Source organism: Bradyrhizobium sp., from assembly GCF_035484855.1.
Lineage (GTDB): Bacteria > Pseudomonadota > Alphaproteobacteria > Rhizobiales > Xanthobacteraceae > Bradyrhizobium.
Genome location: NZ_DATHOP010000023.1, coordinates 1 through 55311 on the forward strand (window position 1 = coordinate 1; position 55311 = coordinate 55311).

The 55311-nt window shown below is 62.5% G+C and carries 58 protein-coding genes (1 of these 58 only partly in view); 28 read left to right on the plus strand and 30 right to left on the minus strand.

The features are described from left to right. Positions 1-1202 (minus strand): PQQ-dependent dehydrogenase, methanol/ethanol family (locus VK804_RS01730; protein ID WP_325367160.1); only part of this gene is annotated, 1202 nt, incomplete at its 3' end. Between the two features lie 439 nt (positions 1203-1641). Between VK804_RS01730 and VK804_RS01735 the strand changes: the two genes are divergently transcribed. Together VK804_RS01735 and VK804_RS01740 are read left to right on the plus strand one after the other, a co-directional pair. Then, positions 1642-2676: a quinoprotein relay system zinc metallohydrolase 2 gene (locus VK804_RS01735; protein ID WP_325367162.1), complete on the plus strand. Its 1035-nt coding sequence runs from the start codon at positions 1642-1644 to the stop codon at positions 2674-2676. 87 nt (positions 2677-2763) lie between these two features. Continuing rightward, a complete protein-coding gene (locus VK804_RS01740) occupies positions 2764-3597 on the plus strand; it encodes a quinoprotein dehydrogenase-associated SoxYZ-like carrier (protein ID WP_325367164.1) in 834 nt (277 codons plus the stop codon). A gap of 235 nt (positions 3598-3832) precedes the next feature. Here the strand turns inward: VK804_RS01740 and VK804_RS01745 are convergent, their stop codons facing one another. Together VK804_RS01745 and VK804_RS01750 are read right to left on the minus strand one after the other, a co-directional pair. Continuing rightward, positions 3833-4171: a hypothetical protein gene (locus VK804_RS01745; protein ID WP_325367267.1), complete on the minus strand. Its 339-nt coding sequence runs from the start codon at positions 4169-4171 to the stop codon at positions 3833-3835. 102 nt (positions 4172-4273) lie between these two features. Then, complete coding sequence (locus VK804_RS01750; protein ID WP_325367268.1) at positions 4274-4660, minus strand: cytochrome c family protein; 387 nt, start codon at positions 4658-4660, stop codon at positions 4274-4276. 268 nt (positions 4661-4928) lie between these two features. Here VK804_RS01750 and VK804_RS01755 point away from each other — a divergent pair, with 268 nt between their 5' ends. Both VK804_RS01755 and VK804_RS01760 read left to right on the plus strand, forming a co-directional pair. Next, entirely contained in the window at positions 4929-5732 is an 804-nt protein-coding gene (locus VK804_RS01755; protein ID WP_325367270.1) for an ATP-binding cassette domain-containing protein, read from the plus strand. Further along, positions 5729-6574, plus strand: a complete 846-nt coding sequence (locus tag VK804_RS01760; protein WP_325367166.1) for an ABC transporter permease — start codon at positions 5729-5731, stop codon at positions 6572-6574. The genes VK804_RS01755 and VK804_RS01760 overlap by 4 nt, the downstream gene beginning before the upstream one ends. Before the next feature lie 14 nt (positions 6575-6588). Here the strand turns inward: VK804_RS01760 and VK804_RS01765 are convergent, their stop codons facing one another. After that, positions 6589-9015: a TonB-dependent receptor gene (locus VK804_RS01765; RefSeq protein ID WP_325367168.1), complete on the minus strand. Its 2427-nt coding sequence runs from the start codon at positions 9013-9015 to the stop codon at positions 6589-6591. An 85-nt stretch (positions 9016-9100) separates the two neighbouring features. Continuing rightward, positions 9101-10519: a histidine kinase gene (locus VK804_RS01770; RefSeq protein ID WP_325367170.1), complete on the minus strand. Its 1419-nt coding sequence runs from the start codon at positions 10517-10519 to the stop codon at positions 9101-9103. A 164-nt stretch (positions 10520-10683) separates the two neighbouring features. Between VK804_RS01770 and VK804_RS01775 the strand changes: the two genes are divergently transcribed. Continuing rightward, positions 10684-11304, plus strand: a complete 621-nt coding sequence (locus tag VK804_RS01775; protein WP_325367272.1) for a response regulator transcription factor — start codon at positions 10684-10686, stop codon at positions 11302-11304. Positions 11305-11313: 9 nt separating this feature from the next. Here the strand turns inward: VK804_RS01775 and VK804_RS01780 are convergent, their stop codons facing one another. From VK804_RS01780 to VK804_RS01790, 3 genes are read right to left on the minus strand one after another with little or no spacing between them, the layout of a single operon-like run. Beyond that, positions 11314-12072 (minus strand): ABC transporter ATP-binding protein, encoded by a 759-nt coding sequence (locus tag VK804_RS01780; protein ID WP_325367172.1) that lies wholly within the window; start codon positions 12070-12072, stop codon positions 11314-11316. Then, complete coding sequence (locus VK804_RS01785; RefSeq protein ID WP_325367174.1) at positions 12032-12769, minus strand: ABC transporter permease; 738 nt, start codon at positions 12767-12769, stop codon at positions 12032-12034. The genes VK804_RS01780 and VK804_RS01785 overlap by 41 nt, the downstream gene beginning before the upstream one ends. Positions 12770-12772: 3 nt before the next feature. Continuing rightward, a complete protein-coding gene (locus VK804_RS01790; protein ID WP_325367176.1) occupies positions 12773-13735 on the minus strand; it encodes an ABC transporter substrate-binding protein in 963 nt (320 codons plus the stop codon). 211 nt (positions 13736-13946) lie between these two features. Here VK804_RS01790 and VK804_RS01795 point away from each other — a divergent pair, with 211 nt between their 5' ends. Continuing rightward, the gene (locus VK804_RS01795) at positions 13947-14843 is read left to right on the plus strand and encodes a hypothetical protein (protein ID WP_325367178.1); all 897 of its coding nucleotides are present in this window, start codon (positions 13947-13949) and stop codon (positions 14841-14843) included. 31 nt (positions 14844-14874) lie between these two features. Here VK804_RS01795 and VK804_RS01800 read toward each other — a convergent pair whose 3' ends face one another. The 4 genes from VK804_RS01800 to VK804_RS01815 form a co-directional block, all read right to left on the minus strand. Further along, entirely contained in the window at positions 14875-15216 is a 342-nt protein-coding gene (locus tag VK804_RS01800) for a hypothetical protein (RefSeq protein ID WP_325367180.1), read from the minus strand. Between the two features lie 58 nt (positions 15217-15274). Continuing rightward, positions 15275-16120, minus strand: a complete 846-nt coding sequence (fghA, locus tag VK804_RS01805; RefSeq protein WP_325367182.1) for an S-formylglutathione hydrolase — start codon at positions 16118-16120, stop codon at positions 15275-15277. A gap of 117 nt (positions 16121-16237) precedes the next feature. Beyond that, positions 16238-16807: an S-(hydroxymethyl)glutathione synthase gene (gene gfa, locus VK804_RS01810; RefSeq protein WP_325367184.1), complete on the minus strand. Its 570-nt coding sequence runs from the start codon at positions 16805-16807 to the stop codon at positions 16238-16240. A gap of 57 nt (positions 16808-16864) precedes the next feature. After that, positions 16865-17974: an S-(hydroxymethyl)glutathione dehydrogenase/class III alcohol dehydrogenase gene (locus VK804_RS01815; protein ID WP_325367186.1), complete on the minus strand. Its 1110-nt coding sequence runs from the start codon at positions 17972-17974 to the stop codon at positions 16865-16867. Positions 17975-18402: 428 nt separating this feature from the next. Here VK804_RS01815 and VK804_RS01820 point away from each other — a divergent pair, with 428 nt between their 5' ends. Next, positions 18403-18609 carry a hypothetical protein gene (locus tag VK804_RS01820; protein WP_414642696.1) on the plus strand — a complete coding sequence of 69 codons (207 nt, stop codon included), beginning with the start codon at positions 18403-18405 and terminating at the stop codon, positions 18607-18609. Between the two features lie 103 nt (positions 18610-18712). Here the strand turns inward: VK804_RS01820 and VK804_RS01825 are convergent, their stop codons facing one another. Then, the gene (locus tag VK804_RS01825) at positions 18713-19690 is read right to left on the minus strand and encodes a PQQ-dependent catabolism-associated beta-propeller protein (RefSeq protein ID WP_325367191.1); all 978 of its coding nucleotides are present in this window, start codon (positions 19688-19690) and stop codon (positions 18713-18715) included. Positions 19691-20008: 318 nt separating this feature from the next. Between VK804_RS01825 and VK804_RS01830 the strand changes: the two genes are divergently transcribed. The 4 genes from VK804_RS01830 to VK804_RS01845 all read left to right on the plus strand — a co-directional run bounded on the left by VK804_RS01830 (position 20009) and on the right by VK804_RS01845 (position 22550). Beyond that, complete coding sequence (locus tag VK804_RS01830) at positions 20009-21139, plus strand: ABC transporter substrate-binding protein (protein WP_325367193.1); 1131 nt, start codon at positions 20009-20011, stop codon at positions 21137-21139. Next, positions 21124-21555 (plus strand): YkvA family protein, encoded by a 432-nt coding sequence (locus VK804_RS01835; protein ID WP_325367195.1) that lies wholly within the window; start codon positions 21124-21126, stop codon positions 21553-21555. The genes VK804_RS01830 and VK804_RS01835 overlap by 16 nt, the downstream gene beginning before the upstream one ends. Before the next feature lie 164 nt (positions 21556-21719). Then, a complete protein-coding gene (gene pqqA / locus VK804_RS01840) occupies positions 21720-21800 on the plus strand; it encodes a pyrroloquinoline quinone precursor peptide PqqA (RefSeq protein ID WP_009031067.1) in 81 nt (26 codons plus the stop codon). Between the two features lie 357 nt (positions 21801-22157). Then, on the plus strand, positions 22158-22550 hold the full coding sequence (locus VK804_RS01845; protein ID WP_325367197.1) for a hypothetical protein: 393 nt from the start codon (positions 22158-22160) through the stop codon (positions 22548-22550). 46 nt (positions 22551-22596) lie between these two features. Here the strand turns inward: VK804_RS01845 and VK804_RS01850 are convergent, their stop codons facing one another. The 3 genes from VK804_RS01850 to VK804_RS01860 form a co-directional block, all read right to left on the minus strand. After that, complete coding sequence (locus VK804_RS01850; RefSeq protein ID WP_325367199.1) at positions 22597-23382, minus strand: SDR family NAD(P)-dependent oxidoreductase; 786 nt, start codon at positions 23380-23382, stop codon at positions 22597-22599. Positions 23383-23446: 64 nt separating this feature from the next. After that, positions 23447-24289: an alpha/beta hydrolase gene (locus VK804_RS01855; RefSeq protein WP_325367201.1), complete on the minus strand. Its 843-nt coding sequence runs from the start codon at positions 24287-24289 to the stop codon at positions 23447-23449. After that, entirely contained in the window at positions 24282-24692 is a 411-nt protein-coding gene (locus VK804_RS01860) for a hypothetical protein (RefSeq protein ID WP_325367203.1), read from the minus strand. Before VK804_RS01860 ends, VK804_RS01855 begins: the two co-directional genes overlap by 8 nt. 158 nt (positions 24693-24850) lie before the next feature. Between VK804_RS01860 and VK804_RS01865 the strand changes: the two genes are divergently transcribed. From VK804_RS01865 to VK804_RS01875, 3 genes are all read left to right on the plus strand, one after another. Next, entirely contained in the window at positions 24851-25756 is a 906-nt protein-coding gene (locus VK804_RS01865) for an NAD(P)-dependent oxidoreductase (protein WP_325367205.1), read from the plus strand. 293 nt (positions 25757-26049) lie between these two features. Further along, positions 26050-26367, plus strand: coding sequence for a hypothetical protein (locus VK804_RS01870; protein WP_325367207.1), 318 nt, complete (start codon positions 26050-26052; stop codon positions 26365-26367). A 96-nt stretch (positions 26368-26463) separates the two neighbouring features. Next, positions 26464-26880, plus strand: coding sequence for a helix-turn-helix transcriptional regulator (locus tag VK804_RS01875; protein WP_325367294.1), 417 nt, complete (start codon positions 26464-26466; stop codon positions 26878-26880). Between the two features lie 80 nt (positions 26881-26960). Here VK804_RS01875 and VK804_RS01880 read toward each other — a convergent pair whose 3' ends face one another. Continuing rightward, the gene (locus VK804_RS01880; RefSeq protein WP_325367209.1) at positions 26961-27515 is read right to left on the minus strand and encodes a hypothetical protein; all 555 of its coding nucleotides are present in this window, start codon (positions 27513-27515) and stop codon (positions 26961-26963) included. Between the two features lie 89 nt (positions 27516-27604). On the opposite strand from VK804_RS01880, the gene VK804_RS01885 reads away from it, so the two are divergent. From VK804_RS01885 to VK804_RS01895, 3 genes are all read left to right on the plus strand, one after another. Continuing rightward, complete coding sequence (locus tag VK804_RS01885; RefSeq protein ID WP_325367211.1) at positions 27605-28951, plus strand: YcaO-like family protein; 1347 nt, start codon at positions 27605-27607, stop codon at positions 28949-28951. A gap of 34 nt (positions 28952-28985) precedes the next feature. After that, positions 28986-31142, plus strand: a complete 2157-nt coding sequence (locus VK804_RS01890; RefSeq protein WP_325367213.1) for a BTAD domain-containing putative transcriptional regulator — start codon at positions 28986-28988, stop codon at positions 31140-31142. Between the two features lie 132 nt (positions 31143-31274). Beyond that, a complete protein-coding gene (locus VK804_RS01895; RefSeq protein WP_325367215.1) occupies positions 31275-32516 on the plus strand; it encodes a helix-turn-helix domain-containing protein in 1242 nt (413 codons plus the stop codon). A 10-nt stretch (positions 32517-32526) separates the two neighbouring features. On the opposite strand, the gene VK804_RS01900 is transcribed toward VK804_RS01895, so the two are convergent. Next, entirely contained in the window at positions 32527-32937 is a 411-nt protein-coding gene (locus VK804_RS01900; protein ID WP_325367217.1) for a hypothetical protein, read from the minus strand. Positions 32938-32978: 41 nt separating this feature from the next. Next, the gene (locus VK804_RS01905; protein WP_325367219.1) at positions 32979-34517 is read right to left on the minus strand and encodes a hypothetical protein; all 1539 of its coding nucleotides are present in this window, start codon (positions 34515-34517) and stop codon (positions 32979-32981) included. Positions 34518-35292: 775 nt separating this feature from the next. Here VK804_RS01905 and VK804_RS01910 point away from each other — a divergent pair. The 5 genes from VK804_RS01910 (at position 35293) to VK804_RS01930 (ending at position 39237) form a co-directional block, all read left to right on the plus strand. Beyond that, a complete protein-coding gene (locus VK804_RS01910; RefSeq protein WP_325367221.1) occupies positions 35293-36543 on the plus strand; it encodes an MFS transporter in 1251 nt (416 codons plus the stop codon). Positions 36544-36548: 5 nt separating this feature from the next. After that, positions 36549-37088, plus strand: coding sequence for a phage tail protein (locus tag VK804_RS01915; protein WP_325367223.1), 540 nt, complete (start codon positions 36549-36551; stop codon positions 37086-37088). A 343-nt stretch (positions 37089-37431) separates the two neighbouring features. After that, entirely contained in the window at positions 37432-37854 is a 423-nt protein-coding gene (locus VK804_RS01920; RefSeq protein WP_325367225.1) for a hypothetical protein, read from the plus strand. A 198-nt stretch (positions 37855-38052) separates the two neighbouring features. After that, entirely contained in the window at positions 38053-38871 is an 819-nt protein-coding gene (locus tag VK804_RS01925; protein ID WP_325367227.1) for an aldo/keto reductase, read from the plus strand. A gap of 63 nt (positions 38872-38934) precedes the next feature. Then, complete coding sequence (locus VK804_RS01930) at positions 38935-39237, plus strand: DUF6916 family protein (protein WP_325367229.1); 303 nt, start codon at positions 38935-38937, stop codon at positions 39235-39237. Here the strand turns inward: VK804_RS01930 and VK804_RS01935 are convergent. The 7 genes from VK804_RS01935 to VK804_RS01965 form a co-directional block, all read right to left on the minus strand. Beyond that, on the minus strand, positions 39234-39770 hold the full coding sequence (locus tag VK804_RS01935; protein ID WP_325367231.1) for a GNAT family N-acetyltransferase: 537 nt from the start codon (positions 39768-39770) through the stop codon (positions 39234-39236). The two genes, VK804_RS01930 and VK804_RS01935, sit on opposite strands and share 4 nt — an antisense overlap. A gap of 7 nt (positions 39771-39777) precedes the next feature. Further along, on the minus strand, positions 39778-40302 hold the full coding sequence (locus VK804_RS01940) for a phage tail protein (RefSeq protein WP_325367233.1): 525 nt from the start codon (positions 40300-40302) through the stop codon (positions 39778-39780). Between the two features lie 10 nt (positions 40303-40312). Next, complete coding sequence (locus tag VK804_RS01945; protein WP_325367235.1) at positions 40313-40819, minus strand: phage tail protein; 507 nt, start codon at positions 40817-40819, stop codon at positions 40313-40315. 11 nt (positions 40820-40830) lie between these two features. Next, on the minus strand, positions 40831-41328 hold the full coding sequence (locus VK804_RS01950; protein ID WP_325367237.1) for a phage tail protein: 498 nt from the start codon (positions 41326-41328) through the stop codon (positions 40831-40833). Between the two features lie 287 nt (positions 41329-41615). Then, on the minus strand, positions 41616-42887 hold the full coding sequence (locus VK804_RS01955) for a serine hydrolase domain-containing protein (protein ID WP_325367239.1): 1272 nt from the start codon (positions 42885-42887) through the stop codon (positions 41616-41618). Positions 42888-42949: 62 nt separating this feature from the next. Further along, a complete protein-coding gene (locus tag VK804_RS01960; RefSeq protein ID WP_325367241.1) occupies positions 42950-43456 on the minus strand; it encodes a hypothetical protein in 507 nt (168 codons plus the stop codon). Positions 43457-43563: 107 nt separating this feature from the next. Continuing rightward, positions 43564-44811 (minus strand): PLP-dependent aminotransferase family protein, encoded by a 1248-nt coding sequence (locus VK804_RS01965; protein WP_325367243.1) that lies wholly within the window; start codon positions 44809-44811, stop codon positions 43564-43566. Between the two features lie 154 nt (positions 44812-44965). On the opposite strand from VK804_RS01965, the gene ribB reads away from it, so the two are divergent. The 3 genes from ribB (at position 44966) to VK804_RS01980 (ending at position 48514) form a co-directional block, all read left to right on the plus strand. Next, complete coding sequence (ribB, locus tag VK804_RS01970) at positions 44966-46042, plus strand: 3,4-dihydroxy-2-butanone-4-phosphate synthase (RefSeq protein WP_325367245.1); 1077 nt, start codon at positions 44966-44968, stop codon at positions 46040-46042. Positions 46043-46213: 171 nt separating this feature from the next. Beyond that, a complete protein-coding gene (locus tag VK804_RS01975; RefSeq protein WP_325367247.1) occupies positions 46214-47428 on the plus strand; it encodes an acyl-CoA dehydrogenase in 1215 nt (404 codons plus the stop codon). A 159-nt stretch (positions 47429-47587) separates the two neighbouring features. Beyond that, on the plus strand, positions 47588-48514 hold the full coding sequence (locus VK804_RS01980) for an MBL fold metallo-hydrolase (RefSeq protein ID WP_325367249.1): 927 nt from the start codon (positions 47588-47590) through the stop codon (positions 48512-48514). 81 nt (positions 48515-48595) lie between these two features. Here VK804_RS01980 and VK804_RS01985 read toward each other — a convergent pair whose 3' ends face one another. Together VK804_RS01985 and VK804_RS01990 are read right to left on the minus strand one after the other, a co-directional pair. After that, complete coding sequence (locus VK804_RS01985; protein ID WP_325367251.1) at positions 48596-49447, minus strand: DUF1499 domain-containing protein; 852 nt, start codon at positions 49445-49447, stop codon at positions 48596-48598. A 273-nt stretch (positions 49448-49720) separates the two neighbouring features. After that, on the minus strand, positions 49721-51349 hold the full coding sequence (locus tag VK804_RS01990; protein ID WP_325367253.1) for a fatty-acid--CoA ligase: 1629 nt from the start codon (positions 51347-51349) through the stop codon (positions 49721-49723). 56 nt (positions 51350-51405) lie between these two features. On the opposite strand from VK804_RS01990, the gene VK804_RS01995 reads away from it, so the two are divergent. After that, the gene (locus VK804_RS01995) at positions 51406-52374 is read left to right on the plus strand and encodes an extensin family protein (protein ID WP_325367255.1); all 969 of its coding nucleotides are present in this window, start codon (positions 51406-51408) and stop codon (positions 52372-52374) included. A gap of 132 nt (positions 52375-52506) precedes the next feature. On the opposite strand, the gene VK804_RS02000 is transcribed toward VK804_RS01995, so the two are convergent. Further along, positions 52507-53178, minus strand: a complete 672-nt coding sequence (locus tag VK804_RS02000) for a L,D-transpeptidase (RefSeq protein WP_325367257.1) — start codon at positions 53176-53178, stop codon at positions 52507-52509. Positions 53179-53515: 337 nt separating this feature from the next. Between VK804_RS02000 and VK804_RS02005 the strand changes: the two genes are divergently transcribed. Together VK804_RS02005 and VK804_RS02010 are read left to right on the plus strand one after the other, a co-directional pair. After that, positions 53516-54496, plus strand: a complete 981-nt coding sequence (locus VK804_RS02005; protein ID WP_325367259.1) for a magnesium transporter CorA family protein — start codon at positions 53516-53518, stop codon at positions 54494-54496. Positions 54497-54757: 261 nt separating this feature from the next. Further along, positions 54758-54976, plus strand: a complete 219-nt coding sequence (locus VK804_RS02010) for a hypothetical protein (protein WP_325367261.1) — start codon at positions 54758-54760, stop codon at positions 54974-54976. Positions 54977-55069: 93 nt separating this feature from the next. On the opposite strand, the gene VK804_RS02015 is transcribed toward VK804_RS02010, so the two are convergent. Then, a protein-coding gene (locus tag VK804_RS02015; protein ID WP_325367263.1) for an SDR family oxidoreductase crosses the window boundary here: on the minus strand, positions 55070-55311 show its 3' end. The gene runs 511 nt beyond the window's last position; the window shows 242 of its 753 coding nt (coding positions 512-753); its start codon lies off the right edge, out of view; its stop codon occupies positions 55070-55072.

Sequence of the window (55311 nt, forward strand, 5' to 3'; positions counted from 1 at the left end):
TGGTGCTGGGTCGAATAGGCATCCACCACCAGCGGACGGCCGTAGGTCTTGGACGACTTGTCCATGTCGACCTTGCTGGCCCAGTTCACCACCGGATCGTACTTTTCTGCGACCAGCAATTCGCCGGTGGCGCGATCCAGCGTATAGCCGAAGCCGTTGCGGTCGAAATGCGTCAGCACGTTACGGGTTTGGCCGCCGATATTCTGGTCGGTCAGGATCATCTCGTTGACGCCGTCGAAGTCCCATTCGTCATGCGGGGTCATCTGGTAGATCCATTTGACCTTGCCGGTATCGAGGTCCCGCGCCCAGATCGACATCGACCAGCGATTGTCGCCGGGGCGTTGCACCGGGTTCCAGGTCGAGGGATTGCCGGAGCCGTAATAGACCAGGTTCAACTCGGGATCGTAGGAATACCAGCCCCAGGTGGCGCCGCCGCCGATCTTCCATTGATCGCCTTCCCAGGTCGAGGTCGACGAATTCGGCCCGACCGGCTTGCCGAGCGAGGTGGTCTTGTCGGGGTCGATCAGGGTGTCGGCGTCCGGCCCTTCCGAATAGCCGCGCCAGGCCAGCTTGCCGTCCTTGATGTTGTAGGCGCTGACCCAGCCGCGAACGCCGAATTCGCCGCCTGAAACGCCGACCAGAACCTTGTCCTTGTACACGAACGGCGCGTCGGTGCCGGATTGTCCCTTGCCGGCCTCACCGTCCATCACCGACCAGACCTTGGCGCCGGTCTTGGCGTCGAGCGCGACCAGCGTCGTGTCGGCCTGATGCAGGAAGATCTTGCCGTCGGCGTAGGCGACGCCACGGTTGACGGTGTCGCAGCACATGATCGGGATCACGTTGGGATCCTGCCGCGGTTCATATCGCCAGAGAATCTTGCCGTCGTGATTCAGATCGAGCGCATAGACCGTGTTCGGAAACGGCGCATGCACATACATGATGTCGCCGACCACCAGCGGGCCGCCTTCGTGACCGCGAAGCACGCCGGTCGAAAATGTCCAGGCGACCTGCAGCTTGCTGGCGTTGGCGGCGTTGATCTGATTGAGCTTGGAAAAGCGCGTATTGGCATCATCGCCCTGCTGCATGACCCATTGCTTTGGATCCTTGGCGCGTTGATCCAGGTCGGCGTCGGCGCGCGCAGCGATATTCTGCAACGCCAAAAGGCCGAAGACCGAAGTGGTGACGACTAGAAATTTTCTCATTCGCTTCCTCCCTGGGTTTTTGCCTAGAGGGTAGCTGACGCTCCTTGGATGACACATTCTCCGCGGGACGTCGTTCGCCCTCATCTGGATGAATTGTTCACGGCCTGTGAATCGTTGTCACAACCCGTCGATTTGAAGTGCAACGAACAGTGCCGACTTGTGTTTTCGAAAGAGTAACGGGCTCCCTGTTCACCGTCGCTCACGAAGCCAGAAGTAATTTAGGTGACACTCCCAACACGGGTCGGGAAATCTTCCCGGTATGTGTTAGGCAATCATCCCTACACAGGTTAGGTAACTCGCGAAACAGAAGCAAGTTTTGATTGTCTTGCACTGCAACGTGAGCGAGAACGACGAATCTACTGCCCATCGCTCAAACTGAGACGACGCATCTCAGACCGAGGCGATGATTTTTTCCCAAGCTTCCATCGCTCCGAGGGAAATGAAAGGCAAGAAAGTGGCAATTTGTCGAAGCGCGTTCTCTCGCTTGAACTTTTTGCGCGCCCATTTTGTTCCTCGCACCGAGTGGGCACTTCATTTCGTGGGCGTTATATTTGGGACAACGTTGTTGTCGCTTCTGCCTGTTGGCGATAGCCGCGCGCAAATACGACAGGCATCCTCACCGTTGGCTGTCTCTGAGATTGCGCCTGGAGTCTACGTCCACGTCGGCAGCATCGAGATGATGAACGCTGCCAATCAAGGCGATGCCGCCAATGTCGGATTTATCGTCGGCGACGACGCGGTCGCCGTGATCGATACCGGCGGCAGCGTTCGCGAAGGAACCCGCTTGCTGGCCGCGATCCGCGAGGTGACGCCGAAACCGGTTCGCTACGTCGTCAATACCCACGTTCATCCCGATCACATTTTCGGCAACGCGGCGTTTGTGCGGGACGGCGTCACCTTTGCCGGGCACCGGAACCTGGCACGTGCGATGGCGGCCCGCGGCGAATTTTACCTGAAGGCATTCCGTCCGGTGCTCGGTGATGCGCTGATCGACGAGGTGAAGATTGTGCCTCCGACGCTGCTGGTCGACGATGAAACACGGATCGATCTGGGGAACCGGACGTTGACCCTGAAGGCATGGCCGGCCGGGCATACCGACAATGACTTGACGGTTCTGGACAACGCTACCTCAACCTTGTTTGCCGGCGATCTCTTGTTCGTCGAGCACATTCCGGTACTGGATGGCAGCATTCGCGGCTTTCTCGCCGACCTCGATGTGCTGCAGCGCATGGCCGCCATGCGCGTCGTGCCGGGCCATGGCCCGGTCGTCGCCGATTGGCGCGGTGCGATCGCCGACGAGCGCCGCTACTTCGAGGATCTCATTCGGGACGTTCGCGACTTCATCGTCCAGGGAACGCCCCTGGCCAGGGTGGCCACGGAGGCCGGACGAGGCGAACAGTCGCGGTGGAAATTGTTCGATGAGTACGGTTCGCGCAACGTTATCGCCGCCTATAGCGAACTCGAATGGGAGTGACGGAGGTTTCGCGACTGCGCGGCGCAACTTGCCGCTGTTTGACGATTCGGATAGGCTGCATCAGCTTCATGGAAGCGGAATTCGACCATGTCGATTTTTTCCAGAGTGATCGTCGCGGCGCTGGCGGGAGCGCTTTACGTCGTCGCGCCGTCCGTCGCCATTGCGCAGCAGCCGGCCGGCCAGGACCAGCCGTCGGAAGAAACCTGGAACAGCATCCGCGGCGACATCTTCAAGGATCGCCCGATTCTCGACGGCACCGGCCTCGTGGTGCTCGATGCGCCGCGGCGCGCCGAGGATGCCGCGATCGTACCGATCGGCATGCGGGTCAATCTGGCCGCCGACGACAAGCGTACGCTGCAATCGCTGACGCTTGTGATCGACGAGAACCCCGCGCCCGTCGCGGCAACGTACACGATCGGGCCTCATGCCGGCGTGACATCGATCTCGACGCGCGTTCGGGTCAACAGCTACTCCTATGTGCGCCTGATCGCCGAACTCAGCGACGGCAAGCTCTACGGCGTCAAGACGTTCGTGAAGGCGTCCGGCGGATGCTCCGCACCGGCTTCCTCGAATGCCGACGCCACCCGTTCGGTGCTCGGTCAGATGAAGTTCCGTACCTTCAGATCGGACTCCGACGCGCGGCCCGAGGCCCAGCTGATGCTTCGCCACCCGCAGAATTCGGGACTGCAGATGGACCAGCTCACGCGCCTCTACATACCGCCGTTCTTCATCGACAATCTCAAGATCTGGCAGGGCGACGATCTGGTGCTGACGATGGATGGCGGCATCGCGATATCGGAAGACCCCAACATCCGTTTCAATTACACGCCCAATGGCGCGTCCAAGTTCCGCGTCGAAGCCGTCGATACCAGCAAGAAGGTGTTCCGGGATGAATGGAGCGTCGAGAAATCGATGCTCTAGAAGCGTGATGTCTTTGAGTTGATTCGGAGCAGACGCGAGTGTGGTTATCTCCCCTCCCTCCACGCGCCCTTGCGCGTGGCGGGGAGGGGTCGGGGGTGGGGGCTGTCTCAACTTGTTCCGCTGGCAGCGAGTTTGCCGAGGCACCTCCCACCCCCGACCCCTCCCCGCCGTACGCTTCGCGGACGGGGGGAGGGGAGAATAAGCCGTCGTTTTATCAACCTGAACTCATCTCGATTTAGAAGCAGCGAATTTCGGCTTCCGCCTGCGCGCGGCGGAATTCCTGCAGCGCCAGCTTGGCCCGCTCGGTCGAGCGGAACTCGGAACCCACCGGCCCCGTGACCTGGGACATGGAGATAATGGTCTCCGCGGTCACGTATCGCTCATAGGGAATGATCGATGCAATCACGTCGATCGAGCAGGAACACTTGTCCAGTAGTTCCCGGGTTTCGCCATTGGCCTTCATGCAGGCGAAAACATAATCGGCACGCGCCGATGTCGGATAGTCGTTGAGATCCTCAGCCGACACGTTTGCGGCCGTAGCAAGGATGCTGGCTGCCGATGCCGTGCAGAACATGAGGAAGGTGCGCAAGCAAGCCATCATCCGTGTCCTTTACGTGCGTCGTCGCTGCACCGCCATGCTCTTCTGCCTGTCAAGCGGCATCGAAGGCAATGACGTTCAGGGTTGCTTCTTTCCGTCGGGGCCGAACTGCTTGAGATAGGCAATGACGTTGTCGATGTCCTCATCCTTCGGCAAGCCGGGGAAAATCATCTTGGTGCCGGGAACCTTGGCGCGCGGATTCTTCAGATATTCCTTCAGCGTCGCCTCGTCCCAGACGAGGCCCGAATTCTTGTTGGCGTCGCTGTAATTGTAGCCCGGATAGGTGCCGGCCGGTCGACCGACGACGCCGTTGAGCACCGGCCCGACCGCGTCCTTGGCGCCCTCGCCAATCTGATGACAGGCCTTGCATTTGAGAAATACCTTCTCGCCAAGCGCAGCATCCTGGGCGCTGGCGCCGGTGACGGAGCCTGCGAGCACGACGGCAGCGAGAATGTAGCATTTGATATCTGTCACCGGCCCATGCCCCTGCTTTGCATCCAATCGAATGCGGACGTTCGATGCGCTGCAACAAACATCCGAGGTCCGGCAGCTGCAGCTTGGTGCGAATAGCTTTGTCAGGATCGATAATCTCGGTCAAGCAGGCGAAGCTTGCCGCAGGCGACGCAGTAAGTTAAATCGCCGGCTCATCCCGAAGCTCTTCGTGTCGGAAGAGACCGGCACGGCGCGCATTTCACAGACGAGGTCCGGGAATGTCGGCTGGTCGACCGCGCGAATGGATCCATGGCTTTCGGGACTGGTCATGAAACCACCTGCCACTGCAGAGATCCCCGCCCTCGAAATCGAACGCATCGGCCATCGTTATGGAACGCGGGTCGCGCTGAACGATGTCAGTCTCTCCGTCGGGCAATCGTCCTTCACCGTGCTGTTGGGCTTGAACGGCGCAGGGAAGTCGACGCTGTTTTCGCTGATCACGCGGCTCTACGCGATACGGTCGGGCCGCATCCGCATCTTCGGACACGACGTGGCAGCGGAGCCGGGCGCGGCCTTGAGCATGCTTGGCGTCGTGTTTCAGTCCCGCGCGCTCGATCTCGATATCTCGGTGCGGCAGAACCTGATGTACCACGCGGCGCTGCATGGCATCTCCGGCAGGCAGGCCGATCCGCTGATCGCGCAGGTGCTGGACCGCGTGGCGATGACCGATCGCAGCCGCGATCGCGTTGGGAATCTCTCGATCGGCCAGATGCGCCGGATCGAGATTGCCCGCGCGCTGCTGCACCGGCCCCGTTTGCTGCTGCTGGACGAACCAACGGTCGGCCTCGACATCAAGGCGCGTGCCGACATCCTCGACCATGTACGCCGGCTGTCGACGGTGGAGGGCATCGGTGTACTGTGGGCGACGCATCTGATCGATGAAGCCGGAGCTGATGATGACGTCGTGGTCCTGCACAAGGGCCGTGTGCTTGCGCAGGGCGCGCTGGGCGAGGTTGTCGGCAAGTCCGGCGGTGCCGATCTGCGTGACGCCTTCGGCCGGCTGACCGGGGCTGCGGATCAGCGCGAACTGGAAGCAACGGCATGACGGCCGCCGCCAGTACGATCAAGAAGCACAGCTTCTCGCCGGCGCAGTATTTCATCTGCCTCAAGGGCATCGTCTGGCGGGAAGGCTTACGCTTCATCCATCAGCGCGAACGCTTCATCTCCGCGCTGGTGCGCCCGCTGGTATGGCTGTTCATTTTTGCCGCCGGCTTTCGCCAGGTCCTCGGGCTGTCGATCATTCCGCCCTACGAGACCTACGTGCTCTACGAGGTCTATATCGCGCCGGGATTGATCGCGATGATCCAGCTCTTCAACGGCATGCAATCGTCGCTGACCATGGTCTATGACCGCGAAACCGGAGGCATGCGTACGCTCCTGGTCAGCCCGTTCCCGCGCTGGTGGCTCTTGACCTCAAAACTTTTGGCCGGCACGCTGGTGTCGGTGCTGCAGGCCTATGCCTTCCTGCTGATCGCCTGGTTCTGGGAAATCGAGCCGCCGCCGCTCGGCTATCTGACGCTGTTGCCGGCGCTCCTGCTCAGCGGATTCATGCTGGGCGCGCTCGGCATGCTGATTTCCTCGCTGATCAAGCAGCTGGAGAATTTCGCCGGCGTCATGAATTTTGTGATTTTCCCGATGTTCTTTGCGTCGTCGGCGCTTTATCCATTGTGGCGCGTCAAGGAGTCCAGCCCGCTGTTGTACTATGTGTGCGAGCTCAATCCGTTCACCCATGCCACCGAGCTGATTCGCTTTGCGCTCTATGAACAGGTAAACTGGATTTCGCTGGCGGTCGTCGTCGGCTGCACGGCGCTGTTCCTGTTCGGCGCGATTGTGGCCTACGACCCGGCGCGCGGCTTCCTGGCGCGCCGCAATGCGCCGGCGGGCTGAGGGCCTCTCTGCTTTCAGAAGGTGGCCTTCAGGCCGGTGTAGAAGGCGCGCGGCCGCGCCGGGCTGAGCGAACGCGCGTCGGTGAACGCCGCGCCGCCATTGGCGAAATTCGGCAGGGATGACGTGTCGAAGAACGTGCCATATGTCGCATACCGATTGTCGAACAAATTATCGACCCGCGCATAGAGCTGGAAGGTCTTGTTGATCTGATAGGAGGCGTGGAGATTGAACACCGCATAGCCCGGCAGTCGGGGCGCCTGGTTGGACTCGTCGCCGACGAAATATTGGCTGCTGACGAGCAGCGCGTCGCCCCCCACCTTGAACGCGTCGGTGACCGAATAGTCGAAGCCGGCCTTGATCCGGTTGCGCGGGATCGCTGGAATGCGGTTACCGGGAAGGATCTGGACGTTGCCATTGGCGTCGGCAAAGGGGCTGTTGGAGCCGACCTGCAGGGCATCGAGGAATCGCGCATCGACCAGCGCATAGCTGGCGTAGAGCTGCAGCGTCGCCGATTTGAGATTGGCCTCGGCCTCGATGCCTTGGCGGCGGGTCGAACCGACGTTCTGGAAATAGCCAAAACCCTGAACGACCGGACTCGGAATGGCGAGGATGTCGTCGGTATTGTCGGCGCGGTAGACGCCGAGCTTCCAGCCGAGCGTGCCGATGTTCATCTCTCTGGTGCCGCGCAAGCCGGCTTCCACCGTATGCGACACGACCTGCTTGAGCGGTGGATCGGAGACCAGGAAGGCCGCGATGACGCAGGGCTGCGCCGGATTGGCGCATCCGAGTTCGAGCGGGGTCGGCGCGCGGTTGGCTTCCGAATAGCCGGCATAGGCTGTCAACTCGGAAGTGATCTTGTAAGTGCCGCCGATGATCGGGTTGAAGCGCGTGTAGGTATCGTTGCCGTTCAGCGACGTGCCGATCTGGTCCTGCAAGCCGATATTGGCGACGTTGAAGCGTCCGCCGGCCGTGAGCGAGAACGCTTTGGTGACGTCGAAGGTGTCGAGCGCATAGAGTCCGGTATATTGGTTGGTGGTGCGAAGGTCGACCGGGCCGATCGAAACCGGACTGCCGGAGGCACCGAGGAAAATGCCGGAACCGGTGACGACGTAGTCGGAGCCGATCGTTCCCAGCTCCGCGCTGGCCGTGAAATGGGTGACGCTGTAGTCGAGGCTGGTGCCGACCACGAAATGGTTGTCATGCCCGAATACCTTGTCGGTGTTGGTCGCCTGCAGGGTGAAACCCGTCGTGGTCGAGTGCGTCATCGTCCGATCGTTTTCCCCGAGGATGGCATCGGGGCCGAACGGATTGGAAAGCTGGTTGCCGTTCAGGCCGTTAGCCGGTGTACTGCCGTCGCCGTAACACAACAGCGTCGGATCGGCCGTGCAGGGCTGCGTTCCCGTCGGATTGCCGTCCTGGGTCTTCTGGTCGAAAATCCGCACATGGGCCGAACCATCGATGGTCCATGTCGGCGTGACCTCGACTTTTCCGGTCAGATTGACATAGCCGACGCGGTTGTCGGAGGTTTGTGGCGTGGTGTAGGTGGCGCCCCAATATTGCTGGAGCATTTCGATCGGCACGGTTGCGGTGGCGCCGAAATGATTGTCGGCCGCGCCCATGTTGACATGAAATTCGCTGCTGTCGCTCTTGACCCCGACATCCCCGTAGAAGCGACGAACGTCGGAAGCCGAAAAATTGCGAAACCCGTCATCGCGCAATCCTTCGAGCGCGCCGTAGACGGCCCAATTGTCGATCTGCTTGCCCCATTGCGCCGAACTCTGGACTCGCCCGAACGAGCCGCCCATGGTGTCGATCTCGGCGCCGTGATAGCTGAAGCCGTCCTTCATCTGCAGATCGACGGCGCCGCCCAGCGCATTCAGGCCAAAGGCGGGATTGTTGGTCACCACCGAAAGCGATTTGATCGCAGCCGTCGGAATCAGGTCCCAGTTGACGGTGTCGCCGAAGGCCTCATTGATACGCACGCCGTTCTGGTAGACCGCCAGCCCCTGCGGCGTGCCGGACACGGGTGAGGCGACGAAGCCGCGAAATTGCACGTTCGGCTGAAACGGGTTGCCTGAAACCTCATTGACGACCACGCCGGGCACGTATTGCTGCAGGGCATCGGTGATGTTCAGCGATCCCGTTTGCTTGATCTGGCTGGCGTCGACGATATTGACGCTCGCCGGCACCTTGTCAGGATTGATACCCGAACCCGAACTCGAACCGGCAACCGGCGTCGTGGGATAGACCACGGGCCGCGCAGGACGAACGACGCGTTTGGCGTTTTCGTTGTGGCCGCGCTTCGCCGCCGACTGGGGCGCGGTCACCTCAACAGTTGGCAGGGTCTCGGTTGCGCCTTGGGTGCCTTGCGCGCGAACGCATTCATTGCCGGACAGCAGGCATATCGACACCGAGACGATCGACAGGAATCGAATCCCCATCCCACACGTTCCATCTCGTTTCCGGCGGCTCTGCCGTCGGCCCAGGCAATGCTAGTGTTTCAACTTGTGATGGATATCAGGAAGTTTAGGTCGTTTTGTCGGGAAAAATTCCCGCCCGTGGCGGTGCGCTCCAACCTGGGTGGGAGGGAACCATCGCTTCCACGGTAACCCCGTGATTGGTCGATGCCACGGTCAGGGTGCCGCCCAGCGCCAGCACCCGCTCGCGCATGCCGAGCATGCCCAATCCCTGCTTGTGGACGGCCGGCAGGCCGGCGCCATTGTCGCGCACGCTCACCATGATCGCCCCGGAATCGCCGGTCCCGGCGCAGGGCGGTGGGGCCGGTTCTACCGTGATATCGACGCGGGTCGCGCGCGCGTGCCGGAAGACGTTGGTCAGCGCCTCCTGCACGACACGGTAGATCGTCAGTTCCGCCGTCTCGCCGCGCGCGCCGAGCGACGGCGAAATCGAGGTCCCGATCGCGACGTCGGGATGGGTGTCGCGCCAAAGGCGTATCAAGGCGGCAAGTGCGTCCGCGAGACCAAGTTCGGCAAGCCCCACCGGCCGCAGCCGCTCCAGCACGCGCCGGTTGGATTGCTGCAGCGCGTTGACCTGTTCGGTCATCGCACCGATATGTTTGCGAAGCGCGTCGAGATCGGGGGCAGGGCTGTCGGCCAATTGCGTCAGCGCCGAAGCGTGCGCGCGCAGGGCAAACAGATAGGGGCCGAACTCGTCATGCAGGTCGCGCGCGACCTCCTTGCGCTCGGCGTCCTGCAACGAGACCACGCGCTCGGCAAGCCGCCTCTTGTCCTCGACGGTTTCCCCAAGGACGGACGCCAGATGGTTGAGTTTGCTGCAGATCGCGGCCAATTCCGGGGAACCTGTCGGCCTCACGCGCGCGTCATAGCGGCCGGCCTCGATGGCGCTCATCGTCTCCGTCAGCGACTGGATCGGTGCCAGCGCGCGGTTGACGACGGTCATCGTGATCAGGAAAAGCGCCGCGGCAATCGCCGATCCGACCTCGATCTGCGTGACGATGCCGTCCCAGATCTCGGCGATTTCGTCGGTCGGGTGCGAGGTGATGACGAGCGACCCCAGCGATCGCCCGTTGCCAGCAATCGGCACGGTCACGGTCGTCTGATCCGGGTGAATGAGGGTCACGAACCACTCGGGAACCTGACGGGGTTCGCCATCATCGCGGGGTGGCGCCGCCGCCGGCGCGCCGCCCGCGGCCTGGTCATGCTCGCGGGTGATGCTGACATGGCGCAATTGCTTGAGGCCTTCGACGATATGGTCCAGCCTTGCCTCCGGATCGGATGCATCATTGATATCCGACACCAGAGTTTCGACGAAGCCGCGCGCCAGCCTGACCACGCTCTGATCTTCGGCGGCAACCCGTGGACCAGCCTCCAGCAGCAGCCGCGCGATGTTGATGAAAAGACCGAGCACCATGACGAGCGCCAGAAGCGCATTCAATCGCGCTCGCAAGGAGAGCTTCTGCCACATTGCCATGCTCCGCACCGGGCCGCTCTGTTCTCACGTGAACTGCTAAACGTTGACAGTCAAAAACGGCCTCTATCTAATTGAACCGTAGCGCACTTCTTCCGGAACGGCATAGTGTAAAGCCAAAACGAGATGGGCGGCGCGGATGAGGCCCTCGATCGATGTCGATGCGTATCCTGATCGTCGATGACCATCCCATCGTTGCCTCGGGTTGCCGCGCGCTGTTGGCCGGTAAACCGGACATCACCGTTCTGGAGGCAGCCGACGCCGAAAGCGGCGAGGCGGCTTTCGTCGCCGAGCGCCCCGACATCTGTATCCTCGACATCAATCTGCCCGGCGTTTCCGGCTTCGAGCTGGCGCGCCGAATCCTGGGGCGCGATGGGTCGGCACGCATCATCATGTTCAGCATGAATGACGACCCGATCTTCGCGGCGCGCGCCATCGAGGCCGGCGCGAAGGGGTATGTCTCGAAATCGGGCGACCCCGGTGATCTCGTCGAGGCCATCGGCAAGGTGGCCGACGGTGGGGTATTCCTACCATCCGCGATCGCCCAGGGCATCGCATTTGCCGGTCCGGGATTGGCCGAAAATCCCCTGACGAAATTGACGCAGCGCGAGATCGAGATCTTGCGCCTGCTGGGCGCGGGCAAAAGCCTCTCCGAAATCGCATGGCTGGTGCATTCGTCGTACAAGACGATCGCGAACAGCTCTTCCATCATGCGCCAGAAGCTCGGGCTGCGCTCATCCGCCGAACTGGTGCGCTTCGCGATCGAGAACCATCTGGTGTGAGCAGCATAGCTAGCTGCCGGGATCGGTCCCGACCTGCGACAGCAGCAATCGCATTTCATTGCCGATCGACGCAACGACCTCGGGGCTGCGCGCTCCCCGCGGCGGCGGCAGTGCTTTCTCGGCGATGATCCGTGCCGGCCGGTCCGACAGGAAGAACAGCCGATCCGCCAGTTGGATGGCTTCAGCCACATCATGGGTCACGAACAGGGTCGTCACGCTCGTCCTTTTCGTCAGCGCCACGAGTTCGTCGCGCAGCCGGTCCGCCGTGGCTTCATCGAGCGACACGAACGGCTCGTCCAGCAGCAGGAAGTCAGGCTGCACGGCAAAGGCCCGCGCAATAGCCGCGCGGCGCGCAAGTCCCAGCGACAATTCGCCGGGATAGCGGGTCAGGTGCGCGCCGAGGCCGAGTATCTCGACCAGTTCGGTCAGGTCTGTTGCCGCGCCGCGGGCAGGCAGGACAAGCCGGATATTCTGTTCGACCGTGCGCCAGGGCAACAGGCGAGGCTCCTGAAAAACCATCCCCAACCGTCCGGAGCCGGGCCTGCGCAGCTCGCCGCGAAAATCGGCATCGATGCCGGCCGCGATCTTGAGGATCGTCGTCTTGCCGCAGCCGGAAGGGCCGATCAGGGCGCCGAACGATCCCGCGTCCAGCCGAAACTTCAGGCCTCTGATAACCTCGACCGGGGTGCCGTCCGCGGACAGGAAGACCTTCGCATCGATGCGAAGTTCAAGCGGGGCGGCGTCGCCAGCGGATTGCGCGTCGTTCAAGCGGCTGTACCAGAAGGCTTTCGATCACGAGCATGAGGGCGATGAAAGAGATCGAATAGCCCAGTATCCTGGTCATGTCGAACAGCGAGAAGGCCGAGCCCAGCACGAAGCCTACGCCGTTGGGGCGTCCGATCAACTCGACCACGAGCACGATTTTCCAGACAATCGAGAGGCCGGAACGCGAACTGGCAGCCAGATATGGCGCCAGTTGCGGGATGACGACGTGACGGATCCGCGAAAGCCGGCTGAATTGAAAGGCGCCGGCCATTTCGTCGAGCTCAGGGTCGAGCGCGCGGGCGCCCTCGCGCACCACCACGATCACGTTGGGAAGCTTGTTGAGGGCGACCGCCAGGATCGCCGCGGTTTCGTTGAGGCCGATCCAGACATAGGCGAAAATGATCGTCACCAGCGCCGGCAGATTGATCAGCACGACGAGCCACGGATCGGCGTAGCGGTCGACGGCCTTCGAGCGCCCCATCGCGTAGCCTGCGAAGATGCCGAGCGCCATCGCGATCGCGAAAGAACCGGTCACGCGCGCGAGCGTGCAGCCCATCTGAAACGGCAACTCGCCCGAGCGGATATCCGTGAGGATGGTCGCGCCGACCGAAAGCGGTCCCGGCAACAGCCGCGACTGCGCCATCGCCGCGGCGACCGCCCAGATCGCGACCAGTGCCGTCAGCGAATAGATCCTCGGCAACGCTCATTCTCCGCGCGTTGTGGGTCGATAATAGAGGCCGGAATCGAGTTGCTGTGACGGCCCAACCAGTTGCGGGCCGCCGATACCGGCGAGCGTCTTGAAAAGCGCGTTCGCATCAAGCTCCTCCGCGGCCAGCGGCCGGCGCGGGATGCCCTCCCGGGTGCGGTCGCGGTACGCCTTGAAGGTCCATTCATCCTCGGCTTTGATCAGCGGGCGTAGCGCCTCCCATTCCGCGTCCGACCGCAGCATGATGTCGTCGGCCTGCCTGGCAGCGGCGAGGAAGCGATCGATCGTGTCCTTGTGATCGGCCGCGAACTCCTCCGAGAAGGCGTATCCGATCAGGGCAACCGGCGCCTTCAGGCCGAGGGTCGACTGCGCGTCGCGCACGTCGAGAAGGCGACGATAGCCCTGCGCTTCGAGCCTGGCGCAAAAATTCCAGAAATTGAGACTGGCGTCGGCTTCGCCCTGCTGCAATTTTTCCGACATCAGCGGCGGGGCGCCGTATTCGAGCGTCGTCTCGCGCTTGAGATCGATACCCTGGCGGATTGCCGCCGCCTGGACGATGAGCCAGCTCTTGTCGAGCGGGCCGCCCGCGACCGCGAGAACCTTGCCCTTGAGATCGCCGAGCGTCCGCAGCGGTGAATCCCGGCGCACCATGATGGAGCCGACAGAACTGGAATAGGGATAGAACAGCAGCCTGGTGCCAAGCGCGCGCGCTCGCACAGCCCAAAGCCAATCGACGACGGCAAGATCGACCGAACCGCCGTTCAGCGCGAGCTTGCCGGCATCGGGGGAAGCGTATTCGTTGATCTTCAAATCAAGGCCGGCAGCTAGATCATGGCGGCGGATCACATCCAGTTGCCAGGCGAACGTGCCAGTCGTCTGCACGCCTATCCGCAAAGCCTCGCCGGCGATCGCGGGAGCGGCCGCCGCAAGTAGAAAGAGCGTCAAGAGAAATCTGGACATTACGATTCGTTCCGGGCGACCGGCCTCTGTTTGCGAGGCTCGACCGATCGCGGGTTCGAGGATTTTCGCGACGCCGTTATTCTTGCGAGAAATAGCGGACGGCGACAAGACACAAATCCGGCGGGCATCGAGGCGCAAAGTCGCGGGGTTTTCCCACTGCGATGCGGCAAAGTGCTACGCAAGCCCACCAAACTGTGGCTAGGATAGCGCCATGGCGGAACAGTGGGCACGCAAACGCCTGGCTGCGTTGTTGAGGGAGGCGGCGAAACCCGGCCTGCTGCTGGCGCTCGCGGTGATCCCGACCGAGGCTCGCACTGAGCCGATCGAGACCGAACATCTGTTCGGCTTCACCATCGGCGCCGACGTGGGCGAGTTGGGCGAGCGGGAACTGGAAGGCTCGGTTACCGGCCGGTTTGCGAAGCGCGACGGATCGTATCTGGCTTCGGAGAGCACGATGTCGGCGGAATTCGTGCCGATCGCGAATCTGCGCACCGAATATACCGGTGCACTGGTTTCCTACGACATATCAGGCGTGAGCGGTCTCACCGATCAACACTATGCGACAATCGGCGGCCTGTCCGCTGACTTCCGCTACCGCTTCCTCGATCGCGCCACCGCGCCGTTCGGTTTCGCGCTCGGCGCCGAGCCGCATTGGGGCCGCGCCGATGAAGTGACCGGCGAAGGCGTGAACCAATATGGCGTCGACTTCGTCGCGGCCGCCGACTGGGAGATCGTCCCCGATCGGATCGTTGCGGCGTTCAACCTGCTCTACCAGCCCGAAACCATGCGTTCGAACCTGACCGGGACCTGGTCGCAGGAGTCCACCGCCGGTGTTGCGATCGGCGTGATGGCTCAGGTTCATTCCGGAGTCTTCGTCGGCGGCGAAGCCCGCTACCTGCGCAAATATGACGGCCTTGGCCTGGATACGCTCGCCGGGCAGGGCTTTTTCATCGGACCGACGATCTACGTGAAACTCTCCGAAAAGGCGTGGATCGCGGCGGCGTGGAGCGCGCAAGTCGCGGGTCAGGCGGCGACGTCGGCCGGTTCGCTCGACCTCGTCAATTTCGAGCGCCACCAGGCGCGGCTTCTGTTCGGCGTGAATTTTTGAGGCGCCCTCGCGAGCCCGGATCCGGAGCGGCTTATTTGGTGCAGCCCTTGAGGTCCTTTTCCTCGATCGTGAAGACCGCGCCTGCAGCAAGCTGAATGTTCGGCACGACGCAGGTCCGTCCGCTCTTGTCGGTAAATTTGACGTCGTATGCGCCGGGGGCGGTGTCGGTGATCTTCAGGCGCTCGTCGTGATCGACGGTGTGGTCGGAATCGTTGTCGGCCTGGTTGCGGCCCCAATCGTTCTTGCCGGCCGGCGAAAGCTGCAGCGACGTGATGGTGTTGGCGGTCAGGTTCCAGAACCTGGTGTCCTTGGCCGACGCGCCGACCGGAACAAGTGCAAAAATGAAGACCATCAAAGCGATCGCCCTGGCCATTTGTCCTGCTCCTCGAATGGTTTCGCCGCCCGGTTAGCCGTGGGCTGAGCGCTCTCCATCATGCCTTCAACCGCGCGGCGTGCCAGCGCAGGTGATCCGCCATGAAGGTCGATATGAAGTAGTAGCTGTGGTCATAGCCCGGCTGGCGGCGAAGCAGGAGCGGGATGCCGGCCTGCGTGCAGGCACGCTCCAGCAACTCCGGGCGCAGTTGCTCGGCGAGGAACGGATCGGCATCGCCGACATCGACGAGAAAATCGGAAAACCGCGCGCCGTCCTCGATCAGTGCAACGGCATCGTGCTTGCGCCAGGCCTCGCGGGCATCGCCGAGGTAACCGGTCAGCGCCTTGATGCCCCATGGGACCTGCGATGGCGCCGCGATCGGCGAGAATGCGCTGGCGGCGCGATAGCGGTCGGGGTGTCGAAGCGCTATTGTCAGCGCGCCATGTCCGCCCATCGAATGGCCCAGGATCGATTGCCGTTTTCGATCGGTTGGGAAATGTTCGGCGACCAGCTCCGGCAGTTCTTCCGTCACATAGCTCCACATTCGATAGTGACGCGCAAACGGCGGCTGGGTGGCGTCGACATAGAAGCCGGCGCCGAGCCCGAAATCATAGGCGCCGGCAGGATCGCCGGGAACGCCTTCGCCGCGCGGGCTGGTGTCGGGTGCGACGAAGATCAAACCCAGCTCAGAGCAGGCCTTTCGGAATTCGCCCTTTTCGGTGACGTTGGCATGGGTGCAGGTCAGGCCCGACAGGTACCAAACCACCGGGAGCCTGGTGCCTTCCTGATGCGGAGGCACATAGACCGAAAAGGTCATGCCGGTCCCGGTCTGGCTGCTGGCGTGCCTGTACACGCCCTGGACGCCGTCGAACGAGCGGTTCGACGAAACGGTTTCGATCGTCATAAAGCTGCGGCTCCGGCGCCGACCTTCGGCGCGAAGATTGTCACGATTTGCAGTGTTGCCGGTCGGCTGGCTCACACCAGCCGCGCCGGGCCATTCGACCGGATCAGGCGGCCTTGATCAGGCAGCCTTGGGCTTCGATTTCGCCACGTGGGTCGCAATCGCATCCATCAGCGCCGGCGACAGGCAGTCGTAGGGCTCGAGCCCGAGCTCCTTCAGGCGCGACCTGATCGGGTCCATCTGGGATGGGTGGACGCCGGATTCGATCACCGAGGACACGAACGCCGCAAAGCCCGGAGCCGCCGAACCGCCTTCGGTGAACAGTTCGGGATGGATGAAGTCCAGCCCATAGAACGGATGCGCCTTGTTCTCGATGCGGCCGTACATATGGGTGCCGCAGGCCTTGCAGGCGTGCCGCTGGATCGTCGCCGAGGCGTCCACGACCTGAAGCTTGTCGCCGTTTTCCAGGACGGTGACACTGTCGCGCGGTACCACGGCGACCACCGAGAAGGTTGCGCCGTCAGGCTTCCAGCACTTGGTGCAGCCGCAGGCGTGATTGTGCGCGACGTCGCCCTTGATGCCGACCTTGACCGGCTTGTCCTTGCATTTGCAGACCAGGGTGCCGCCGGCAAAGCTGCCCGACCCTTTCTTGACTCCATTGTCAACCGACGGATGGATGTGAACGCTCATAGCCAATCCTCCCTTGTGTTTGACGTTGATGATCGAGATCCGCGGAGCGAACTCCAGTTAGAACACGACGACCGAGCGGATCGACTTGCCTTCGTGCATCAGATCGAATCCCTTGTTGATCTCCTCGAGCTTGAGCACGTGGGTGATCATCGGATCGATTTGAATCTTGCCGTTCATGTACCAGTCGACGATTTTCGGCACGTCGGTACGACCGCGGGCACCGCCGAACGCTGTGCCCTTCCAGACCCGCCCGGTCACGAGCTGGAATGGCCGCGTCGCGATTTCCTTGCCGGCTTCCGCAACTCCGATCACCACCGATACGCCCCAGCCGCGGTGACAGGCTTCCAGCGCCTGGCGCATGACGGTGGTATTGCCGGTGCAGTCGAAGGTGAAATCAGCGCCGCCGTCGGTCAGTGCGACCAGGTGCTGGACGATATCGCCCTCGACTTTTTTCGGATTGACGAAATGGGTCATGCCGAAGCGGCGGCCCCATTCCTCCTTGGAATCGTTGACGTCGACCCCGATGATCTTGTCGGCCGCCACCATCTTCGCGCCCTGGATGACGTTCAGCCCGATGCCGCCGAGCCCGAACACGACGACGTTGGCGCCCGGCGTGACCTTGGCGGTATTGACCACCGCGCCGACCCCGGTCGTCACCCCGCAGCCGATATAGCAACTCTTGTCGAAGGGTGCGTCCTCGCGAATCTTCGCCACCGCGATTTCAGGCAGCACGGTGAAATTCGAAAACGTCGAGCAACCCATGTAGTGGAAGATGGTCTGGCCCTTGAGGCTGAAGCGCGAGGTGCCGTCGGGCATCAACCCCTTGCCCTGCGTCGCGCGGATGGCGGTGCAGAGGTTGGTCTTTTGGCTCAGGCAGCTTTTGCACTGGCGGCATTCGGGCGTGTAAAGCGGGATCGCGTGATCGCCGGGCTTCACCGACGTGACGCCCGCGCCCACTTCGCGCACGATGCCGGCGCCTTCATGGCCCAGGATCGAGGGGAAAATTCCCTCGCTGTCGAAGCCGTCAAGCGTGTAGGCGTCGGTGTGGCAAATTCCCGTCGCCTTGATTTCGAGCAGGACTTCGCCGGCTTTCGGACCTTCGAGATCGAGTTCCACGATCTCAAGCGGCTTCTTCGCCTGGAACGCGACCGCGGCGCGTGTCTTCATGGTCGTTTACCCCTCGAATTTTTTTATGCTTCAGCTTGGACTTGCTTGAGCTTGGATTGTTTTCGATCGGCTTTTCAGGCTCACCCGGGAAATTTGTTGGTCGGCAATGTGGCGCATTGACGGCGTCAGCCGCCGAGCGCGAAAACCCCGGGCAGGTGTGCCGGCAAAACATTGCACGCTCCCGTTCAATGTCAAGGCTGGCGGCTCGATCGCCGGGAAAGTTGCGATGCGGAAAAAATACGCCCGCCGGTGCCGATGACCTGCGCGGCGAGGCCCACCGCGCCGGTTCGCGGTTGGGCAAGGCAGGTGTGGGCAACGTATCATTCGATACAGGATGCCCTGCGGCGGGGTGATATCTTCCCCGACGTTTGAAACACAACCGTGAGCCGGGCGTAATATAGCTAAGGCCATATCGAATGGAGGCCGGATTGATCGAGATCATCCTGACCGTTTGTGCCATCGCCAATCCCAATAATTGCGAGGAGAAATATCTCCAGTTCGCCTGGAATGGTTCGATCAATCAATGCATGATGGGCGCGCCGCCCTATATCGCGCAGTGGATCGGCCAGCATCCCGAATGGACGGCAAGGAAGTGGAGCTGCGGCTATCCTGACAGCCGCAGGCGGCAGATCTGACGCGTCGTCGTGGGCGTGCGCCCAAGGAAAGGATCGTTGCAGTGGCCCTTAGTGTCGCGCCGGGGCGCAGTTGCAGCTGCAGCCGAGGTGGCGTGGTCGGTATTCAGTTCGGGCCAAAGGCCACGCCCCAGGGCAATTCCCCAACCTGGATGGATTTGATCACCTGCAGTCGCGCCACGTCGATGATCGAGACATCGTTCGAGACGCCATTGGCGACCACCAGATATTTCTCATCCGGCGTAAAGGCACCGTGCCAAACCCGTTGGCCGACCAAAAGATATTTCACAACGGCGTGAGTGACGCCGTCGACGACCGCCACCCGGTTGGCCGGTCCGAGGTCGACGAAACCGAGCTTGCCGTCCCTGGTGAGATTGATGCCGACCGGCTGGATCGCCTCGGACCTGAGACCGGGAATTTCGAACTTCACGGTCTGCTTGAGTTGCCGTGTTGCCGGATCGATGATGGCGAGGTCGCCGCCGATCTCCGAACTCACCCAGAGTTCCGATCCATCGGTCTTGTACGCCGAAAACCGCGGGCGAGAACCAACCAGCAGGTTGCCCACGATCTGGCGGCTCGCGGTGTCGATGAAGTGAACCATGCTCGTCGTCTCGGACGTGCAGATCAGGGTCCTGGAGTCCGGGCTGACCACCATGCCCTCGGGCTCGATGCCGACCGATACCTCGCCGACCGCGGCGCGCTTCTCCAGGTCGATCACGGTCACCATCGCGTCATTTTCATTGGCGACGTAGAGAAGCTTGCCCGCCGGGTCGAGCGTGAATTGCTCGGGATCCGGGCCGGACGGCAGTTCGCCGACGTCGTTCAGGGTCTTGGTGTCGAACACCTGAATCTTGTCGTCATCGCCCAGCGCGACATAGATCAACTTTCCGTCACGGGAGACTTCGATGCCGCGCGGCCGTTGCCCGGTCTTGATGGTCGCGACCGTCTCCATCTTGTCGGTGTCGACAACCGAGATCGAATTGCCCTTCTCGTTGGAGACATAGGCGCGGTAGGCGAGGGCGGTGTCGGCTGAGAGCAAGAGCAGGGAAACACCAAGTATCGCGGAACGGCGCAAAACGACCATCGGCATTCTCCAACGTCTCTGTCCCGGCGGTCACGCGAAGGCTATCGGCGGATCAGGGCATCTCGTTGCGCTATACCGCAAATGGAGTACCCTGACCGCGCGAGCAAGCCTAACGGAAAACCAGAGCAGAGTGAAATGCCGGCATCGCACAGCATCGCCCCGCGGATCAAGCAAGGCGACCTGCAATCAATGTTGCGGCGCGATCGAACGACGGAATCGGAACTGCCGCGACGGCGCGCGACTGCAAGATTTCGTTGGAGGCGACGTCTGCGCCGGTTCTGGATTGCCGTCTGCGCCATCCTGGCGTCGGGCGGTGCGATGTCCGATCCGCTGCAGGACATCAAGATCGGCTACCTTCATGAGACGCCGTCGAAGATCAGGATATCGCTGATCGACGTGCCGGCCGCCAATGATGGCCTGGCCGGTGCCCAACTGGGGGCTGAGGACGACAACGGCACCGGGCGCTTTCTCAATCAGCACTACACGCTGATCGAGAAGCAGCTCGGCGAGGGCGACGATCCGGTCGCGGCCATGAATGTGCTGGCGGACCAGGGCGTATCGTTCATCATCACGAGCCTCGATGCCGACCGGCTGCTCAGGGTTGCCGACGCGGGCCAGCCGCGCGGCGAGATCCTGATCAACGCGTCGGCAATCGACGAACGCCTGCGCGAAGAGGACTGCCGCGCCAATGTCATTCATGTCGCGCCGACACGCGCCATGCTGGCCGACGGCCTCGCGCAATATCTGGTCTGGAAGAAGTGGACCAAATGGCTGCTGATCGCTGGCTCGCACCAAAAGGATGCGCTGTTCGCCGATGCGCTCCGCCACGCCGCAACCCGCTTCGGCGCCAGGATCGTCGAGCAACGCGAGTTCAAGGATAATGGCGGCGCGCGGCGCACCGACAGTGGGGTCGCCGAGATCCAGCGGCAGATGCCGGTGGTGACCCAGGGCGCCGCCGCCTATGACGTGCTGGTCGCGGCCGACGAAAGCGAGGTCTTTGCCGGCTATCTGCCGTACCGGACGTGGGATCCCCGTCCGGTCGCGGGCTCCGCGGGACTGGTGCCGACCACATGGGACGCGGCGTTCGATCAATGGGGCGCCGTGCAATTGCAGAACCGCTTTACCAAGGCGTTTCAGCGCGCCATGACGGCGCAGGACATGCAGGCCTGGACCGCCGTTCGGATGATCGGCGAGGCGGCGGTCCGCAGCGGCTCCGCCGATCCCGGCAAGATGCTCGCCTACATCAAGAGCCCGGAGTTTTCGGTGGCCGCCTTCAAGGGCCAGAAGCTGACGCTGCGCGACTGGAACCTGCAACTGCGCCAGCCGATCCTGTTGTTCGATGGCAGGAACACCGTGTCGGTGTCGCCGCAGGAAGGTTTCCTGCATCAGGTCTCCGAACTCGATACGCTCGGCCTCGATCGCCCCGAAACCAAATGCAAATTCAAGTGAGAAGCGGCCATTGCTTCACCGTTCGCACCGCGCTGTTCGACCTGAAAACCTGGGCGCGCGCGCTGCAGCGCGACACTCATGCCATTTATCTCGCCGCTCGCGACCCGCGCATGCCCTGGTACGCCAAGGCGTTGGCGCTGGCGGTTACGGGATACGCGCTGTCGCCCATCGACCTGATCCCGGATTTCATCCCGGTCATCGGCTATCTCGACGACGTCATCGTGGTGCCGCTCGGCATCTGGCTGGTTTTGTTGCTGATCCCGCGCGAGGTGATGGCACAATACCGCGCCGAGGCGAATGAGGCCGCATCGCTTCCGCGGAACTGGGGCGCTGCGCTCGTCATCCTCGCGATCTGGATCGTGGGAGCGATCATGCTGGTGTGGGCAGCGCTTGCCCACTGGGGACGACTGAACTAGGTGGCGAAACCTTCGGCATTGCGGCGAAAATTCTTATCCATCCATCGCACGTATCGTTGATGTCTGCGGCGATGGCTTGCCCGCTTGCGAACTTTCGAGCGCAGTCTTATTCTGACGCCTGCGTACGGCAAGTTTGCCGTTTCGCGCGAAGAGGAGATTCTGTAATGGCTTGGAAGACTCCGAAGATCGTCGAAGTGCCGGTCGGCATGGAGATCAACATGTACGCCTGCGCGGCCCGCAAATAAGCGGTCGCGACAGCGCATCTCGACGGAGGTGACCGCCCGTTGCGGCGGTCACCTCCGAAATATTTTCAAGGCCTCGGATTTTTCGGCTGTCGCGACGGGTGGCGGCGTTCCGCAGACGGAACTGGAATATCGGCCCCGCCCCGCGGCCTATCTCGGTCATCCCCAATCTCCCGTTTTATCGTTCGATCGTCGGCCGGATCCCCGGCAACGAAACGGTCCCGCGCATTGGCGCAGCGTTAACTGATTCGCGCGGCCTGAGGTGTCTACCGGGCTGCTGGATTCCCGGTCGTCCTCGCTGTGAATTTCGGCACGAAGTTTGCTTTCATCGATCCTGCCGGAAAACACAGGAGCAGATGGATGAAGCGCCTCATCCTTGGTCTCGGTATTTTCGGCTGGCTGGTGGTGACGGGGAACGCCCGCGATGTGGGGCAATGGGATGCGATCAATCCGGAGATTCGAGGATGGTACCAGGCCCTGATGCAGCCGGACGTTCCAAATGCCTCGTGTTGCGGCGAAGCCGACGCCTATTGGGCCGATGAAATCCATGTCAGGGACGGCAAGACCTTTGCGACCATCACCGATGACCGGCCCGACGAGCCGCGTGGCCGCCCGCATGTCGAGATCGGAACCGAAATCGAAATCCCCGACAACAAGCTGAAATGGGACAAATCGAATCCGACCGGTCACGGCATCGTCTTCCTGAGCCGCAACCGTTACGTCTTCTGTTACGTGCAGCCCGGCGGCGTCTGATCGATCATCGTCGAGCGCGTAAGGAGACATTGCGGGAAAACGCCCGTCAACTCACCGTCCATCCGCAGTCCAGCGGAATGGCGGCGCCACTGATGTCGCGCGAATTCGGTCCGCACAGGAAGCCCATCAGGGCGGCAACCGACTGCATGGACACAAAGCGCCCGCCGGGCTGGCGCTCGGCCAGATAGTTTTGCGTTGCCGCCTCGACGGAAATGCCTTGGTCTTCGGCAATGCCGCGGAGTCTTGCTTCGATGGGCGGCGTCGGCAAGGTCGCCGGCGCAACGGCGTTGCAGGTGATGTCTTGCCCGGCGGTCTCCAGTGCGACGGTGCGCGTGAGACCAAGCAGCGCCGTCTTTGTGGTTACATAGTCGATGCGGTTGGCGATCGCGATGAAACTGTAGGGCGAGGCAACGTTGATGATCCGCCCCCAGCCACGCTGCCGCATCGGCGGCAGCGCCAGCCTGATGGTATGGAACGCCGCCGATATATTAACAGCGAGGGCCTCGTCCCACCGTTCGACCGGAAAGCTCTCGACCGGCGAGAAGTGCCGGACCACGGCGTTGTTGACCAGGATGTCGACGGCGCCAAACGCGGCGAAAGCCCGTTGCATCATCGCTGCGATTTCATCGGGCTTTCGCAGATCGGCGCGGTCGTAACGCGCGCTGATTCCATGGACCGCTTCGAGGTCCGCAAGTGCCGCGGTCATCTCCGCTTCAGGTACGACGCCGTTGAGAACGACGTTGCATCCTTCCCTTGCGAAATGTTCGGCAACGACGCGCCCCAGCCCTCCGGTCGATCCCGTGATCAGGGCGCATTTGCCTCGCAAACTCATCCCAATGCCCCTACGTCCTGGCGGGCGTCGCCGAAACCTCGCCCATTTCTTTTGAGCACCGGTTTCATTGCGAAGTCACGTGCGTGAGGGCGTCGAGGAGATACGGGCGGAAGCTCGCATGATCCTCGATCATGGGAAAATGGCCCATTCCCTTCATCAGGGTATACTGCGAGCCTGATATCGCGGCAGCAACCGCTTCGGTCATGGCCGGTGTGCACGAGTAGTCGTATTCGCCGGTCAGCAGCGCGACCTTGCAACGCGTTGTATCGATATTGCCGATGTCTTCGCGGGCGTCCCAATCGAGGCTGTAGAAATGCACGTCGCCCTGATACACACCCGGGCCCGACTGGCTGTAGTACCACCAGTTTTCGCGCCGGTTCACCTCCGGACTGAAGGGGGAATTGAGTCCATAGGTGTAGCTGGCGCATAATTCTCCGCCATGAATGGCGGGATGATGAAGCAATTCATTATAGCGGCCGGGCGCATAGGCGGAACTCTCCAGGCCAATGATGCCGCGAAGCTCGTTCTGATAAAGGGCGGCGAGCTTCAGCACGATCGCTCCGCCCATGGAGCATCCCATCACCAACGGCCGTTCCAGCCCGAGCGCCGACCAAACCGCCCGTATCGCATCCAGATAGGCAGCCGTGGTGAGCCGGTATTTCCTGAGCCACCATCCGTCCGGTGGCGCGCTGCGTCCGTGATAGGGCAAATCGAACGCAATCACCCGAAACTGCCCGGTGATCTCCGCATCGTTCATGATGTGGCGGAATTGACGCGTATCGTTGCCCGCGGTGTGCAGGCACAGCAATGGAATTCCGCTTCCCGCTTCCTCGACGAAAATCCGATGCTGATCGGAACCGATATTGACCGGCAGATACCGTCCGACGATTGGTTCGAACTCAGCCATCCGGGGCTCCCGTTTCGCGCATGATGTTCATCATCCGATGCAGCGCCCGCGCGTTCTGCATGGCGACCAGGCTGTCTCCCTCGAGCTCGAATTCCGGCACGCGCATCAACATCGCAAAGAAATCGTGAAACAGCGGCGGTGGATCGGCACTCAGGAATTTTTGCCAAACCGCAACCGGCGCGCGGAATCCGAACAAGGTGCGGACATCGAGTCCCGGCCGTTGGATGATCTCGGCGATCTTTCCCTTCTCGATCCGCAGCGCGTAGCGTTCGTCCCCGAAAGTCAGGGCAAACGCTGTCGTGAACCAGTCCCCGATGACCGACATTTCCTGATCGGCATTGACGCGCTCGCGATAGTGCGCAAGCCAGGAATCGCCGGGATATTTGTTGTCGCCCATCGGCATGTGATTAACTCGAAACCTGCCTTGCAGGCGACCGGCCGCGCCATGCCTGTCAGATTGACAGACAGCAATACGCTCCGTCAATGTAGCGGTCGCCGGGAGAGCGCGCGGCGAGTGCCCGTGTTCGCGACCCATAAGCGTTTTCCTCAAAGGACCGACGGATGACAGGCAAGACTCTCGGTTTCATTGGCGTCGGCCGCATGGGCGCCCACATGTCACGGCGTCTTGTCGCGGCGGGCAACAAGGTCGTCGTCTACGACGCCGACCCGCGCGCATTGCAGCGGGCAACTTCGGAAGGCGCGAGCGCGGCGCATTCTCCGGCCGATGTAGCCTCTCAGGCCGAGATCGTCCTGGTCAGTCTGCCGACGCCCGATATCGTCAAGGCGGTCGCGCTGGCATCGAATGGCGTGGTGGCGGGCAGCAAGGCCCAGATCTTCATCGACTTGTCGACGACCGGTCCCCGTGTCGCGATCGAGGTCGCCAACGGCCTGGCAGAGAAGGGCATCGTCGCCGTCGATGCACCGGTAAGCGGCGGCCCGTCCGGTGCCGACAAGGGAACGCTCGCGGTCATGGTGTCAGGCCCGAAGCATTTGACGGGCGAATTGATGCCGATCCTTGGCGTCATCGGCAAGGTGTTCTGGGTCGGCGAACAGCCGGGGCTCGGGCAGACGATGAAGCTTTGCAATAATCTTCTGTCGGCAACCGCCATTGCGATTACGTCGGAAGCGCTTGTGATGGGAACGAAGGCCGGCCTCGACCCGGCGGTCATGCTCGACGTCATCAATGCCGGCAGCGGGCGCAATACGGCAACCGCCGACAAGTTTCCCCGCTGCGTGCTTCCGCGGAAATTCGATTTCGGTTTTGCGACCGAGCTGCTCTACAAGGACGTACGGCTCTGCCTGGAGGAGGCCGAGCGCCTCGGCGTGCCGATGATCGTCGGTAATGCCGTCCGCCAGCTCGTCGGGATCGCAAAAGCACTCAAGGGTGGGGACTCGGACATTACGCAAATCGTTCAGCCAGTCGAGCAATGGGCCGGGGTAGAGGTAAAGCCCGGCGAACGACGGTAGCTGTCGTTGAAAAAGCCTGCCTTTGGCAGACTGTTTTGTGCGAATGCTAACAACCTCAGGACAATCGCAGCTTCGAGACTGTCACTCCTCCCCTGATATTCCTGGAGTTCAGCCCTTTTTTCGTCCGCGCCTTGGAGGCCAATCTCGGTTTCATGAAACCTGCACGCCGCTTCGCCCGTGCAGGCAAGCCGATCGGCCAAGGGGTTGGTCCGATCACGTTGAAATCACGATAGCGCGGTCAGATTGCCAGCGCGGCGTGCCGTCCAACGCCTAGCGACGCATTCGGGGGAAAGATGACCGCGATCATCTACAATTTTGTTCGTTCAGACGAGAGCAGTTCGGAAGACGAAACTGAACGGCTGTTTGCCGCCCTGGGACGATACACCGTCGCGGAACTCCACGAACTTCTGTATGTCGGGGAGGAGCCGGGGTTTTTCGAGCTCACGCGGGGAATATTCGGCCTGTCCGAAGAGAGCCGCTTGATTCTGGAGAAATTCCTGACGGTGGCGCCCCACCAGACCGTCACGGCGTCGATCGATCCGGAGGGCAGGTGCGTCCTGACGCTTGGAAATTTCGGGCAGGAAAAGCCAATTAAGGGGATTGCACGCTAGCTTGTGCAACGCCTATAGTTGTAACCCGGTTCGCCAGCAATCAGAGGTCTGGAGACTGCGGTTATGTTGGCTAAAACGCCCGACCCACTCGACGTCATGGTGGGAGCCAGGATTCGTATTTTTCGGACTCACCGCGGAATGAGCCAGAGCGACCTCGCCGCCAGGATCGGTGTCGCGTTCCAGCAGGTGCAGAAATACGAAAAGGGAATCAATCGGGTAGGCGCCAGCCGGCTGTCGCGGATCGCGGCCGTATTGGAGATCTCGATCGGGGATCTTTTCGAGCCTTCCCGGAACAAGCGTTCCGACGCGAAATCACCCTTTCGGCTGCTTGCCGAACGGGATGCGTTGCGGGTTCTCACGGCCTTTTCGCGGACCCGCGATCCGCGGGTGCGGCGCGCCATCGCGCTTCTGGTCGAAACCATCGCCGACCTGCGGCCCGCGGCGAGATCCGCGGCGGCGCGTCCGGCGGCAGTCAAGCGGATGGTGCCGCGGCAGAGCAAGGCGGGGAGCTGAGGCCTGGGCTGCGCGTTTACGGGCTTGCGGCGATCCGGCGCCACCGTTGCTATGCGTGAATCAACTGATCCGACGGCACCTCATCCGGCAGCGTAAATGGCTCGCCTTTCCCGCAACAGCGGCGCTGAGACGAACTCGCCGATCCAGTTGCAGCGCTTCGCCTCGATATGCCATGCCATCGCCTCCGCCGATGACGGAGCCGGGTCCGGAATATCCTTGCGGACCTCCTTGCCATCCAGCCAGCCGCAACTGTGCGAATAGCGGGTTTCGCAGACCAGGCGGATGGTGTCGCGCTGCTGCACCAACACATAGCCGTCGGCTGGAAAGAAGGTGCCCGCGAGTTCGATCGGCGTCGGCAACTGACGCACCAGCAGAAAGGTGCTGGCGGCGTCCGTTTCAGATTCCGAGACCAGCACACCGAACAGGCTGTGGATCGGGGCAATGGCGCCGGGTGCCGAAAGCCCGGCCGGTTCCATGATCGAGCCGGCGGTTGCGATGGACAGGTATTCGCCCTCGGGACCCCAGCGGCACGCGATCAACCATTCCCGGCTGCGGCTACGGATGAGGGTTGGCTTTGCATAGTCGGAGCGGGCAATATCGGCTGCCATGGCGATGACAAAGGCTTTCGCGAGCATTTCTTCCTCCGGAGCGACATTGAGATGTCCCCGCCCGGCAGACTTTGCGAGGCAGGCGTGAGGCCACCGTGAACCGGGCCGGAGACGGGATGCCAAATCTGTTTGCTCGCGCCGCCTCATTGTTGCTCGGCGACATGCCGGAAAGTACCGATGATCGCGGTGCCCGGTCCCTGCTCGACGAGCTTGGCTATGCGAGCACGGCCGATTCCGAAAGTGCCTATTCCGATGTGCAGACGCACCATCGGGCCAACCTGCTCAAGGCGGCATCGCGGTTCGCGCGGGTCTTCGAACTCGCCGCGCCCGATGCGCCCGGCCTGGTCGCCCTTGGCGCAGAATTCGATCCGGGCCTCGCCGATCCTCTCCACGCGGGGCAGCCGTTGGTCGGTGTCTCCGGCGTGGGCCTTTCGCTGCAGGATGCCTTTCAGGGCTGTATCGGCGAGGGTATCGAATATCTCTCCCAGCTGCAGACCGCCGATGACGTGCTGGAATCTGATCCAGGCGATCCTGCAGCCGGGCTGGGTGCGCAGGCGCGCGAGTTCCTCGCGGCGTTCGCCGCGCACCGTGCTCAGCCCGATGCGGAACTCTCATGGCACCGGGTCAGGCGGCTCACCGATGGTTGCGAAGTCTGGCTGCCGGCGGATTTGTGCCTGCGGCGGCCGCTGCATCGGCAGCAGGTCAAGCCGCCGTTTCCGCTGAGCACCGGATCGGCCGCGGGCCAGTCCTGGGACGCAGCCGCATTGCACGGACTGCTCGAACTGATCGAGCGGGACGCGGCCGGCCTGTGGTGGCAGGGCGGCAACCGCGGCAAATCGATCCCGCCGGGGCATCAGGCCCACGCCGCGGCCGAGACGCTGTTGGCGCAACTGCGGCAGGGCGCCACAGTGCGGCGTGGCTGGTTGCTCGATATCACGACGGATATCGGTGTGCCCTGTGTTGCCGCCGTCTCCTGCAAGGCGGACGGCTTCGGCTTTGCCTTTGGCCTGGCGGCGCGGCCGACACTTGAGGCTGCGGCCCGTTCCGCCATTCTGGAAATGTGCCAGGGCGAACTGGCCCATGCGGTGGTCGAAGCGAAGCTCCGGGAGCGCGGGGAGGCCGCGCTGAATGCGCGGGACCGAAATCACCGGCGGCATGCGACGATGTTGAACGCCGACCGGTGTCTGCTGCTGCAGCCGGAACCGGAGCGCTCACCGCACCTGGCGATCGGCACGACCGACCCGGGGGCCGTGCTGCGGCTGATCGCAGACCGCCTGGCGCAGCTCGGAATCGAGGCTTTTGGCCTCGATCTGACCCGCCCGCAGTTCGCGGTTCCGGCGGCCCGCGTCATCGCGCCCGGCCTCCAGCCATTGCCTTCGGAGATCATTACGCCGAGGTTAGCCGATATGATTGCACGAACCGGCGGGGGAGCGGCCTATACCGGCGGCATCGGCCTGATATAATCGTCGAACGCCGAGCAGATACGGAAAGCATTGGATGCAACGGGCTGCCAGGGTTCAAGAGTTGGTCGCAACCGAAGCCGCAACGGTGCCCGCCAGCGCTGCGCGGCTTGCCGTCTCGCTGGTGGGACGTCCCTCGATCATGTTCGGTGGTCACGCGGTCGAACTCCGGACCCAGAAGGCGGCTGCCGTTCTCAGCTATCTCGCCCTGACCGAGGCCAAACACGAGAGCCGCGAACGGCTGGTCGGCTTGTTGTGGAGCCGCTCCGACGAGGAAAAAGCCCGCGCCTCGCTGCGCCAGGTGGTTCGTGAATTGCGGACCACGTTCGAGGACGCGGGATATGGCGGTTTCTTGGCGGGGAGGCTCGCGATCCATCTCGACCCCGGGAAAGTCGAGGTCGATATCGAAAGCATCATCAGCCTGGCTGAGCGCGGCGCCGTGCATCCCCTGCTGCTCAATACCCCTGACTTCGGCGAACGGATACTCGAAGGCATGGACGACCTCGATCCGTCATTCCGGATCTGGGTTCTCGCCAAGCGTCAGACCATCAGTGACAGGTTGATGCGGAGCCTCAATGCCGGTCTGGTCGCGCAGGATGTTCCCGCCGACGTCAAGACCGAAATCGCGACCGCCATCGTCAATCTCGACCCTACCCACGAAGAGGCCTGCTGCCATCTGATGCGCGAGCATGCGGAGCAGGGCGATGTGGCAGGCGCACTGCGCATCTACAAGGCGCTGTGGGATTTGCTGGAGCGTGATTACGGCATGGAGCCAGCGCTCGCGACGGAAGAACTCGTTGCGAAGATCAAGCTCGGAGCTTTCGAACGACCACTCGTGGACGTCGCGACACGCGGTGCGGCCGGCAGGCAAGCATTGCGGACGACCGACGAAAGGGTTGACCGGGCTGTCTCGCCAATGGCTGCAGAGGTCAAAGCACCGGCAAAGACATACCTCGTGCTGCGGCCTTTTGCCATGCATGCCATCGACCGCGATCATACTCACCTTGTGCAGGGTTTTCACCAACATCTCGCGGCGTCCCTGGTACGCTTTCGCGAATGGAGCGTGGTCGATCGTGACCCCGACACTCACTTTCGCGGATGGAGCGCGGTCGACCGTCGACCCGCCGATGTTGCGATTCCAGCGGCGGATTCGACGCTTCAATACAGCATCGAAACCACCGCATATCAGGCGGGCACCGAAATCAACATGGTCATGGTGTTGAAAGACGATACCATGGGCATTTACGTCTGGAGCGAAAGCTTTCGCCTCAGCCTCAACAACTGGTTCGAGGCGCAGCAGCGCATCATTCGACGGATCGCGATGTCGCTGAACGTCCAGCTATCAGCCGAACGGCTGATGCGGCTCGCAGGCGAACCCGATGTCTCCCTGGATATGCACGACCGCTGGCTCCGCGGGCAGAGTTTGCTCTTCAAATTCGATGCGGAGAGCTGGCAGCGTGCGGTGACCATCTTCCGCGATGCCATCCGAGAGAATCCCACCTTCTCGCCTTGCTACAGCAGCCTGGTGCAGATGAACAATATCGCGCATTTTGTTCACCCTGGCTCGTTCCGCGATCTCGGCAACGCAAAAGCGACGCTCGAACTTGCGAAACGTGCCGTTCAACTGGATCCAGTCGATTCAAGGGCGCATCTGTGCTGCGGCTGGTCTTATGCGATGGCGCTCCGGGAGGCCGAGGCTGCGCCGCATATGGAACTCGCTTGCGAGTTGAACGACAACGATCCATGGACGCTGCTGTCAGTTGCGCTCTATTGCGCTTGCTGCGGGTCGACCGAGCAGGCTCGTCTGCGAGCCGACCAATCGCTCGCTCTTTCGCCCGCACCGTCACATCTCGATTGGGCCTACCACGGCACCATCCGCTTCCTCTGCGGCGACTATGCGGGCGCTCTTACAGCCTGCGATCGCGCATACGGTGCCACCCAGCTTCTGCCGGCATGGCGGGCGGCGGCGCTATTCCGCTTGGGAAAGGCGGTCATGGCGCGGGAAGAAGCTCAGCGATTTCTCAACGGGATTCGATCGTTCTGGGGCGAATCGTCGGCGCCGACCGACGAGGCCGTAGCACGTTGGGCCCTGCAGGCACATCCCATCAGCATACGCCCGCGGTGGGAAACTCTGCGCGATGCTTTGCGTGGCGCAGGACTTCCAGTCGAGGGTATCACCCAGCTATCCCTTTAAGATTTTCATGCACATAGACTAAAAGATTTTCACGCACATCGACTAAGCTCTGCAACTGCAAATGCGATTAGCTAGTTGCCCAACGCCTATAATTGCATGGGTTTGCTAGCCTCAGACGTCCAGGGACTCGTTATGTCAGAGAAGATACCTGACCCGCTCGACATCCTGGTAGGAGCCAGGATATGTGTCTTTCGCAGCCGTCGCGGAATGAGCCAGGACGATTTGGCTGGCGAACTCGGGATTGCCGTCCAGCAATTGCAGAAGTACGAGAAGGGAATCGACCGGGTAGGCGCCAGCAGTCTATCGCGCATCGCGGCCGTCTTGGGCGTTTCGATCGGTGAATTCTTCGTATCCGTGAAAGATGGATACTCGAGTTCGACGCTTGTCGACCGGGACGCATTGCAATTTCTCACAGGCTTTCTGCGGATCAGTGATCCGCACGTGCGGCGTGCCATCGCGCAGCTGGTCGAAGCTGCCGCGGATCCCGAGCCTACGATGAAGTCTTCAATGGCGCGTTCTGCTGACGCAAAGCGGCTCGTGGGTCAGCGCGCCGACAAATCAGGTGTTTCGCTCGATTTGCACAATCTTTGGCTACGCGGGCAGAGGTTGCATCTCAAATACGACGCGGAAAGCTGGCAGCGCGCGGTCACCATCTTTCGCGACGCCGTCCGGGAAAATCCGATGTTCTCGCCTTGCCATAGCGGCCTCGTGCAAATGAACAATAGCGAACATTTCGTCCACCCAGGCCTGTTCCGTGATTTCGGCAAGGCAAGGGCGACGCTCGAACTCGCGAAGCGAGCGATTCAACTGGATCCGGTCGATTCCAGGGCGCATCTGTGCTGTGGCTGGTCCTATGCAATGGCGCTGCGGGAGGCCGAAGCGGCGCCGCATATGAAACTCGCCGGCGAACTGAACGACAACGACCCGTGGCCCCTATTGTCCTCGGCAATCTTTTATGCCTTCTGCGGGTCAATCGAGAAAGCTCGGCTGCGGGCCGAGCAGTCGCTGGCCCTTTCGCCAGCGCCCCCACGTCTCGGATGGGCCTATCATGGCATCATTCGTACGCTGTGCGGCGACTTTGCCGGCGCGATCGAGGCCATTGATCGTTCAGAGGGTATTGCACGGATACTGTCGGCATGGCGCGCGGCGGCGCTGTTTTATCTCGGGCAGTCGGATATGGCGCAGCAAGAGGCCCGGCGCTTCCTCAACGGCATACGCTCGTATTGGGTTGGATCAGACGCCCCGACCGACGAGGCCGTGGTTCGCTGGGTCCTGCAAGCCCATCCGATCAGTGTAAGCGGCCGATGGGAAACCCTGCGCGACGGGCTACGCGGCGCAGGGCTTCCAGTCGAGGGTATCGCCCAACCGTGCTAATTAGGCGACTTCAAGCGCAGTAGCTGATCGTATAGTCGCCGATACGTTCGGCATGCACCTTGAATTTCTCGCTTTCCGGGATCACCGGATCGATGCCGTTGAACAGGCGCTTGTAGAACGGCGGGATCGGATAGGTTGCGCCCGGCTGGCTGAGCCGCTCCTCGGAATCCTCGATCGCAAACTTCGGCGGCAAGCGCACCACGATCGTATCCATATCCTGTGCCACGAACTTGATCTGCGTGAAGCGCTCCGGCACCGTCATGAACACCTGTGCCTTGGCGAGTTGCTCCTTGAATTCGTCGACGCTTTCCGGGATCGGATACTCGTTGCCGTCCTCAAGATAGTTCTTGCCGGTCGACCATGTCTTCACCAGGTTGCCCCAACGCTCGTGGTTCGTCACGGTCATTCTTTCGATCGCCATTGCTCAGTCCTCCGGGTTGCGTGAGATGGAGTAATTCCGACTCACAAAAATGCTGGTTCCGCCTGTCGCAGGTCAGCGATCTCGGCCGTGAATTCGACCAGCTGATCCATGCGTTCAATTTCGGGTACTTCTGCGAAAACGTTGGTCGGGTAATATTCCTGGCAGAGCTTGGCGAGCGCTTCGGCAAGCGAAGGCGCGCCGCGTCCAGCAGCAATCTCGTTGTCCGCGAGCGCGCCGAAAATAACTTCCGAGACGATGATCGAGCCGAGCGGCCCGAGGCACAGTCCGTCGGCCTCTTCCATCGCTTCGAACAGGATGAAGAACGGCAGCGGCGGATCGTTGGCAATCGCTTCGATGTCTTCGGCGGAGAGCCCGCCATAGGCCGCTTCCGATGCCAGCCACGCGCGTATCCGGCTGACCCGATAGGGACGGTCGGCCAACAGCCGCGAAGCGCCGACGAGATCCGGCCGCCTGACGGCGATCTCGGCCGCCAGCGCATTCACCGACCAAAGCCCGGCGAGCGTGGCGCCGACGAGGTCGCGATAGAGCAGGCCAACCCGGTTGGTTTGGTCGAAGGCGGGAAATATCTGGTCGTTGCCCAGTCCGTCGCTGAGATAGGGGCCGATCCGCCGGCTGAAATTGGGCCTGGTTTCTCCGATCTCGAAAAACCGCGACCATCGCACGATCCAGGTCGCATCGAGCGGCATATTGACGGGATCGTTGGCCGAGGTTTTCTCCAGAGTCTTGTTCAGATCATGGGTGGAGAGGTCGTTGATGACGTATTCCGGCCGGACCATGGCGTGGCCGAAGCGAAATGCGCCGTGGGAGAATTCAAGCGGAACTTGCCAGCTATCCTGCTCTCGCCGGTCGATGAAGTTCGGGATCGGGTCGCTGTAAGCGCTATAGATCGAAGGGTGCATCGTCCGCCGCATCAGATCCTTGCGGATGACGTTGTGGTAGATCACCGTCAATGCGTCGCGCGCGCACAGAAACCGCCGGTAGGACGCACCGAGGTTGGCATTGGGACCGGTGGAGGGTTCGCCGCGGCGAACCATATCGACCAGGCCGTTGTGCAGCAGCGCGAAAAGCGCCGTCAGCTGCGACATAATGGCATGATCGTCGTTGCGGGGGTCGGCAATCAGCGCTTCCGTCAGCGCCGTGCGCTTGCCTGCGATGCTGCGGTCGATCCCGGTGACATTTTCCGCCGGCGTCCGCGCGATATCGCGGAACGGACAGCCTGGCTCGACATCCCGGTCCTTCCAGCGCATGCGGCCTAGCCGCAGCTTGGTCCGCCGCTCGTCGTTTGGCGTGTCCTGTGCGTACACCGAGGGCGAGCCCACGGGCCCGCTGCCGAACAGCGTCTCCAGTTTTAGCGCGGTGCGCCGCGCATTCGCGGTATCGGCGCTGAGGCCGCCGGCCACCGACAGCGGCATCGACGAGTGCACCAGATCGTGGGCGACGAATTGCAGCAGGTAGGTGTAACCCGAGGGAATCCGCGGGTTTTCCCAGCATTCGATGGTGGCGTCGTCATGCGCGCGCCATCGCAATCTGGCATCCATCCGGCGCGACAAACGGTTCATCAGCCCGCGCACCCCGGGCGAGCACTCCGGCGCATCCAACGGATCGACGCCAAAAACCTTGAACCGCTGCGAGGGCTCGGGAGTGCCAAGGAAGTGTCGGAATCCGGCCGGCGTTGGGCGGGCAGGAAGCGGACCGTCCATCACAGCGGCTTGCGAAATCCCGAAAGAGGACGACTCGGCTGCTTTCTGCACCGCCATCGAAAAGTTCCCACATTCTCAGCATATAATGGTGCCAAGCCCGCCGTGAAATTATCGTGATTTGAGAATTTGGCGCATTGCTGCCTCGGAGATGGGCACCAGGGTTGAGATACGGCCGGCGCGCCCGATCAAGGCCGACCCGGACAAAGTGCTCAAGGAGTAAGCCGCGGCCCGCGGCGGCGAGACGGAAATCGCCTTGTCGCGCGAAATCCTGACAGGTCCGGACTTCAGTTTCGACCGCGCGCCAAAGGGCTGCATCGGCATCGCCGATGGCGCGCGAGCGCAGGCGGGGAAGCATCGCGGCAGCGACATATTTTCGGCGGAGATCGCCGACCGCTTTCCATCCCATTGTCATAGCTATAGTCTTTGCCGCGTTGGCCGCCTTTGGCAGGACCGAAAGTGTCTTGGCAGGCATCCCGTCTTGAAATGACCGGTCACAGAACCGGGGGCAGGTCGCAACGGCGCGCGACGGGTCTCGGGGCTTGAAGATCAAAGGGGGGGAACGGCGATGACACTCTCGGCGCAGAGCGTCCCAGGCGATCATGCCGTTTCGCAGCAGTCCGGTTCAGAGGCTGCGTTGCAATCCGCCGTCCGCAAGGCCGCGCTGCGCTTCGTGCCGCTTCTGACGATTGCCTATCTCTTCAACTACCTCGACCGCACCAGTCTTGGTTTCGCTGCGCTCACCATGAACAAGCAGCTCGGCTTGTCGCCCGGCCAGTTCGGGCTGGCCGCCGGCATTTTTTTCGCCGGTTATTGCACATTCGAAATACCGAGTAACCTGATGCTCTATCGGGTCGGCGCGCGGCGCTGGCTGGCGCGCATCATGATCAGCTGGGGCATCGTCTCGGCGGCGACCGCCTTCGTGGTCGGGCCGAACAGCTTTTACGCGCTACGGTTTCTGCTCGGCATCGCCGAAGCCGGGTTTTTTCCGGGCGTGACCTTCTTTCTCGCCGCCTGGTTTCCGACCCAGTTCCGTACCCGGATGCTGGCCTGGTTCCTGGTCGGGATTCCCCTGTCGTCGCTGATCGGCGGTCCGATCTGCGGCTTGCTGCTGCAACTGGACGGCATCTGGGGCATCGCCGGCTGGCAATGGCTGTTCATCGGCGTCAGCCTGCCGTGCATCCCGCTCGGAGTTCTGACACTGCGCTGGCTGGACGATCGGCCGGAGAATGCGAACTGGCTGAGCCACGAGGAGCGCGATGCGCTCGACGCGGTGCTTGCCGCCGAAGTGCGCGAACGGCCGCCGGCTTCGTGGCTGGCCGCGCTGATGGATACCCGCGTGCTGATCCTGGGCGCCATCCAGTTCGGCTTCACTTTGGCATCCTACGGCATCGGCATCTGGCTGCCCTTGATCCTGAAGGAGTACCATCTGTCAAACATGGCGATCGGCTGGATGTCGGCCATTCCCTATCTGTTTGCCTCGGTCGGGATGATCCTGTGGGCCCGCTATGTTGACCGCAACGGCCGGCGCATCGTCAATCTGGCGATCGCCTGTCTGCTTGGTGGCGCGGGTCTGGTGGCGCCGATCGTGTCCGGCTCGCTTGCGCTGGCCGTGATCGGCTTCAGTGTGGCGCTGGTCGGTGTCACCGCCGCGCGCGCGATCTTCTGGACCATCCCGACCCGCTTCCTGACCGGGGTGGCCGCCGCCGGCGGACTGGCCTTCATCAACAGCATCGGCACGGTCGGCGGTTTTGCCGGCCCGTCGATGATGGGGTGGTTGAAGGAATTTTCCGGTTCCTACATTGTAGGTCTGACCGCGATGGCCGCCATCCTGATCGCCGCGATGGTGGCATCGATGTCGTTGAAGCTCGTGATGACGAAGGAGTGATCCGGATGCCCACAGCACCATTCAACACCAACACTTCCCGCTCCGATCCCTACAAGAATTACCGGTTCAAAGTGAAATGGGACGGCAATTACGTTGCCGGGGTCAACAAGGTCAGCATGTTGAAACGCTCGACCGAGGTGATCAAGCACCGCACCGGCGGCGACCCGAGCGGGGTCCATGTCAGTCCCGGACAATCGACCTACGATCCGATCACGCTGGAACAGGGCATTACCTACGACGTCACATTCGAGCAATGGGCGAACAAGGTCTGGGATGATCACAACGCGACAGGCACCGATCCGGACGCATCGCTGAAGGATTTCCGCAAGGACATCACGATCGAATTGTTCAACGAGGCCGGGCAGAAAGTCCTGGGCTACAACGTCTATCGTTGCTGGGTATCGGAGTTCCAGGCGCTGCCCGAACTCGACGGATCGGGCAACGCGATCGCCATCCAGCATCTCAAGCTCGAGAACGAGGGATGGGAACGCGATACCAGCGTACTCGAACCGACCGAGACGACCTTTACCGATCCTGCTTCTTGATAGCGTGCCAATCGTCTCCGCGCGCGGCAACGCTCCAGGCCTGCCGATCTTTCGGTGCCGACCATCCGGCGCATGGAAGCCAGCAACGGCGTGTTCCGCGGCAACGTCGATTCGCCGATAAAGCCGGTGTTGTCGGGATTCGCCAAATTGCCAATGCTTTGGTGCAGCTCCGGCAAGGCAGGGTTTTGCCGCGGAGAGCTTGTTCGCAGTCGCGGAACGAAATCGCGGGCATTCTCGTTCGGAAGGCGCGGTAACCTTGCCGTCAACATCGGCTGGCATTGCACGCGTCATGTTCCTAAATGAAAGGTGTCGCCGCATTTTTGCGTATTTCAGGAGGCCTAAAATGGTCCTGAAAAATGTTTTGACTGCCTTCGTATGTGCCGCGTTGCTGGCATGGAGCGGCGTGGCCACTGCGGACGAGTATCGTCCGGATCAGTTCCTCGGCCTCGATCTTCCCAGTGCCGTGCTCTCGCCGAAGCCGCTCGGGCCTTCCAGCACATTCACGCCGGTGCCGGCCGAGGCCAATGCTGATCACAAGGCCGATCGCTCGGGTGAGGGCGCGCAGGCCCGTGCGGAACCGAAAGCCGCGCCCAGAGTCGTCGTTCACACCACCCGCATCGCGCATGCGCGCGCCGAGCAACCGCGCCCCGCCGCTCGCACCAGACTGGCGCATCGGCATGGCAACCCGCTCGACGCGCAAGCCTTCGATACGCGGATCCAGGTCTGGCCCTGCCGTTCCGGCGGCATCTGCAACTGGAAGCGATAGGGCGATCGCGGCGACTGCCCTGCGTCGAGCGCGTCACAACATATTTGAGGCTTGCGCGGCGCCTGGGCGCTCGATCTTGATCTCGACAGGCTTCTGCGGGCAGACTGGCAAACGGCGCGCTTCCAACCATCCTTCCGGTGAGCCCCGCGGCATCGCCGGACGCCGATCCCTCCGATCTCAAGCCTTCAAGGAACCATCATGGAATATCTTCAGACCCAGGGCATCAGCCTGCCGCGGCTCGGGCTCGGCACCTTCCGCATGCAGGGCGATGCCTGCCGCGCGGCGGTCGAGAGCGCGCTCGGCCTCGGCTACCGCCACATCGACACGGCGGAAATGTACGGCAATGAAGAGGCGATTGGTGCGGCGATCGCGGCCTCGCGCGTGGCGCGCTCCGAACTGCATGTCACGACCAAGGTCTGGAACGAGAATCTCGCCCCGGACGCGATCCGCCGCGCCTTCGATACGTCGTTGAAGAAGCTGCGGCTCGACCGGATCGATCTCTATCTGGTGCACTGGCCGGCGAAGAACATGAATTTGCCGGCGATGTTCGAAACGCTGATGAAACTGAAAGCCGAGGGCCGCACCCGCGCCATCGGGGTTGCCAATTTCAACATCGCGCTGTTGAAGACCGTGGTCGAACAGATCAAGGCGGAAATCGCCTGCAACCAGGTGGAATATCATGTGATGCTCGACCAGACGCCGTTGCGCCAATACATGGCCTCGAAATCGATCCCGCTGGTGGCCTATTGTCCGCTGGCGCAGGGCCGGGCGGCAGCCGATGCGACGTTGACGGCGATCGGCCGCAAGCACGGTGCGACCGCCGCCCAAGTCGCGCTGAAATGGCTGCTCGACCAGGACGGCGTCGCGGCGATTCCGAAGGCGTCGCGGCCTGAGAGCCAGAAATCGAATCTCGGCGCGCTCAATGTCGGGCTCGACGACGAGGACATGCAGGCCATCGCCGGGCTGCCAAAGGACCGCCGCTGCGTCAATCCCGGCTTCGCGCCGGCATGGGATTGAGCGGGCTGGGCCGAGGGTGGCGCGATGTGCTAGAGCGATGGCTCGAACCGGGAGGATATCGACATGGCGCCAACGGCGGACCTCGCCGCATTGCAGCTCGGTGATTTCTCGCCGCAGCTCGATACGATCTTCGACATGGAGGTGGCTGGCGGCAACATCGCGCTCAGGCTGGTGAAAGCCGACCCGGGCGGCCAGAGCGGCCGGGCCGGCGGCGCTTTCTCGCTGCTGTTCGTGGCGCCGGCCGGGCCATTTTTGCCGCAGGCGATCTATCCGCTCGAGCACCCGGCGATCGGCAGGATGGAAGTGTTTTTGGTGCCGATCGGGCCGCTGCAGGGCGGCAACGGCTACCAGGCGGTGTTCACTTAAGAAGCCGCGCTCCAGCGCATCAGGTCGTAGACGCCCTTGTCCTCTTCGGTCGCAAAACCGAGACGCCGGTAGAGCCGCATCGCCGGATTGAATTTCTCGACATGGATCGATACTGCCTTGCCGCAAGAGGACGCCTCGTCCATCAGGTCGCGCAACATCGCGGTGCCCAGTCCCTTGCCGCGGTGCTCCGGCAGCCAGGCGATGTCGATGATGCAGTGCTGGCTCGGCCATCGTTCGATGTAAAGGCGGCCGATGTCTTCGCCACCCCGCATCGTCACCAGCCAGTCGGCTTTCGGATAATATTGCTGGTAATGGGCGTGCTGGGCGCGGAACTGGCTCTCCAGAAATGCCGCCTTCTGTTGGTCTGACCACCCGGTCGCTGCAAGTTCCTCGGTCCGGGTCGAGGCATAGAGGCGCGCGAGAAACGGCAAATCAGCGTCGGTGATCCGGCGAAAAGTCAGCCCGGCATCGGCGGCGCGCGCCCAGCCGAACGGCGCCGCCGCGCCGGTCGCCGACGAAGGCTGGTCGATCATAGGGGGCTTACGTGCGTGGCGGGTACACGCCCTGCAGCGCGATGCAGAAGTTCAGCGTGAGATACGGCATCAAATTGTTGTGCGGCTGGCCGCCGCCCGCGGGCGCGATCGCGTTGCCGCTCATCGCCGTCAGGCTGGTTGTCGTGTTCTTGTAGGCGCTGCCGGGAGTGGACCGCGAGTAGCTCGACGTCGGCCCCGGCGTATTGACGTCGGCCGTGCTGACGTCGCCCATCAGGCTGTGGCCGTGCAGCGGCATTTCCGATTGCAGCAGCGTGACCGTGTCCGATCCGCCGCTTTCGCCGAGGTCGTGCAGCGAAAGCCCCGGCCCCTGTCCGGGATGCATCGGTGCGCTGCCCTGCAGGTTCGGCAGCGCGAAATTGGACTTGCCGTCGCCGCCATAGGTGGTGCCGAGCAGCGAGAACAGCGCGGTGTTTTGTGAGATCGGCAGCAGATACCCGTTACAGAACGCCCAGCCCTTGGGTGCGAAGTTGAACGGAAAAATGCGAATCTCCGCGACGAACGGATTGGCCATGGACGCGCTCCTAGGTCGGGCTCGGGTAGACGCCGAACAGCGATATGATGAAGTCGATGCAGAGATATGGCTGGAAATTGCTGTGCGGCTGGTTGCCGCCCGTCTGCGACACCGCGAGGTTAGACATCAGCGCGCCGGGCGTCGCGTTGCGATAAATCTGGATCCCGCCCGTCGTTCCCGTCACATTATTGGTCGGCGGGGTAGTCCCGGTGGCAAGGCCGGTTGACGCCAGCAGCGGATGGCTGTGCGAGGGAATCTGCTGCGTCGTCAAGGTGACCGTCTCGGTGCCGCCCTGCTGCGCCAAAATGAATCCGGAACCGATATGGACCGGAACCCGGCCGCGCAGGTCCGGCAGCCCGAACGTGCTCTGGCCGTCGCCGCCATAGGTGGTGCCGATCAAATTAAACAGGGTTTCAAATTCGGAGATCGGGAGCAGCTGTCCTTCGCAAAACATCCAGCCGGCCGGCGCGAAGTTGCCGCCGAACATGCGGATTTCTCCCACATAGGGCTGTGACACGGGATGCTCCTCTAGGTTTGCGAGGGGAAGATGCCCTGGAGGGCGATACAGAAGTTGAGGGTCAGATACGGCTGCTGGTTCGCATGCGCCTGGTTGCCGCCGGTCGCCGAGAGCGAAGCAGGGTTCATCGACGTCAGACTGGATGGACCGGTATACACATTGGCGACGGTGGCCAGCAGGTTGGCGGGAACCGTCGGCAGGTCGGCAGCGAGCGTGGTGCCGCTGAGGGTGTGAATGTGGGTCGGCAGTTCCGAGATCGACAGCGTATGGCTCGTCTCGCCGCCTTGCTCGCCGAGCGTATGGCCGCTGCCAGAGTGCATCGGCACTCGTCCCTGCAGGTTGGGTATGCCGAAAGTGACGCGGCCGTCACCACCATAGGTGGTTCCTAGAAGAGAAAACAACGCCTGGTTCTGATTGATCGGAAGCAGCTGCCCATTGCACATCGCCCAGCCCTTGGGCGCGAAATTGAAGGACATCATCTTGATTTCCGAAAGAAACGGTTCGGACATGCGCGCTTCCCCCCAGCCATCTTACGTTGCCAGTATGGCATAGCGCAGCGGAAAGTCGACATGAATCTGCAGCGGTTGTGCGGAGGCTTTGAATTGACCTTCGCGTGCAGAGGTGCCAGCGGGTGTTACAAAATATTTCGGGCCCCGATGTGCGCTGCCCGTACCGGCGAGACGTCGCGGGCGTGTTGGAGCGTTTTCGAGCGAAGTGGTCACCGGTTCGCGTTAAGAAAACGCGTCAGATCAAGAATCTAGAGCCCCGTTTCGATTCCATCGAAACGGAAAAGGCTCTAGTCGACGATCGCCTGATACACCAGCGCGTTGATTTTCTGGCGATAGTGCCAGCGGATTGGGCCCGGGGCCGCCGACAGATACACAACCGCCAGTTCTTCCTTCGGATCGACCCACCAATCCGTGCCGCTGGCGCCGGGCCACGAGAACTGCCCGACCGATCCCATCATGCGGACCACGCCAGGCGTCGTGCGCACGGCAAGCCCAAGACCAAAGCCGTAATCGGCCCGCGTCGGGTCGGCATTGCCGACGAGATTCTTGATGTTCGCGCCCAACTGGTCGGAAAGCATGTAGTCGACCGTCTTGGGGCCAAGCACGCGGGCCTCGCCGGCGCGCCCGCGATTCATCAGCATCATCGCGAAGCGCAAATAGTCCGACGCTGTGGAGGAAGCGCAGCCGCCGCCGCACTCGAATTTGAGCGGCTGCGTCAGTTCGGGATTGCGAAGCTGCGCCTTGCCGGTGTCGGGATCGGCCGGCAGCGGCTTGGCATAGCGCGCCGCCTTGTCCGCGGGCACCGCGAAGCCGGTATCGGTCATGCCGAGCGGCGCGAACAGGTTCGCCTGCAAATATTGTCCAAGCGATTGTCCGCTGATCTTCTCGATGGTGAGGCCCATCACGTCGAGGCCGAAGCCGTAATCCCAAACGGTCGCCGGTTGATACAGAAGCGGCAGCGAGGCGAGCTTGTCGAGGAAGGCCGCGCCGTCATAGTCGCGCGCGGCGTCCACGCTTCCGCCGGGATACATCTTGTGCACCAGCGTGTTGCCGCGGCCGCCATAGATCAGGCCGGAGGTGTGGCGCAGCAGGTCCTGGATCGTGATCTGCTTTTTGGCCGGCACGGTCTCGGCCACGGGCTCGCCATTATCGTGTATGGCGACCCGCATGTCTGCGAATTTGGGAAAATATTTGGCCAGCGGATCGTCCATCAGGATCTTACCCTGCTCGTAGAGCATCAAGGCGCCCACCGTCGTCATCGGCTTGGTCATCGAGGCGACGTTGAAGATGGTGTCGGTGGTCATGGCGATGCCGGCTTCCTTGTCGCTAAAGCCATAGGCATCGAGCATCACCAGCTTCCCGTGCCGGGCGATCGCGATGACCGCGCCGGGAATGCGTCCGTCCGCGATGTCGGCCTTCAGAACAGCGCCGATCCGCGCCAGCCGCTCCGAGGAAAGGCCGACGTCTTCGGGTTTCGCACGCGGCAGCGGGTCGCCGGCAAAGGCTGCGCCGGACACCAGCACGCAAAGCGTGGTCGCGAAAATTCTGAGGGCAGTCATGGAGGCTCTCCCGTTCGGGCTCTTGCGGCCCTGTTTGCGTGAGATGAGGTTAGGGCAAGGCGTTAGCGGAGGCCAGCGGCGTTCGCACTCGTTTTCTCAAGGGCTGACCGCGCGCCAGCGCGGCATTTTTGCAGAGCCGGTGTCGGGTTGCCGTTGGCGGTGAAGATGCCGTCCCTGATGCTGTATGCGTCCTTCTGGTCGTGATTATACATCGTGCGCACGCTGCCGTCGGGCTGCTTCATCAGTCCGTAGTCGCGGGTCTGCTTGAACTTCGGGAAGAACACGCGCAAATTCAGCATGCTGTCTGCGGAAACCTCCGCGCCAACCACTTCGTTCTCATCCGTGGAGTCGCCGAAGTCGCGCCGGTGCACCACCCGTTCATCCGCCATGATCTCATAGATCAGCAGCGTGTTTTGGTCTCTGCCGGGCTTGTGCGAACAGTCGCGCGACCACGATCCGATCAATCCCCAGTTACGCACGGCCTGGGCCACGGTTTCGGCGGATGCGCCGAACGAGAGCGTCAGGGAGAAGAGGATGGCCAGCGCCAGCCGGCTGAATTGCCCGTTCAACTCTTGCGCTCCGTTTCAGTAACATCACCGCCGATCGAAGCTTAGCATTTCGATATCGTCGTGTAACGGCGGTTGATTCAACCGATCGCGACGGCTCTCCTCCAAGCTCAAATGGAGGTGCGGGCGCGCGCCTCCACGTTGGCGATTCTCGCCGGCACGCCGAACTCCCTGCGGCACACCTCGGCGAGCACGGCAACGCCTTCGCGGATCTGCTCGTGCGAGGGACTCGCAAAACACAGCCGCAGCCGGCTGCCGGCATAGGGCTTGTCGGTCGACCATTCCGGGCCCGGATTGATGGCGACGCCGGCGGCAAGCGCCGACTGGTAGAGCTTTAGGGTATCGACATTGTCCGGAAGTTTGACCCACAGGAAAATGCCTCCCGAAGGCGTCTCGAATTCGGCGGAGGTGCCGAATTGCTCGTTGAGCGCCTCCATCAGCGTGTCGAGCTTGGCGCGCAGGCCGCGCGTCAATTTCGGCACATGCGTGGAAAAATGCGGCGCGCAATATTCCGACAGCACCATCTGCTCGAGCGCGCCCGAACCGGCGTCGGTCTTCAGCGCCAGCATTCGCGACATCAAGGCCCAGGGCGCGACGATGAAGCCGACGCGGAGCGCCGGTGCGATCGATTTCGAAAACGAGCCGATATGGATGACGCCGCCATTGTTGGCCATGGCATAGATCGCGGGCGGCCGCTTGCCGTCCCAGATCAAATCGGCATAGCAATCGTCCTCGAAGATCGGAACGCCATATGCTTGCGACAGTTTCAAGAGTTCGGCGCGGCGCGCCTCCGGCAGGATGGTGCCGGTCGGGTTTTGCACGGTCGGGATGGTGTAGATGTATTTCGGCGTGATGCCGCGCCCTTTCAGGTCGGCCAGCGCTGCCGCCAGCGCGTCCATCCGCATGCCGTGCTGGTCGAGCGGAATGCCGACCATGTTGACGCCGAGCCGGGTCAGCCGGTTCAGCGCGCCCTGGTAGCTGTCGCGTTCGACGATCACGGTGTCGCCGCGCGACAACAGCGTCGCGTTGACGAGGTCGAGCGCCTGCAACGAGCCGGACACGATCAGGATGTCGTCGGCGGCACAATCGATGCCGGCGTCGCGCTTTAATTTCGCTGTGAGGAATTCGCGCAGGGGACGATAGCCCTGCGGGCCGCTGGCCAGCCCATAGGTGGCGAGCGTCCTGCCCTCGCGCCGCAGTACCGCGTCGACGGCTTCGATCAGGCCTTCGACCGGGACCTGATCGGGGTCATTGTTGCCGCCGACGAAACTGTACTTGGCAAGCCCGGTCCATTTCGCCGCCGGCGCGGGCAGGCCCGCGGGCAGCAATGGCGCGAAATCGAAGGCGGTGGATGGCATGAACGGCGTCTCCCTTGTTCTTGTTGGCAGTATCCTAACCAAGTCCGACACGCTTGTCTCGCTGCGACGCCAGAGCCGTTCTGCCCTGCGTATTGAGGCTGGCGCGGGCGCAAGAGTCCGGTTAATGCTCCGGCGCAAAGCGAGACCTTAAAGTATGGCCGACTCGATTCAGGACGTCCTGCAAGCCTTCGCCCTTGGCGAACTCGTCGTCGTCACTGATGACGACGACCGCGAGGGCGAGGGCGATCTGATCGTCGCGGCCTCGCTATGCACCGCCGAAAAGATGGCGTTCATCATCCGTCACACCTCCGGCATCGTTTGCGCGCCGATCACGCCCGAGGACGCGCGCCGGTTGCGGCTCGATCCGATGGTGGCGCACAACGAATCCAACCACACCACCGCGTTTACGGTGTCGATCGACTACAAGCCCGACGGCGGCACCGGGATTTCGGCGGACGAGCGCGCCTCCTGCTGCAGGGCGCTGGCCAATCCCAACGCCGGCGCCAATGATTTCGCGCGGCCCGGCCATGTGTTTCCGCTGATCGCGCGCGACGGCGGCGTGCTGCTGCGCTCGGGCCATACCGAGGCCGCGGTCGACCTCTGCAAGCTAAGCGGCCTGCCGCCCGTCGGCGTGATCTCCGAATTGATGAACGACGACGGCACCGTGATGAAGGGCGAGCAGGTCGCCCGTTTCGCGGCCGCCCACAAGCTCAAGCACGTCACCATTGCCGACATGATCGCCTATCGCCAGGCGCGCGAGAAACTGATCGAGCGGGTCTCGACCTTCACCACCGAGAGCCCGATCGGGCCGCTGCAGGGCTATGCCTACCGTTCGCCGTTCGATACCATCGCCCATGTCGCCTTCGTCTATAACGGGATCGGCGACGGCCGGAACGTGCTGACGCGCTTCCACAAGCCCAACATCGTCAGGGACATTTTTACCGGGCACAAGCGCATGCAGGCGGTGCTCGAGCATTTCAGGAGGGCTGGCCGCGGCGTGCTGGTCTATTTGCGCGACGGCGCCGCCGGCGTTCCCGTGGCACCCCTGCCGGAGGAGAAATCCGCCGAGGCCGACCGCAACCGGCAATGGCGCGAGGTCGGCGTCGGCGCGCAGATCCTGCGGGATCTCGGCGTCACCTCGATCCGCAACCTGACGTCATCGGTGCACGACTACAAGGGCCTGTCCGGATTCGGCATCGAGATCGTCTCCAGCGAACAGCTCGAAGGGTAGTCACCGTCATTCCGGGGCGCGCGTAAGCGCGAACCCGGAATCTAGAGATGATATACTCGATCGAGATTCCGGGTTCGCATCTTCGATGCGCCCCGGAATGACGAAGCCATTGCAATTGCGCTTCTGCGCGTATCGCTCTAAAATAAATACAATGACGCGAAAGGAATTTTCATGAGCCTGCGCCCTCAGACCAAGGACAAGCCGTCGGCGGTGAATTTCCAGTGGGACGATCCGTTCATGCTCGACGAGCAGCTCACCGAGGACGAGCGGATGATCCGCGACACCGCGCGCGCCTATGCACAGGACAAGCTGATGCCGCGCATCGTCAAGGCCTATCTGGAAGAGAAGGTCGACCGCGACATTTTCCACGAGATGGGCGAGCTTGGCCTGATCGGCATCACGCTGCCGGAGGAGTATGGCTGCGCCAATGCGAGCTATGTCGCCTATGGCCTGGTGGCGCGCGAGATCGAGCGGGTGGATTCCGGCTATCGCTCGATGAATTCGGTGCAGTCCTCGCTGGTGATGCATCCGATCTACGCCTATGGCGACGAGAACCAGCGCAAGAAATACCTGCCGAAACTCGCCACCGGCGAATGGGTCGGCTGCTTCGGCCTGACCGAGCCGGATGCCGGCTCCGATCCCGGCGGCATGAAGACCCGTGCCGAGAAGACCTCGGACGGCTACCGGCTGACCGGCACCAAGATGTGGATCTCCAACGCGCCGATCGCCGACGTGTTCGTGATCTGGGCGAAATCGGCCGAGCACAACAACCAGATCCGCGGCTTCATCCTGGAAAAAGGCATGAAAGGTCTTTCCGCGCCGAAGATCGGCGGCAAGCTGTCGCTTCGCGCCTCCGTCACCGGTGAAGTGGTGATGGAGGGCGTCGAGGTGCCGGAGAGCGCGCTATTGCCCAATGTGTCCGGCCTGAAGGGCCCGTTCGGCTGCCTCAACCGCGCCCGCTACGGCATTTCCTGGGGCGCGATGGGAGCGGCCGAGGACTGCATGCACCGCGCGCGGCAATACACGCTCGACCGCAAGCAGTTCAACCGGCCTTTGGCGGCAACGCAGCTGGTGCAGAAGAAGCTTGCGGACATGCAGACCGACATCGCGCTCGGACTTCAAGCTTCACTGCGCGTCGGCCGGCTGATGGACGAGGGCAAGATGGCGCCGGAGATGATCTCCATCGTCAAGCGCAACAATTGCGGCAAGGCGCTCGACATCGCGCGGGTGGCGCGTGATATGCACGGCGGCAACGGTATCCAGATCGAGTACCACGTGATGCGCCACACCGCGAACCTGGAAACCGTCAACACCTATGAAGGCACCCACGACGTCCACGCTCTTATTCTCGGCCGCGCCATCACCGGCATCCAGGCGTTTTCGTAGACTACGCTCCAGCGCCAACGCGTGAGGAGCGGCGTTGCCTCCAAGTTTCGTCATGGCCGGGCTTGTCCCGGCCATCCACGTCTTGGCTGCTAAAAAGAAAGACGTGGATGCCCGGCACAGGGCCGGGCATGACGGACTTGAGCTACGGGTGAAATAGCAATGGCCGACAACGACGATGTCCCCTTCAATCGCAATTTTCCGCTGAAACCCGGTGTAGCCGAGCAAGTCGTGCCCGGCGTGCGGCGCGTGCTCTCCGACAATCCGAGCCCGTTCACCTTCACCGGCACGGTCAGTTACATCGTGGGCAAGGGCAAGGTCGCGATCATCGATCCCGGTCCCGATAGCGAGGAACACGCCGCAGCCCTGCTGGATGCGGTGCGCGGCGAGACCGTGACCCATATCCTGGTCACCCACACCCATCGCGACCATTCGCCGAACACCGCAAGGATCAAGGCCGCGACCGGCGCCACCGTCTATGCGGAAGGTCCGCATCGCGCCTCGCGGCCCCGCTTCGAGAGCGAGAAGCACAATCCGGAATCCGGTGCCGACCGCGATTTCAGGCCGGACGTTCAGGTCAGGAATGGCGAAACCATCGCGGGCGATGGCTGGAAGCTCGAGGCGGTGGCGACGCCGGGCCACACCGCCAATCATCTCGCCTTCGCCTGGCCGGAGCGAAAGATAAGTTTCGTCGGCGATCATGTGATGGGCTGGTCGACCTCGATCGTCGCACCTCCCGACGGATCGATGATCGACTACATGGCGTCGCTCGAGCGGTTGGCGCAGCGCGAGGAGCAGCTGTATTTCTCCGGCCATGGGCCGGAAATCCCGGATGGACCGCGCTATGTCCGCTTCCTGATCCGCCACCGCCAGGCCCGCGAAGCCTCGATCCTGCATCGCCTCGCCAAGGGCGAGACCGATATCCCGACCATGGTGCGCGCCATCTATATCGGCATCGACCCGCGGCTGATGAACGCCGCCGGCTATTCCGTGCTGGCGCATCTGGAAGACCTGGTCGCGCGCGGCATCGTGGCGACCGATGGCGATCCGGTGATCGGGGGGATGTATCGTTTGGCGAGTGGCGAATAGCGAATGGTGAGTAGCGAGTGGGGAAGAGCCCGTCGCTGACTTTTCTATTCGCTATTCGCTACTCGCCATTCGCCTCGCTTCTCACTTCTTCACCACCTTCGGCGACGGCTTCACCGGCACGACCGGCTTCTTGACCGGCTTGAGGTTGGTGTCGTCGGCGGCGGTGTTGATGTCGTCGATCAGTCTCGAGATACGCGCGGCGTTGCTGCCGAGATCGCTCTCGAAATAGCGTGATGCCGAGCGGATATCGACGCGCGATCCGTCGCCGTCGGCGGTGACGCGGATCGAGACGTCCTCGCGGAAGCCCATGATCGGGGTGCGCGCCACCGCCTCGATGCGGCCGAGGCGGCGCGGGGCTAAGGGAGCGCGCTCGTCGATCACCAGCCATTTGCGCTTGTTGACGAGGCCCAGGGTGATGTCGAAGGCGCGCTGCGCGCTCACATCGAGTTCCACCGTCTCGATGTCAGGATAATAGAGCCGCTGCTGTTCGGCCGAATAGAGCCCGGCATAAACAGCGGTGTTGGTGCCCTCGCCGGTGCGCAGCCGCGCCAGGGCCTCGAATTTCGGCGGGTCGATCGGATCGGTGGTGATGTCGTGGATCGGCGGCAGCCTGCGGTATTGCAGGCCGAGATAGGCGGGGTAGGCCAGCACCACCGCGTCGATCAGGAACGCCAGCAGGATGCGGCTCATGCCGCGCGAGCCGTTCTGCCAGATCGCGGCAAACGCGGCAAACCCGACCAGGATCGAAAGCCCGGCACAGGCGAGCGCCCCGAAGAAGGTCGCCAGCGCCGGTTTCATCTCCAGGAAGCCGAAGCGGACGATGATGATCGAGACCACGACCGCGATCACTGAGAATACCGCGAGATTGCGCGCCCATGAGGCAAGGCCGGACACGGGTTCCGACTGATAGGGAGCGGAAAACCTGCGGGCCATCCTTGAAATGTTCCAATATGGATTTGGTCGGCGGAATATGCTCCGGCGGACGATCCGGCGCGCAGGTGACCTAGCGCATTTTTCGACCCCCTGTGAAGCCGTTTATGCCGGAAAATACGCCCATCCCAAGGCAGGTCTGAAGGTAGGTCTCAAGACAGGCAGCGCGTGCCCCGTTTGCTGCAGGGCGCGCGCTTGCAATTCTAATCGGGGATTGTTGGCAAGCTGCAAGCCGTCCATCCCTCCCGTGAGGGAGGGATGGACGCGCCTTCGCCCTCACGCCGCCGCGTTCGGGAAACGATAGGCCTTGAAAGTGTCGCGCAGCGCGGTCTTCAGGATCTTGCCGGTGGCGGTGTGTGGGATGCTGTCGACGAATACGACGTCGTCGGGCATCCACCACTTCGCGATCTTGCCGTCCATATATTTCAGGATGTCCTCGCGGCTGGCGTTCTGGCCGGCCTTGAGCTGCACGATCAGCAGCGGGCGCTCGTCCCATTTCGGATGATAGACGCCGATCACGGCGGCTTCGGCCACCGCCGGGTGGCCGACCGCGAGGTTTTCCAGGTCGATCGAGGAAATCCACTCGCCGCCTGACTTGATCACGTCCTTGGAGCGGTCGGTGATCCGCATGTAGCCGTTGCTGTCGATGGTGGCGACGTCGCCGGTGTCGAAATAGCCGTCGTCGTCGAGGATGTTGGTATCGACGCGGAAATAGGCCTTGGCGACCGCGGGGCCGGAAACCTTGAGCCGGCCAAAAGTCTTGCCGTCCCACGGCAGCTCCTTGCCGGCATCGTCGGTGATCTTCATCTGCACGCCATAGGGCGGGAAGCCCTGGGTCTGCAGGATGTCGAGCCGCGCGTCGCCCTCGAGATCGGCGAATGGCGGCTTCAGCGCGGCCAGCGTGCCGAGCGGGCTCATCTCGGTCATGCCCCAAGCATGGCGTACGGTGACGCCCATGTCGACGAACGCCTTGATCATCGAGCGCGGCATGGCAGAGCCGCCGCAGACGACGAATTCGAGCTTGGGCAGTTTCAGATTGTTGGCGGCCATGTGGTTGAGTAGCATCAGCCATACCGTCGGCACGCCCGCGGTATGGGTGACCTTCTCGGTGTCGAGCAGTTCGTAGACGGAGGGGCCGTCGAGCTTCATTCCGGGCATGATCAGCTTGGTGCCCATCGCCGGCGCCGAGAACGCAATCCCCCAGCTGTTGGCGTGGAACAGCGGCACCACCGGCAGCATGACGTCGCTGGCCGAGGTCCCGAGCGCGTCCTTGGCATTCGCCATGAACGAGTGAATGACGTTGGAGCGGTGCGAATAGAGCACGCCCTTGGGGTCGCCCGTGGTCCCTGAGGTGTAGCACATGGCGGCGGCGGTATTTTCGTCAAAATCCTGCCACTCGAATTGGCCGTCGGCCTGCGCCAGCCATTCCTCATAGGCGACCGCGTTCTTCAGCGTGGTCTGCGGCATATGCGCCTTGTCGGTCAGCACGATGTAGCGCTCGACGCTCGGCAGCTTGTCGGCGAGCTTCTCCAGGATCGGCACGAAGGTGGTGTCTACCATCACCACGCGGTCGCCGGCGTGGTTGACGATCCAGGCGATCTGTTCCGGGAACAGGCGCGGATTGACCGTATGGCAGATGGCGCCGATGCCCATGATGCCGTACCAGCATTCCAGGTGGCGCCAGGTGTTCCAGGCAATGGTGGCGACGCGGTCGCCGAGCTTGATGCCGTCGCGCTGCAGCATCTGCGATACTTTCAGTGCGCGCTTGTGAATTTCGGCGTAATTGGTGCGGACGATAGGGCCTTCGACCGATCGCGTCACGACCTCCTGGGTGCCGTGATATCTCGCCGCGTGCTCGATGATCCGATGACACAGCAAAGGCCAGTCTTGCATCAATCCAAGCATACGAACGCTCCTCCAGAAATGTGTTGTCGCTTGCCGCGGGTCTTCACGGAATTGCCATGAACTTTAGCGCGGAGAAAGCACGCCGCAAATGGCCTTGTGGCGGCTTTCGCTGCGGCGAATGGCCAATGGTTACCCTTGCCGCGGCGCTCCTGATGTTCTGCACGCTGGCCGACCCGGCTGCGGCGGCGCGGCGGGACCCGGCGCCGTGGGGCGACCTGTTCGGGGTGCGAACGCCCAGGCTGCGCGGGTCCCTGCTTCCAGCAGTGGTGCCATTGCCGAAACCTCGCCCGGCCGAGGCCCCGGCGGCCGAGCCGGAACAGCCGGCGACGGCAACACAAAACCCTCCCCAGACCGAGAGGCCGGCCGAACAGCCCGCGTCCGCGCCGCAGCCCTCGGCCTGCCGGATGGCGCTGACCGAGGAGATCGCCATCGCCCCCAGCATGGCCGACATCCACGGCCCCGGTGGCTGCGGCGGCGAGGACCTGGTGCGGCTGGAGGCTGTGGTGCTGCCGGACAAGCACAAGGTCGCGGTGACTCCGCCGGCGACCTTGCGCTGCGCGATGGCCTCGGCCATCGCCGACTGGATCCGCACCGACGTGACGAGCCTTGCCGCCGGCCTCGGCACCGAGCCCGTCGTGCTCGACAATTTCGACTCCTATGAATGCCGCGGATTCAACCGGGTTGCTGGCGCGCATCTATCCGAACATGGCCGGGCCAACGCGCTCGACGTGCGCGCGATCAAGCTCGCCGACGGCCGGTCGATCGGGCTCACCGACCGCACGGTGTCGCGGGAGTTGCGCGAAACCGTGCTGCATTCGGTGTGCGCGCGGTTCATGACCGTGCTGGGACCGGGCTCGGACTGGTATCATGAGGACCACATCCATCTCGACCTGATGGAGCGCCACAACAATTACAAGATCTGCCAGTGGAACGTGTGGGACCCGCTGCCGCAGGTCGCGCCGTTATTGCCGGCGATACGGCCGGACGAAGCCCCGCCGCGCGAGGTTGCCAAGAAGGGTGAGTAGCGAATGGCGAGTAGCGAGTAGCGAAAGAAGGTTCGGCCGCCGTGCTTTACTATTCCCTACTCGCCATTCGCTATTCGCCAAAAAAAAGCGCCGGCAAAACCGGCGCTTTTTGAATTCATGCTAAGAGGCCGGCTACTGCACCGAGTTGCCGCCACCCTGCAACGCCATCTGCGAGTTAAACGGTGAGTCGCCATGATGCGGCTCCAGCACCACCACGATGGTGCCCAGCTTCACCCGGTTGTACAAATCGATCACGTCCTCGTTGGTCATCCGGATGCAGCCGGAAGAGATCGAAGCGCCGATATATTCCGGCTGGTTGGTGCCGTGTATCCGGAACAGCGTGTCCTTGTTGCCCGAATAGAGGTACATCGCGCGCGAACCCATTGGATTGTCCGGTCCCGGCGGTACGAAAGAGGGCACGCCGAGCCGCTCGATTTCGCCCTTGGTCGGGTGCCAGGGCGGCCACTCGGTCATGCTGCCGATCTTGGCGACGCCGGACCACGCCATGGCTTCCTCGCCGACGGTGATGCCGTAACGGATCGCCTTGCCGTCGTTGAGGACGTAATAAAGATAATGATTGTCGGAATCGACCATGATCGAACCGGGCGCTTCCTTGCGGTGATACTCGACGATGGCCCTGCGGAACGGCTCGGCGACCGGCACGTTGGTGTAGCGGATCTTGGCCAGCAATTCCTTGTCGTGCGGCTTGAAGGCGGCAGTATTGGTCGCCTCATAGGTCGTCTCCATGCAGCCCGAAAGCAGCAGGGTGGACGCCAGGATTGCCAGTTTTACTTTGAACGACATGTTTTACTTCCAATCGAAAGCCTTACGCTCGCGCACCAACCCTGCGTCCCGAACGCTACGACTCCATTGCCGCCATTATCGCCGAAATTGGTCATAATTCCAGACCTTAGATGCCTATTCCGCGCTGCGGGAGCCCGGCTGTGTCTTTTTTACCTCAAGTTATCTCGCGGCCGTCTCATTTTTGGGCAAATGGTTGCCTTCGCCAAATCAGGGCCATGCCAAAGCCACCCAGCCGCCACAAATATCGCGCCGGGGTTAATAGTCAGTCATCAAGCGCTTGCCAGAATGGAGCCAAGTCCTGTTGGGTAAGCGCCGCCCGCCTTGTTCCGGAGTCGCCATGTTGTCGGTTTTCGTGCCTGCCGAAGCCTCCCTGAAGAAAGCGGCCGTTACCGATCTCGACGCGCTGCCGGAGGCCGCGGTCTGGATCGATCTGGTGAAGCCGACCGCGCCGGAGGACAGGGCGGTGGAGCGACTCGCCGGGATCGCGGTGCCGACCCGGGAGGACATGCAGGAGATCGAAATTTCCTCGCGTCTCTATATCGAAAACGGCGCGCGCTACATGACCGCGACCTTGATGTGTGCGGCCGACACCGAGAATCCGCGCACCACCGCGGTGACCTTCGTCCTTGCCAGTCATCGGCTGGTGACGGTGCGCTATGACGAGCCAAAACCGTTCGTCCTGGTCGAGAACAAGCTGGCGCGCGCTTGTCCTGCCGGCATCACCGGCGAGATGGTGCTGATGGAGCTTCTGGATGCCGTGATCGACCGCAACGCCGACATCCTGGAGCGGGCCGGCAGCGACATGGACAACATCAGCCACAGCATTTTCGAACCCGAGGGGGCGGCGCGCACCGGCCACGCCAAGCGCTATTCCGACATCCTGATCGCGATCGGGCGCAAGGGCGACTTGACCTCGAAAGTGCGGGAAAGCCTGGTCTCGATTGGGCGGGTGGTGACCTTCGTGGCGGCCGCCGTCGACGGCGTCAAATGGTCCAAGGACATGCGCGAGCAGCTCAAAACCATGCAGCGCGACGTCACCTCGCTGACCGACCACGCGAGCTACCTCTCCAACAAGATCACCTTCGTGCTCGACGCCATGCTCGGCGTCGTCAATCTCGAGCAGAACAACATCATCAAGCTGTTCTCGGTGATGGCGGTGGTGCTGATGCCGCCGACTCTGATCGCCTCGATCTACGGCATGAATTTCAAAATGATGCCGGAGCTGGAATGGGAACACGGCTATTTGTTCGCCGTGATCGCAATGGTGTTCGCAGCGGCCGGGCCCTACATGTATTTCAAGTGGAAGAAGTGGCTGTAGCCAGAGCGGGCCGACGCGGCACAACAAATTCGGCGTCATCACCGGGCTTGTCCCGGTGATCCACGTCTTGCTTTCTTTCGTTGCGGTTTAAAGACGTGGATGGCCGGGACGTCTAGGGCGAAGACGCGCTTCGCGCTTCTGCCCGGCCATGACGGCATCCTTGCTGTCCTCCTCAATTCCTCTCCTAAAATTTGAGCGGTGCGCTGAACGATTGAGCGAAGTCTTTCTGCGATAACGCTGGCTCACGCGGCGAGGACTGCAATGGTTGAGAAATTCATAATTTCAGGCAAGAACGTCGTCGATCTCGCGTTCTACCAGCGAAACCGCGGGGTCAGGGCGGCCGCGATGTCGCCGCGGCTGTGCCGGCATTGCGGCGCGGCGCTTGCCGACGGCGAGCGCGAGGACGAGTGCTCCAGCGCCTTCAACATCGAGGCCAGCCTGCGCTGGCAGGCCGCGCAGATTTTGCGCGGGCTGGTGTGAGGTTGTTCTCATTCCGGGGCGCGTCGAAGACGCGAACCCGGAATCCCGAGATTCCGGGTTCGATGCTCCGCATCGCCCCGGAATGACGATGGCCTACACGTGTTGCCCGCCGTTGATGTGGATCTCGGCGCCGTTGACGTAGGAACTCGTCTCCGTGCACAGCACATAGATGATCTTGGCGACTTCGTCCGGCGTGCCCAGACGATGCAGCGGGATCTGCTCGGCGACGATCTTCTCGGTGCCCGGCGACAGGATCGAGGTATCGATCTCGCCCGGCGCGATCGCGTTGACGCGCACGCCGTGGCGGCCGAAATCCGAGGCCATCTCGCGGGTCA

Excerpts from the sequence above, each read along its gene's own strand:
- VK804_RS01735 (WP_325367162.1), top strand. The coding sequence starts at position 1,642 with ATGAAAGGCAAGAAAGTGGCAATTTGTCGAAGCGCGTTCTCTCGCTTG.
- VK804_RS01740 (WP_325367164.1), top strand. The coding sequence starts at position 2,764 with ATGTCGATTTTTTCCAGAGTGATCGTCGCGGCGCTGGCGGGAGCGCTT.
- VK804_RS01745 (WP_325367267.1), bottom strand. The coding sequence starts at position 4,171 with ATGTTCTGCACGGCATCGGCAGCCAGCATCCTTGCTACGGCCGCAAAC.
- VK804_RS01755 (WP_325367270.1), top strand. The coding sequence starts at position 4,929 with ATGGATCCATGGCTTTCGGGACTGGTCATGAAACCACCTGCCACTGCA.
- VK804_RS01760 (WP_325367166.1), top strand. The coding sequence starts at position 5,729 with ATGACGGCCGCCGCCAGTACGATCAAGAAGCACAGCTTCTCGCCGGCG.
- VK804_RS01765 (WP_325367168.1), bottom strand. The coding sequence starts at position 9,015 with ATGGGGATTCGATTCCTGTCGATCGTCTCGGTGTCGATATGCCTGCTG.
- VK804_RS01770 (WP_325367170.1), bottom strand. The coding sequence starts at position 10,519 with ATGTGGCAGAAGCTCTCCTTGCGAGCGCGATTGAATGCGCTTCTGGCG.
- VK804_RS01775 (WP_325367272.1), top strand. The coding sequence starts at position 10,684 with ATGCGTATCCTGATCGTCGATGACCATCCCATCGTTGCCTCGGGTTGC.
- VK804_RS01790 (WP_325367176.1), bottom strand. The coding sequence starts at position 13,735 with ATGTCCAGATTTCTCTTGACGCTCTTTCTACTTGCGGCGGCCGCTCCC.
- VK804_RS01795 (WP_325367178.1), top strand. The coding sequence starts at position 13,947 with ATGGCGGAACAGTGGGCACGCAAACGCCTGGCTGCGTTGTTGAGGGAG.
- VK804_RS01800 (WP_325367180.1), bottom strand. The coding sequence starts at position 15,216 with ATGGCCAGGGCGATCGCTTTGATGGTCTTCATTTTTGCACTTGTTCCG.
- fghA (WP_325367182.1), bottom strand. The coding sequence starts at position 16,120 with ATGACGATCGAAACCGTTTCGTCGAACCGCTCGTTCGACGGCGTCCAG.
- gfa (WP_325367184.1), bottom strand. The coding sequence starts at position 16,807 with ATGAGCGTTCACATCCATCCGTCGGTTGACAATGGAGTCAAGAAAGGG.
- VK804_RS01815 (WP_325367186.1), bottom strand. The coding sequence starts at position 17,974 with ATGAAGACACGCGCCGCGGTCGCGTTCCAGGCGAAGAAGCCGCTTGAG.
- VK804_RS01825 (WP_325367191.1), bottom strand. The coding sequence starts at position 19,690 with ATGGTCGTTTTGCGCCGTTCCGCGATACTTGGTGTTTCCCTGCTCTTG.
- VK804_RS01830 (WP_325367193.1), top strand. The coding sequence starts at position 20,009 with ATGTCCGATCCGCTGCAGGACATCAAGATCGGCTACCTTCATGAGACG.
- VK804_RS01835 (WP_325367195.1), top strand. The coding sequence starts at position 21,124 with ATGCAAATTCAAGTGAGAAGCGGCCATTGCTTCACCGTTCGCACCGCG.
- pqqA (WP_009031067.1), top strand. The coding sequence starts at position 21,720 with ATGGCTTGGAAGACTCCGAAGATCGTCGAAGTGCCGGTCGGCATGGAG.
- VK804_RS01845 (WP_325367197.1), top strand. The coding sequence starts at position 22,158 with ATGAAGCGCCTCATCCTTGGTCTCGGTATTTTCGGCTGGCTGGTGGTG.
- VK804_RS01850 (WP_325367199.1), bottom strand. The coding sequence starts at position 23,382 with ATGAGTTTGCGAGGCAAATGCGCCCTGATCACGGGATCGACCGGAGGG.
- VK804_RS01855 (WP_325367201.1), bottom strand. The coding sequence starts at position 24,289 with ATGGCTGAGTTCGAACCAATCGTCGGACGGTATCTGCCGGTCAATATC.
- VK804_RS01860 (WP_325367203.1), bottom strand. The coding sequence starts at position 24,692 with ATGCCGATGGGCGACAACAAATATCCCGGCGATTCCTGGCTTGCGCAC.
- VK804_RS01865 (WP_325367205.1), top strand. The coding sequence starts at position 24,851 with ATGACAGGCAAGACTCTCGGTTTCATTGGCGTCGGCCGCATGGGCGCC.
- VK804_RS01870 (WP_325367207.1), top strand. The coding sequence starts at position 26,050 with ATGACCGCGATCATCTACAATTTTGTTCGTTCAGACGAGAGCAGTTCG.
- VK804_RS01875 (WP_325367294.1), top strand. The coding sequence starts at position 26,464 with ATGGTGGGAGCCAGGATTCGTATTTTTCGGACTCACCGCGGAATGAGC.
- VK804_RS01880 (WP_325367209.1), bottom strand. The coding sequence starts at position 27,515 with ATGCTCGCGAAAGCCTTTGTCATCGCCATGGCAGCCGATATTGCCCGC.
- VK804_RS01885 (WP_325367211.1), top strand. The coding sequence starts at position 27,605 with ATGCCAAATCTGTTTGCTCGCGCCGCCTCATTGTTGCTCGGCGACATG.
- VK804_RS01890 (WP_325367213.1), top strand. The coding sequence starts at position 28,986 with ATGCAACGGGCTGCCAGGGTTCAAGAGTTGGTCGCAACCGAAGCCGCA.
- VK804_RS01895 (WP_325367215.1), top strand. The coding sequence starts at position 31,275 with ATGTCAGAGAAGATACCTGACCCGCTCGACATCCTGGTAGGAGCCAGG.
- VK804_RS01900 (WP_325367217.1), bottom strand. The coding sequence starts at position 32,937 with ATGGCGATCGAAAGAATGACCGTGACGAACCACGAGCGTTGGGGCAAC.
- VK804_RS01905 (WP_325367219.1), bottom strand. The coding sequence starts at position 34,517 with ATGAACCGTTTGTCGCGCCGGATGGATGCCAGATTGCGATGGCGCGCG.
- VK804_RS01915 (WP_325367223.1), top strand. The coding sequence starts at position 36,549 with ATGCCCACAGCACCATTCAACACCAACACTTCCCGCTCCGATCCCTAC.
- VK804_RS01920 (WP_325367225.1), top strand. The coding sequence starts at position 37,432 with ATGGTCCTGAAAAATGTTTTGACTGCCTTCGTATGTGCCGCGTTGCTG.
- VK804_RS01925 (WP_325367227.1), top strand. The coding sequence starts at position 38,053 with ATGGAATATCTTCAGACCCAGGGCATCAGCCTGCCGCGGCTCGGGCTC.
- VK804_RS01930 (WP_325367229.1), top strand. The coding sequence starts at position 38,935 with ATGGCGCCAACGGCGGACCTCGCCGCATTGCAGCTCGGTGATTTCTCG.
- VK804_RS01935 (WP_325367231.1), bottom strand. The coding sequence starts at position 39,770 with ATGATCGACCAGCCTTCGTCGGCGACCGGCGCGGCGGCGCCGTTCGGC.
- VK804_RS01940 (WP_325367233.1), bottom strand. The coding sequence starts at position 40,302 with ATGGCCAATCCGTTCGTCGCGGAGATTCGCATTTTTCCGTTCAACTTC.
- VK804_RS01950 (WP_325367237.1), bottom strand. The coding sequence starts at position 41,328 with ATGTCCGAACCGTTTCTTTCGGAAATCAAGATGATGTCCTTCAATTTC.
- VK804_RS01955 (WP_325367239.1), bottom strand. The coding sequence starts at position 42,887 with ATGACTGCCCTCAGAATTTTCGCGACCACGCTTTGCGTGCTGGTGTCC.
- VK804_RS01965 (WP_325367243.1), bottom strand. The coding sequence starts at position 44,811 with ATGCCATCCACCGCCTTCGATTTCGCGCCATTGCTGCCCGCGGGCCTG.
- ribB (WP_325367245.1), top strand. The coding sequence starts at position 44,966 with ATGGCCGACTCGATTCAGGACGTCCTGCAAGCCTTCGCCCTTGGCGAA.
- VK804_RS01975 (WP_325367247.1), top strand. The coding sequence starts at position 46,214 with ATGAGCCTGCGCCCTCAGACCAAGGACAAGCCGTCGGCGGTGAATTTC.
- VK804_RS01980 (WP_325367249.1), top strand. The coding sequence starts at position 47,588 with ATGGCCGACAACGACGATGTCCCCTTCAATCGCAATTTTCCGCTGAAA.
- VK804_RS01985 (WP_325367251.1), bottom strand. The coding sequence starts at position 49,447 with ATGGCCCGCAGGTTTTCCGCTCCCTATCAGTCGGAACCCGTGTCCGGC.
- VK804_RS01990 (WP_325367253.1), bottom strand. The coding sequence starts at position 51,349 with ATGCTTGGATTGATGCAAGACTGGCCTTTGCTGTGTCATCGGATCATC.
- VK804_RS01995 (WP_325367255.1), top strand. The coding sequence starts at position 51,406 with ATGAACTTTAGCGCGGAGAAAGCACGCCGCAAATGGCCTTGTGGCGGC.
- VK804_RS02000 (WP_325367257.1), bottom strand. The coding sequence starts at position 53,178 with ATGTCGTTCAAAGTAAAACTGGCAATCCTGGCGTCCACCCTGCTGCTT.
- VK804_RS02005 (WP_325367259.1), top strand. The coding sequence starts at position 53,516 with ATGTTGTCGGTTTTCGTGCCTGCCGAAGCCTCCCTGAAGAAAGCGGCC.
- VK804_RS02010 (WP_325367261.1), top strand. The coding sequence starts at position 54,758 with ATGGTTGAGAAATTCATAATTTCAGGCAAGAACGTCGTCGATCTCGCG.